At 41.8% G+C, this 57,671-nt stretch carries 48 protein-coding genes (1 of these 48 running past the window's edge); 22 read left to right on the forward strand and 26 right to left on the reverse strand.

Annotation, left to right across the window (positions count from 1 at the left end):
* Positions 1-250: 250 nt before the first annotated feature.
* From AC13CC_RS16925 to AC13CC_RS16940, 4 genes are all read left to right on the forward strand, one after another.
* Positions 251-580 (forward strand): hypothetical protein, encoded by a 330-nt coding sequence (locus AC13CC_RS16925; protein ID WP_293163217.1) that lies wholly within the window; start codon positions 251-253, stop codon positions 578-580.
* 97 nt (positions 581-677) lie between these two features.
* A complete protein-coding gene (locus tag AC13CC_RS16930; RefSeq protein WP_482878115.1) occupies positions 678-1,595 on the forward strand; it encodes an EamA family transporter in 918 nt (305 codons plus the stop codon).
* A gap of 68 nt (positions 1,596-1,663) precedes the next feature.
* The gene (locus tag AC13CC_RS16935) at positions 1,664-2,218 is read left to right on the forward strand and encodes a DUF4251 domain-containing protein (protein WP_482878116.1); all 555 of its coding nucleotides are present in this window, start codon (positions 1,664-1,666) and stop codon (positions 2,216-2,218) included.
* Between the two features lie 502 nt (positions 2,219-2,720).
* Positions 2,721-3,923 (forward strand): PQQ-dependent sugar dehydrogenase, encoded by a 1,203-nt coding sequence (locus AC13CC_RS16940; RefSeq protein ID WP_482878117.1) that lies wholly within the window; start codon positions 2,721-2,723, stop codon positions 3,921-3,923.
* A 203-nt stretch (positions 3,924-4,126) separates the two neighbouring features.
* Here the strand turns inward: AC13CC_RS16940 and AC13CC_RS16945 are convergent, their stop codons facing one another.
* Positions 4,127-4,891, reverse strand: coding sequence for a TIGR03915 family putative DNA repair protein (locus tag AC13CC_RS16945; RefSeq protein ID WP_482878118.1), 765 nt, complete (start codon positions 4,889-4,891; stop codon positions 4,127-4,129).
* Positions 4,892-5,165: 274 nt separating this feature from the next.
* On the opposite strand from AC13CC_RS16945, the gene AC13CC_RS16950 reads away from it, so the two are divergent.
* On the forward strand, positions 5,166-5,918 hold the full coding sequence (locus tag AC13CC_RS16950; protein ID WP_326277233.1) for an XRE family transcriptional regulator: 753 nt from the start codon (positions 5,166-5,168) through the stop codon (positions 5,916-5,918).
* A gap of 9 nt (positions 5,919-5,927) precedes the next feature.
* Here the strand turns inward: AC13CC_RS16950 and AC13CC_RS16955 are convergent, their stop codons facing one another.
* The 4 genes from AC13CC_RS16955 to AC13CC_RS16970 are packed head-to-tail and all read right to left on the reverse strand — an operon-like array spanning position 5,928 to position 10,167.
* Entirely contained in the window at positions 5,928-6,923 is a 996-nt protein-coding gene (locus AC13CC_RS16955; RefSeq protein ID WP_482878119.1) for an SMP-30/gluconolactonase/LRE family protein, read from the reverse strand.
* Positions 6,924-6,971: 48 nt separating this feature from the next.
* A complete protein-coding gene (locus AC13CC_RS16960; protein WP_482878120.1) occupies positions 6,972-7,892 on the reverse strand; it encodes an ATP-grasp domain-containing protein in 921 nt (306 codons plus the stop codon).
* Between the two features lie 11 nt (positions 7,893-7,903).
* Positions 7,904-9,586, reverse strand: coding sequence for a gamma-glutamyltransferase (gene ggt / locus AC13CC_RS16965; RefSeq protein ID WP_482878121.1), 1,683 nt, complete (start codon positions 9,584-9,586; stop codon positions 7,904-7,906).
* Complete coding sequence (locus AC13CC_RS16970) at positions 9,574-10,167, reverse strand: acyl carrier protein phosphodiesterase (protein WP_482878122.1); 594 nt, start codon at positions 10,165-10,167, stop codon at positions 9,574-9,576. The genes ggt and AC13CC_RS16970 overlap by 13 nt, the downstream gene beginning before the upstream one ends.
* A 91-nt stretch (positions 10,168-10,258) precedes the next feature.
* On the opposite strand from AC13CC_RS16970, the gene glmM reads away from it, so the two are divergent.
* Positions 10,259-11,647 (forward strand): phosphoglucosamine mutase, encoded by a 1,389-nt coding sequence (glmM, locus tag AC13CC_RS16975; RefSeq protein ID WP_482878123.1) that lies wholly within the window; start codon positions 10,259-10,261, stop codon positions 11,645-11,647.
* Here glmM and AC13CC_RS16980 read toward each other — a convergent pair.
* The gene (locus AC13CC_RS16980; protein ID WP_482878124.1) at positions 11,644-12,561 is read right to left on the reverse strand and encodes a lysophospholipid acyltransferase family protein; all 918 of its coding nucleotides are present in this window, start codon (positions 12,559-12,561) and stop codon (positions 11,644-11,646) included. The two genes, glmM and AC13CC_RS16980, sit on opposite strands and share 4 nt — an antisense overlap.
* 53 nt (positions 12,562-12,614) lie before the next feature.
* Between AC13CC_RS16980 and AC13CC_RS16985 the strand changes: the two genes are divergently transcribed.
* Positions 12,615-13,265 (forward strand): rhomboid family intramembrane serine protease, encoded by a 651-nt coding sequence (locus AC13CC_RS16985; RefSeq protein ID WP_326277226.1) that lies wholly within the window; start codon positions 12,615-12,617, stop codon positions 13,263-13,265.
* 631 nt (positions 13,266-13,896) lie between these two features.
* Here the strand turns inward: AC13CC_RS16985 and AC13CC_RS16990 are convergent.
* From AC13CC_RS16990 to AC13CC_RS17010, 5 genes are all read right to left on the reverse strand, one after another.
* Positions 13,897-14,418, reverse strand: coding sequence for a DUF7935 family protein (locus tag AC13CC_RS16990; protein ID WP_293163259.1), 522 nt, complete (start codon positions 14,416-14,418; stop codon positions 13,897-13,899).
* A gap of 79 nt (positions 14,419-14,497) precedes the next feature.
* Complete coding sequence (locus tag AC13CC_RS16995) at positions 14,498-15,268, reverse strand: OmpA family protein (RefSeq protein ID WP_482878125.1); 771 nt, start codon at positions 15,266-15,268, stop codon at positions 14,498-14,500.
* A 37-nt stretch (positions 15,269-15,305) separates the two neighbouring features.
* Entirely contained in the window at positions 15,306-16,880 is a 1,575-nt protein-coding gene (locus tag AC13CC_RS17000) for an FMN-binding glutamate synthase family protein (RefSeq protein WP_482878126.1), read from the reverse strand.
* A 325-nt stretch (positions 16,881-17,205) separates the two neighbouring features.
* Positions 17,206-18,492: an amidohydrolase gene (locus tag AC13CC_RS17005; protein ID WP_482878127.1), complete on the reverse strand. Its 1,287-nt coding sequence runs from the start codon at positions 18,490-18,492 to the stop codon at positions 17,206-17,208.
* Between the two features lie 17 nt (positions 18,493-18,509).
* Positions 18,510-19,049 (reverse strand): DsrE family protein, encoded by a 540-nt coding sequence (locus tag AC13CC_RS17010; protein WP_482878128.1) that lies wholly within the window; start codon positions 19,047-19,049, stop codon positions 18,510-18,512.
* Positions 19,050-19,150: 101 nt separating this feature from the next.
* Here AC13CC_RS17010 and AC13CC_RS17015 point away from each other — a divergent pair, with 101 nt between their 5' ends.
* Entirely contained in the window at positions 19,151-21,520 is a 2,370-nt protein-coding gene (locus tag AC13CC_RS17015) for an ATP-dependent helicase (RefSeq protein WP_482878129.1), read from the forward strand.
* Positions 21,521-21,664: 144 nt separating this feature from the next.
* Positions 21,665-23,878, forward strand: coding sequence for an alpha/beta hydrolase (locus AC13CC_RS17020; protein WP_482878130.1), 2,214 nt, complete (start codon positions 21,665-21,667; stop codon positions 23,876-23,878).
* A gap of 605 nt (positions 23,879-24,483) precedes the next feature.
* On the opposite strand, the gene AC13CC_RS17025 is transcribed toward AC13CC_RS17020, so the two are convergent.
* The gene (locus tag AC13CC_RS17025; protein WP_482878131.1) at positions 24,484-25,119 is read right to left on the reverse strand and encodes a hypothetical protein; all 636 of its coding nucleotides are present in this window, start codon (positions 25,117-25,119) and stop codon (positions 24,484-24,486) included.
* A gap of 217 nt (positions 25,120-25,336) precedes the next feature.
* Here AC13CC_RS17025 and AC13CC_RS17030 point away from each other — a divergent pair, with 217 nt between their 5' ends.
* Positions 25,337-25,957, forward strand: coding sequence for an L-threonylcarbamoyladenylate synthase (locus AC13CC_RS17030; RefSeq protein ID WP_482878132.1), 621 nt, complete (start codon positions 25,337-25,339; stop codon positions 25,955-25,957).
* A 56-nt stretch (positions 25,958-26,013) separates the two neighbouring features.
* Here AC13CC_RS17030 and AC13CC_RS17035 read toward each other — a convergent pair whose 3' ends face one another.
* The 3 genes from AC13CC_RS17035 to AC13CC_RS17045 all read right to left on the reverse strand — a co-directional run bounded on the left by AC13CC_RS17035 (position 26,014) and on the right by AC13CC_RS17045 (position 28,443).
* Complete coding sequence (locus tag AC13CC_RS17035; protein ID WP_163624633.1) at positions 26,014-26,886, reverse strand: OmpA/MotB family protein; 873 nt, start codon at positions 26,884-26,886, stop codon at positions 26,014-26,016.
* Positions 26,887-26,982: 96 nt separating this feature from the next.
* A complete protein-coding gene (locus AC13CC_RS17040; protein ID WP_482878133.1) occupies positions 26,983-27,984 on the reverse strand; it encodes a glycosyltransferase family 2 protein in 1,002 nt (333 codons plus the stop codon).
* 12 nt (positions 27,985-27,996) lie between these two features.
* Positions 27,997-28,443 (reverse strand): type I restriction enzyme HsdR N-terminal domain-containing protein, encoded by a 447-nt coding sequence (locus AC13CC_RS17045; protein WP_482878134.1) that lies wholly within the window; start codon positions 28,441-28,443, stop codon positions 27,997-27,999.
* Positions 28,444-28,469: 26 nt separating this feature from the next.
* On the opposite strand from AC13CC_RS17045, the gene holA reads away from it, so the two are divergent.
* Positions 28,470-29,471, forward strand: coding sequence for a DNA polymerase III subunit delta (gene holA, locus AC13CC_RS17050; protein ID WP_482878135.1), 1,002 nt, complete (start codon positions 28,470-28,472; stop codon positions 29,469-29,471).
* 2 nt (positions 29,472-29,473) lie between these two features.
* Here holA and AC13CC_RS17055 read toward each other — a convergent pair whose 3' ends face one another.
* From AC13CC_RS17055 to AC13CC_RS17095, 9 genes are all read right to left on the reverse strand, one after another.
* Positions 29,474-29,851, reverse strand: coding sequence for a DoxX family protein (locus AC13CC_RS17055; protein WP_482878136.1), 378 nt, complete (start codon positions 29,849-29,851; stop codon positions 29,474-29,476).
* Between the two features lie 101 nt (positions 29,852-29,952).
* Entirely contained in the window at positions 29,953-32,361 is a 2,409-nt protein-coding gene (locus tag AC13CC_RS17060; protein ID WP_482878137.1) for an alpha-ketoacid dehydrogenase subunit alpha/beta, read from the reverse strand.
* Positions 32,362-32,688: 327 nt separating this feature from the next.
* On the reverse strand, positions 32,689-35,574 hold the full coding sequence (locus tag AC13CC_RS17065) for a gluzincin family metallopeptidase (protein WP_482878160.1): 2,886 nt from the start codon (positions 35,572-35,574) through the stop codon (positions 32,689-32,691).
* Entirely contained in the window at positions 35,534-36,220 is a 687-nt protein-coding gene (locus AC13CC_RS17070) for an LOG family protein (RefSeq protein ID WP_482878138.1), read from the reverse strand. The genes AC13CC_RS17065 and AC13CC_RS17070 overlap by 41 nt, the downstream gene beginning before the upstream one ends.
* A 20-nt stretch (positions 36,221-36,240) precedes the next feature.
* Positions 36,241-39,102, reverse strand: a complete 2,862-nt coding sequence (uvrA, locus tag AC13CC_RS17075; RefSeq protein ID WP_482878139.1) for an excinuclease ABC subunit UvrA — start codon at positions 39,100-39,102, stop codon at positions 36,241-36,243.
* 307 nt (positions 39,103-39,409) lie between these two features.
* Positions 39,410-39,742 (reverse strand): hypothetical protein, encoded by a 333-nt coding sequence (locus AC13CC_RS17080; RefSeq protein ID WP_326277208.1) that lies wholly within the window; start codon positions 39,740-39,742, stop codon positions 39,410-39,412.
* A gap of 468 nt (positions 39,743-40,210) precedes the next feature.
* Positions 40,211-42,406 carry a transferrin receptor-like dimerization domain-containing protein gene (locus tag AC13CC_RS17085; RefSeq protein WP_482878140.1) on the reverse strand — a complete coding sequence of 732 codons (2,196 nt, stop codon included), beginning with the start codon at positions 42,404-42,406 and terminating at the stop codon, positions 40,211-40,213.
* Positions 42,407-42,886: 480 nt separating this feature from the next.
* Positions 42,887-44,344, reverse strand: coding sequence for a Gfo/Idh/MocA family protein (locus tag AC13CC_RS17090; protein WP_482878141.1), 1,458 nt, complete (start codon positions 44,342-44,344; stop codon positions 42,887-42,889).
* Between the two features lie 158 nt (positions 44,345-44,502).
* Positions 44,503-45,033 (reverse strand): hypothetical protein, encoded by a 531-nt coding sequence (locus AC13CC_RS17095; RefSeq protein WP_482878142.1) that lies wholly within the window; start codon positions 45,031-45,033, stop codon positions 44,503-44,505.
* A gap of 86 nt (positions 45,034-45,119) precedes the next feature.
* Between AC13CC_RS17095 and AC13CC_RS17100 the strand changes: the two genes are divergently transcribed.
* Positions 45,120-45,311, forward strand: coding sequence for a hypothetical protein (locus tag AC13CC_RS17100; protein ID WP_482878143.1), 192 nt, complete (start codon positions 45,120-45,122; stop codon positions 45,309-45,311).
* Positions 45,312-45,590: 279 nt separating this feature from the next.
* Here the strand turns inward: AC13CC_RS17100 and AC13CC_RS17105 are convergent, their stop codons facing one another.
* Positions 45,591-46,211 carry a GntR family transcriptional regulator gene (locus AC13CC_RS17105; protein WP_482878144.1) on the reverse strand — a complete coding sequence of 207 codons (621 nt, stop codon included), beginning with the start codon at positions 46,209-46,211 and terminating at the stop codon, positions 45,591-45,593.
* 67 nt (positions 46,212-46,278) lie between these two features.
* Entirely contained in the window at positions 46,279-46,689 is a 411-nt protein-coding gene (locus AC13CC_RS17110) for a hypothetical protein (protein WP_482878145.1), read from the reverse strand.
* A 107-nt stretch (positions 46,690-46,796) separates the two neighbouring features.
* Between AC13CC_RS17110 and AC13CC_RS17115 the strand changes: the two genes are divergently transcribed.
* The 10 genes from AC13CC_RS17115 to hypF all read left to right on the forward strand — a co-directional run.
* Positions 46,797-49,691: a Tn3 family transposase gene (locus AC13CC_RS17115; protein WP_094998668.1), complete on the forward strand. Its 2,895-nt coding sequence runs from the start codon at positions 46,797-46,799 to the stop codon at positions 49,689-49,691.
* A gap of 208 nt (positions 49,692-49,899) precedes the next feature.
* Positions 49,900-50,862, forward strand: coding sequence for an NADH-quinone oxidoreductase subunit B family protein (locus AC13CC_RS17120; protein ID WP_067037452.1), 963 nt, complete (start codon positions 49,900-49,902; stop codon positions 50,860-50,862).
* Between the two features lie 21 nt (positions 50,863-50,883).
* Positions 50,884-52,476 carry a nickel-dependent hydrogenase large subunit gene (locus AC13CC_RS17125; protein ID WP_036382135.1) on the forward strand — a complete coding sequence of 531 codons (1,593 nt, stop codon included), beginning with the start codon at positions 50,884-50,886 and terminating at the stop codon, positions 52,474-52,476.
* Between the two features lie 79 nt (positions 52,477-52,555).
* Positions 52,556-53,023 carry a hydrogenase maturation protease gene (locus AC13CC_RS17130; RefSeq protein WP_036382137.1) on the forward strand — a complete coding sequence of 156 codons (468 nt, stop codon included), beginning with the start codon at positions 52,556-52,558 and terminating at the stop codon, positions 53,021-53,023.
* Positions 53,024-53,031: 8 nt separating this feature from the next.
* Positions 53,032-53,352, forward strand: a complete 321-nt coding sequence (locus AC13CC_RS17135) for a hypothetical protein (RefSeq protein ID WP_051947244.1) — start codon at positions 53,032-53,034, stop codon at positions 53,350-53,352.
* Positions 53,349-53,606 carry a hypothetical protein gene (locus tag AC13CC_RS17140; RefSeq protein ID WP_036382140.1) on the forward strand — a complete coding sequence of 86 codons (258 nt, stop codon included), beginning with the start codon at positions 53,349-53,351 and terminating at the stop codon, positions 53,604-53,606. The genes AC13CC_RS17135 and AC13CC_RS17140 overlap by 4 nt, the downstream gene beginning before the upstream one ends.
* Positions 53,581-55,062 (forward strand): hypothetical protein, encoded by a 1,482-nt coding sequence (locus tag AC13CC_RS17145; protein ID WP_482878146.1) that lies wholly within the window; start codon positions 53,581-53,583, stop codon positions 55,060-55,062. The genes AC13CC_RS17140 and AC13CC_RS17145 overlap by 26 nt, the downstream gene beginning before the upstream one ends.
* Before the next feature lie 7 nt (positions 55,063-55,069).
* The gene (locus tag AC13CC_RS17150; RefSeq protein ID WP_036382147.1) at positions 55,070-55,417 is read left to right on the forward strand and encodes a hydrogenase maturation nickel metallochaperone HypA/HybF; all 348 of its coding nucleotides are present in this window, start codon (positions 55,070-55,072) and stop codon (positions 55,415-55,417) included.
* 31 nt (positions 55,418-55,448) lie between these two features.
* Positions 55,449-56,147 carry a hydrogenase nickel incorporation protein HypB gene (gene hypB / locus AC13CC_RS17155; protein WP_072878679.1) on the forward strand — a complete coding sequence of 233 codons (699 nt, stop codon included), beginning with the start codon at positions 55,449-55,451 and terminating at the stop codon, positions 56,145-56,147.
* A gap of 7 nt (positions 56,148-56,154) precedes the next feature.
* A protein-coding gene (hypF, locus tag AC13CC_RS17160; protein WP_036382150.1) for a carbamoyltransferase HypF crosses the window boundary here: on the forward strand, positions 56,155-57,671 show its 5' portion. It continues 745 nt past the right edge of the window; only the first 1,517 of its 2,262 coding nucleotides appear in the window; its start codon is at positions 56,155-56,157; its stop codon lies beyond the right edge, outside the window.

Genomic DNA, 57,671 nt, shown 5'->3' on the forward strand with positions numbered 1-57,671 from the left:
GCATTGGCCCACAATATGCGCAAAAAAGCGGCATAGGGCCACTTGGAAAATTTATCCCTTCACCAAAATAGGAAAATTAAGAGGTCAAAGACACCAAATTAAAAAACCGCCCCATTCTGTGAAATGAGACGGCTTCTTTTTATTTATGTTAAATAAATCATTAAAAGATAGTTAACTATATCAGTATTTGTAAGTATTTGTTTAACTTAAAGGGTGTCAAATAATTAATGCTAAAAATTCTTGCGAGCCAATGGAACATATCACCCAAAATAGTATCGAATATGAACAAGATGTACTGATGCGGGTGGAACGAAACCAGAGAATGGTACAACGCCTGTCCGAAAAACTGAATTCGTACATTTATGAACCTAAGTGTCCAAGGCGGTTCGAAAAATTTTACGAACTGAACAAACACATCCAGAGTTATAGAGCTCACGAAAAGCAGGTAATGTCTAAAATTAGAGAGAGAAAGATAAATTTTGATGCAAAAAACAACGAAATTGAAGAGCATTTAAATCGCTTTAAAAAATTGGAAAGCGAGTTTGCATCCTACATATTTGATTTAAACAAACCGCTATAATCCATTCAAGTAGAAAAATCAGCTAAAATTTGGCTTCACAGTTACATACTCCACTAAACATACGTAATATTGCAGGGCGATTAAACTGTGCTTATAAATGGCAAAATCCTCCAACTCTGCGCTCGTCATCCTGGCTTTTTTTGCCATCTATGTTATTTGGGGCTCTACCTATTTGTTGAACAAGATAGCTGTATTGGAACTGGAACCCTTTATGCTGGCCAGTTTCAGGTTCACCTTGGCGGGTCTCTGTATTTTTCTGTTGGCCAAAATCATGGGCACATCCCTTCGAATCACCAAAAAACAACTTTTGAACACCCTAATTGCCGGAGTACTTTTCTTGAGCATTGGCAATGGTTTGGTAGTTTGGGCCCTGCGTTATGTGGATACGGGCTTTGCAGCTTTGGAAATTTCTTCCCAGCCACTTATCATACTTTTGTTGATGCGCGTACTGCAAGGCAAAAAAATTCAGCCCATGTCAGTTGTTGGTGTTGTTTTAGGTATAATTGGAATCTATTTGTTGGTAAGCCAAAAACAGATTATTGCCCAAGAAGAGTCCATTGTGGGTATGATCATGATTTTTTTCTGCATGTTCTGCTGGGCTTACGCCAGTCTTTTTGTGGCCAAGGCGGATCTGCCCAATAATTATTTTGTGAACACAGGCTACCAAATGCTCTTTGCAGGTCTTGTTTTAAGTTTGATGAGCCTTGGTTTCGGGGAAGAATGGACTTCGCCGCTTGCTTGGAGCGGGGAGGTACAGTTAGCCATGGTATTGCTCATCTTTTTGGGAAGTATTGTGGCCTTTACCTCGTTCAATTACCTACTCAAAGCCGTTTCTCCGGAGAAAGTGGCAACCTCTACCTATGTAAATCCGATTGTTGCCCTTTTGTTGGGATGGTATTTTTTGGATGAACAGATTACGTTGCAATCCATAATAGCCGCGGCCATTCTTTTAACAGGAGTATATTTTATCAATACCAAAAAGACATTGGCCATTTTTGAACGTTTCAAACGTTAACACACCGTTATTTATCTCGGAATTGGTTTGACTATTTTGTACTTTGTAAGAAGTTAATAATCAAAACAATGAAGTCTATTGTAAAAGTTGGAGCTTTCCTCTTGCTATTGATCATGTTTGCATGTGCATCGAGTAAAAACCAAGCAACACCCGAGGAAATTGCGGCTTTGGACAGGATGATTTCCGACCAACAGTTCGAAATTGAAGCCAATTGGGCACAACCCATGGCCAGTCAAGGATTAAATAGCATTGCCAATGCTGGGTTGTTGCCGTATGGTAGTACAGCAAGCCGCATAGATATTTCGGGTACTGGAGGATATTTACGCATGGTGGGCGATAGCGTTAAAGCAGACCTTCCTTTTTTTGGTGAGCGCCAAATGGGAGGGTATTACGATCAAGACAAAGCAGGTATCAAATTTGATGGAATTCCAAAGGATCTTTCTTTCTCTGCCAACAAAAAGGATACTGGAAAAACCATGCGGTTTACTATTAGCCAAGAATCCGAGAATTTTCAGGTAATTGCACAGCTCTATCCCAATGGAAAGGCTAGGCTTGCTGTTTCCAGTTCCCATCGAACCAATATTTGGTATCAAGGCAATCTCTCCGAATATAAGGAGGAGTAGGGAAAGTTAGGTTGAAGTGTAGGTTCAAACTCAAATAACAAGTTCCAACAACTGAATAACACAGTATGCAGTGGACAGTTGACAGTCACCTGAAGCCTGAAACTTGAAACCGTAAACCAGAAACGAGCATCGGACAAGTTCGAGTTCAAACTCAAGCATCAAGTGCAAGGAATGAAAAATCTGTGATCATTCGTGAAATTTGTGTCAAAAAGAAAGGATAGAGCCAAAAGCCAAGTTCAGAGTTATGAGTTAGGAATTACTAAGTTATTGGGTTATTGAGTACTGAACACCGCAACTGACCTCCGACATCCAACATCAAGCCCAAACTCAATCATCAAGTGCAAGTTCAAACTCAAATTCCAACAACCCAACAACAAAATAACTTAATAACACAGTAAGCAGGGTAGTAACCAGAAACCAGATCAAACCCGAAACTTCTTCCTCTTTCCAGCATTTTGTTATAGCTTTATTGACTCAGAAACCAAAAAACTAAAAAACCAAGATGAAAATATATACTTTGCCCCTTAGGTCAATAGTTATGTTAATCCTTTCCGTAAGTTTTCTTGCCTGTAATGGAAAAAAAGAAAACAATGATGAAGAATCAACCGAAGAAAAAGTAGTAGATGCTACGGAAGAATCTTCACAGGATTCACTCCAATTGAACATGAACCACCTTAACCTTCCCGAAGGCTTTAGTATTGAACTTTATGCGAAAAACATTGAGGGAGCGCGCTCCATGGCCATGGGATCGGACGGCACCTTGTTCGTGGGTACTCGAAACGAAGGTAAAGTGTACGCCCTAAAAGATACGGACGGCGATTACAAGGTAGATAAAACCTACACCATTGCTTCCGATTTGGAGCAGCCCAACGGCGTAGCGTTTAAAGATGGAGCTTTGTATGTGGCCGCAGTAAGCCGAATGTTCAAGTACACCAATATTGAATCGCAGTTGGAAAACCCACAAGAACCGGAATTGATCTATGACGATTACCCGACTGAATTTCACCATGGTTGGAAATACATTGCCTTTGGCCCTGACGATAAATTGTATGTGCCCGTGGGAGCCCCGTGCAATATTTGCGATAGCGCTACGGTAGATAAACGTTATGCCTCCATCACTAGAATGGATCCCGATGGCAGCAATAGGGAAATTGTGGCACAAGGAGTGAGAAACACTGTGGGTTTCACGTGGCATCCAGAAACCGATGAGTTGTGGTTTACCGACAATGGCAGGGACATGATGGGAGACGATGTGCCACCGGGGGAACTGAACAAACTTACCGAAGCAGGTCAGCATTTTGGTTACCCCTATTGCCACGGTGGAACAGTTAAAGACCCTGAATATGGAGACCAACGCCCCTGTTCCGATTTTGTGCCGCCGGTACAGCCCTTGGGTGCACACGTAGCGGCCCTTGGTGTTAAATTTGGTAAAGGCCCCATGTTCCCGGAAGCCTATCAAAAGCATGCATTTTTGGCTGAGCACGGTTCTTGGAACCGTTCCTCAAAAGTGGGGTACAGGGTAACCTTGGTAAAACTCGAAAATGGGGAAGCCGTAAGTTACGAACCCTTTATTGATGGTTGGTTGGACGAGGAGTCACAAGAAGCCTTTGGTAGGCCTGTAGATTTGCTTTTCTTGGAGGATGGCTCTTTATTGATTTCCGATGATGAAGGGGACGCTATTTATAGGGTCACCTACAAGGGATAACCCAGTTTCAAGTCGCTTGGGAATGGGTATTTACTCTATTTGCCTAATGGACCAAAAAATAAATAGCAGTAAAAAATTGGACGACCAAGAAAAGGTGGATCTATAACAATACATTACCCACATTTACGGCAGTTTAACCAGTCTTATGCGCTGTTTTAAAAGCAAAAGCGACCATTTTGTGGGGGAGAGGGGTAGGGGGATAATCAAACCGCCTCTCTCTTCTCACCCAAATACTTCCAATTTCGTTTCGGTATATGCTGTGTGTGTAATTTTGGATTGATGTACGATGCGACGTTGGTACTTTTAAAATAATCGTTCCAAAGGGTTTGGTTGGGAGCAAATGCATCACTTTTTACTGTTTTATTGTGGTGAATATCTTTTAAATTGAGAGATACCATTTCCACATGATCTAAATTGTAAAAGATGCCGTATTTGCGTTTCACATCGTAGATCAACCATTGCTGATCAGCATAACAGCCGCGGAAATGTTTGGAGATTAAAGGCAGCACATCAAAATCAGGTTCAATGTTTGCAAAATAAATATCGTCCTTGCTCAACTGAAACTGGACAAAGGTTTCCATACGGTGTTTTTCCCTCCCCACTTTTTTGGCCAATTGGCCAATGTACACCACAGTACTATCCGAATAGTCCAAATATTTACCGTTTTGGGCGCGCATTAGTTTTTGAATATAGGTGTAAAGCATGAGTTCAACGCCTTCGGCTTCACTCAAAAAAGCGAAATAGATATTGGATATGGCATTATGACTTTTGTTTCGGATGCCGTTCCATACCCGTTTGGCCTTTTCTACATTGGTAAAAACGGTTTCTGTATCGGAAAACAATCCGCTTTGGCTTTGATTGTTTTTTTGAATGTCGGCCACATCAATTTTCTCATCAAAAGCTATAAAGATTGCGGTCAGAAATCCATTAAAACTGCCATCGTAAATAAGGGTTGTGGTGGGTTCCATAATTGTCATTTTAATAAATTAAAAACATCGACCATTGGAAATAATCCAATCAAATATATGGAAATAATCCAAATAATGGAAATAATCCATAAAAGTTTTTGGAAATAATCCAAATGTTATATATTTGGTACGAGATGTCAGGTTGAGCCTTTCGACTCTGCTCCAGATAAGCTTAAGTCGAGACCTGTTCTTTGCTAAATGGTTAGGAGGCTTCTCGATTATTCCTTCGACTGCGCTCAGGATGACGGCTCGAAGTGACACCAAAAATGAAGAAATGGAAAACGAATCAACCCTGAAACGATTTACCGATATCCGTAGGGAGCTCGGTTACACCCAAACCGAATTTGCAAAATTATTGGGGGTGAAGAACACCACAGCAGATATTGAAAGGGGAAGGACTAAATTATCGGGAAAGGTGGTTGCAGAACTCTTGCGCCAGTTTAAAATAAATCCACTTTGGTTGTTCGGGGAAAGTGATCAGAAACATTTGGACACTTCCAGAACCAGTGTTATCCCCAAAGTGGTTACAGTGGACAATTCCGATAACGATAACATGGTGATGGTAAACGCAAAAGCGGCCGCGGGATATCCCCAGAATATTTCAGATACAAGTTGGTACAGGCAATTGCCCGCTTTTGATATGCCCATTCCCGAGTTCAGGAACGCCACTTATCGAGGTTTTCAGGTCGAGGGAGATAGTATGTTGCCCAATTTAAGGCCCAACGATTGGGTCTTGGCAAAAGCCATTGAGCATATTGATCATGTGAGCCCCAATAAAATGTACGTGGTGGTGCTTCAGGATTCTGTAATGGTGAAGAAAATAGAACGAAAGCCAAATTCCAATAACATCACCCTTGTTTCATTAAACGAAACTTATCCGCCATACGAAATCAAACCTTTTCAAATCCAAGAAATTTGGGAGGTGAGCAGTAAACTTACCTTTAATGTGGATGCCACTACCGAAACTGGATTGCTGAAACAGCTTCAGGAGTCGATGGAAGAGTTGAAAAGGCAGATTGCCAAATAAAAAACATATTTAAAATCCAGTCCCCATAGTTTTGGTTTGAATTCGCATCAGGTAATTATGGGCGGTCATATAAAGTACCGAGCCATCATCACCCCAAGCACAATTGGCTGTGCGTTGCCCCGTTTCAATGCGTCCCAAAAGCTTTCCTTTGGGGGTAATGATCAAAACTCCGCTTGGCCCCGTTGTAAAAATAGTACCGTCCTGGGCTACTTTAACGCCGTCCAAAGAACCCACTAGTCCAGATTCCATTAAGGAAGTTGCATCAAAAAAGATACGTCCTTTATCCAAGGAACCATCAGGCTGGATGTTGTATGCCATGATGTAGGGTGCTTTTGAATCGGATTGGTTCACATAGAGGATTTTTTCATCGGGGGACAGTGCCACACCATTGGGCCGACTGAGATTGCCAATCACCATTTCCACATTTCCGTCCACATCTATTTTAAACACTCCAAAAGCATCAATTTCTCGAGTTTTGGAATTTTCTTGCTCTGGCAGGCCATAAGGCGGGTCGGTAAAATAATAGGTCCCATTGGAGGTTTGTACCACATCATTGGGACTGTTGAAGCGTTTACCCTTCCAAGTGTCGGCCACCGTAACTTTTCCGCCACCCGATAAAGGCATGCGTGATATTCTTCGGTCCCCGTGTTCGCAAGCTACCAACTCACCATCATTATTTATAATCAACCCATTGCTTCCAGGTTCTCGACTATACGGTAGAATACCTGTATAGCCCGAAGGTTTCAAGAATTCAGTGATTCCCTCACCATCCTGCCATTTAAAAATAGTGTTTTGCGGAGCATCGGAAAAGAGGAGAAATCCACCTTCTTTTACCCATACAGGTCCTTCCGACCATATAAAATCTTCGGCCAAAACCTCAATTTTTGCATCTTTATCCACGTAGTTATAAAAAGCATCATCCAAGGCGACTAGATTGCCCGTGTTTTTTTGCTGGGCAAAACATCCGAAGGTTATACTTAATAGGAGGAGAGGTAAGTTTTTCATTTTAAAATATTTATTAAATATAAAAATATAGAACAACCCAAATTGGGTTTAATAAGCAATGCAAGTTTCTTTGATGGCTTTTGCCAAAAAATCTGCCGCTTTAGGGTTTAAACGAAACCAAAGTTCCGGCTCAAAAATTTCCAGTTCGGCCAAGGCCCAATTGCCATTATTGTCCTTAAAAATATCTACTCTGGCATAAATGGGTAATTCCGGTGCAGCATTTACCACACTTTTGGCGAATGCTATTTGTTCTTTAGTGGGATTGTACTCATGAACAGTTCCTCCAAAATCATCTTGAACCCTAAAATCCCCAGGTTTTGCAATTTTCAGTACCGCATGGGTAAATTCACCGTTAAAAACCATCATAGATATTTCTCCCTCCGAAACAATATTTTGCTGAAATTCTTGAAGCATCATGGCTTCTTCCACCACTAATTCTTGGAAAATGGCCTCATGTTTTTCAATTTCATTTTTCTGGATTTTGTATGTGTGCCGTGCCGCGCCCGAAACACAAGGTTTTAAAATATAGGTGTCCGTCGTAAAGCCATGGTCTGATTTTGCATTTGCAATGGCATCGGCAAGGGTAGCTTTTGTGCCTTTTTCCACAAAAACCGTTTTGGGAATGGTCACGCCAGCGTTTGATAAATCTTGCAGGTAATGCTTGTCAATATTCCAATAGATGAGTGCTTTGGAATTGATGAACTGCGTTTGTTTTGAAGCTGTCTCCAACCATTTTGAAAATTCTGAATAACGGTCAAAATAGTCCCAAGTAGTTCTAAACAAGGCGTATTTGGTGGTTGACCAATCAAAATTGGGGTCGTCCCAAGATTTGCGAATGGCCCGTAAGCCTTGTTTTTGCAATGCTTCAAGAACTAGGCGGTCTTCTTGCAATACATTTTCAATATAGGGTGTCTTCTTTTTTGGAGCCACATAACGATGGTCCGTTAAAACAACAACATCAAACTTCATATTTGGGAAAATTAATATCCAACTGCGGTATCGTCGCCACGTTTGTCCGCTCCACCTTCGAGCTTTCCATCGGGCAAAACACGAATGGCATCTACTTTGCCGATAATGGGCGTGCGCTCTTCGTTAATAATGTATCCTTTGGATTTTAACTCGGTTTTGAGTTCTTCAGAAAAGCCTTCGGGTTCAAAAATCACCATATCGGGCAACCATTGGTGGTGGAATCGTGGCGCATTGACTGCTTCTTGCATGCTCAAATTAAACTCATATACGTTTAAAATAGTCTGTGCCACCGCTGTAATGATGGTGGAACCTCCGGGAGTGCCGACCACCATGTACAACTTGCCGTCCTTCTCCACAATAGTAGGCGTCATACTGCTCAACATACGTTTTTCCGGTTCAATGCTATTGGCTTCGGCGCCTATAAGTCCAAACATGTTGGGGACACCGGGTTTGGCACTGAAATCGTCCATTTCGTTGTTCAAAAAGAAACCGAGTTCATCGCAATATAGCTTGGAACCATACCCGCCGTTAAGTGTGGAGGTTACAGAAACGGCATTTCCCTCACTGTCCACTATGGAAAAATGGGTGGTTTGGGCACTTTCAATAATCTCTACTTCACCGTGGCTTACTTCTGATGATAGTGTGGCCTTATCAAAAGAGAAATTGGCCATTCTTTCTTGAAGATAGTCATCATTCAGCAGCATATCATAAGGAATGTCCACAAAATCGGGGTCGCCCAAATAGTAGTTCCTGTCCGCATACGCTCTTCGTGAAGCTTCGGTGAACAACTGAATGGTTTTGGTGGAGTTGTGTCCAAATTTTGAAACATCGTAGGGTTCCATCATTTTAAATATTTGGTTGATGGTAACCCCGCCGCTACTGGGCGGGCTCATGGAAATAATCTTGATGCCCTTGTAATCAAAAACTATGGGGTCTCTCCAAACAGCTTCATACTTTTCCAAATCTTCTTCGGTGATGTAACCGCCATTTTCCTGTACAAAAGCAGCCAGTTTTTGGGCAACCTCACCTCTGTAAAAACCATCCCTGCCTTCTTCCATAATTTTTTGAAGTGTTTTGGCGTAGGCGGGGTATTTTATAGTATCGCCCGTAACAAAAGGACCTGCAAATTTGGTGCTGTCCCCATTGGCTTCAATAAAATCCTCCCGATAGCCTTCCAATCGGTTAGCTTGTTTTTTGGTGACAACAACGCCTTTTTTTGCAAGTGCTATAATTGGCTCTATAATCTCTTTGAGTGGAAGTTTCCCGAATTTCTTGTGGACTTCCAGTACCCCGGCCACCGTTCCTGGCACACCTACTGCGGTCCCGCCCGAGGTGCTCATTCCTGGAATTACATTGCCCAAGGAATCCAAATACATATCCTTGTGGGCTGCCAAAGGGGCTTTTTCTCTATAATCGATTCCTCCGACCTCGCCATTGCTCTTGCGGTAAACCATAAATCCGCCTCCGCCAACGCTACCCGCAAAAGGGTATGCGACCACCAAAGAAAGTTCTGTTGCGACCATGGCATCAAAAGCATTTCCACCTTTTTTCATAATGCCCGCCGCCAATTGTGATGCTTCTTCACGTGCGGATACCACCATCGCCTTTTCGGCGACCAGTCCGGTTGGTTTTGAAGGTTGTTGTTTACAATGGATAAATAAGATTAGGGGCAGGAGGAGTATTAGTCTTCGCATAGAGAAATAAATTTTTGGTTGGAAAAGGTAATCAATTCTTCAAAAAATGAGGTGAATTCATTTTCGAAATCAGTATAATGTTCTTCAAGGTCCAAAATGGCAAAATTCATCTTGGATTTGTTTTTGGTGCGGCGGTTCATCCCGTTCAAAACACGGTCAATTCCAGCTAAATTGGCATAATTGAGCAACCAATTGTCCGTAATCATGTAGGGCATCATGCGTTTGGTGGCCATGGGGAGGATGTCGTAGTTGTCTTCCAATAAATCATAGAAGTCCTCCACAAATTCATCCAAAGGCGTTTTGGAATAATCACTCCAGTTTTTGGCCAAAAAATGGTCGTAATAAATATCTACAATAACTCGGCTGTAATGGCTGTAATTTTTATGGAGGCGTTTGCTACTTTGCCTCACTATGGGGTGGGAATCGGTAAAGGTGTCAATTTCCCGATGAAGGAGAATCCCTTTCTGGATTTTATCCGGTAGATGTTTGTACTTGTTTCCACGGATATGATCGGCAAAGAAATTACCCAAAGTTATTTCCTTATCATCAAAAGATAGATAAATATGAGCCAAGAAGTTCATCGGGGCAAATTCTTTTTCTGTCGAAATTTACAAATTCAAAACATGGAATCGGATATGCCCGATTATATTTGCAAAAACTTTTTTAACAATTATGACACTGATCAAATCAATTTCTGGAATACGGGGAACCATTGGGGGCAACACTAACGATAACTTAACACCTGTGGATGCGGTTAAATTTGCTGCTGCTTATGGGACTTGGTTAAAGTCTTATTCCAACAAACAAAAATTGAAGGTCGTAATTGGACGGGATGCCCGTTTGTCGGGCGAGATGATCCAGAACTTGGTGGTTTCCACCTTGGTCGGGTTGGGAATTGATGTGATTGATTTGGGATTGTCCACCACGCCAACGGTAGAAATTGCTGTTCCTTTGGAAAAGGCTGATGGCGGAATCATTTTAACGGCCAGCCATAACCCCAAGCAATGGAATGCCCTTAAATTGTTGAACGAACGTGGTGAGTTTTTGGATGCTGAGCAAGGAGCAAAGATTTTGGCTTTGGCAGAGCAAGAGGATTTTGAATTTGCAGAAGTGGATGATTTGGGGGAAATCGTAAAAAATGATTCTTATATCGATATCCATATTGATGAAGTTTTGGAACTTTCCTTGGTTGATGCCGATGTAATTAGGGGCAAGGGATTCAAAGTTGTGGTGGATGGTGTGAACTCCACGGGAGGTATTGCCATTCCCAAACTGTTGGATGAACTGGGCGTGGAAGTAGTGAAGCTTTATTGTGACCCTACGGGCCATTTTCCGCACAATCCAGAGCCTTTAAAGGAACATTTGGGTGACATTTGTAAAAAAGTGGTGGAGGAAAAGGCAGACTTTGGTATTGTGGTAGACCCCGATGTTGACCGTTTGGCATTCATCAGCAACGATGGTGAAATGTTCGGGGAGGAATACACTTTGGTGGCCTGTGCCGATTATGTATTGGGCAAGACCAAGGGGAATACCGTTTCCAATCTATCATCCTCCAGGGCATTGCGCGATGTTACCGAAAAACATGGCGGTACTTACGAAGCTGCTGCGGTCGGTGAGGTCAATGTGGTGACCAAAATAAAAGAAAACAACGCCATTATTGGTGGAGAGGGGAACGGAGGAATTATTTACCCAGAAAGTCATTATGGTCGTGATGCTTTGGTAGGAACGGCTTTGTTCTTGATGTTGATGGCAGAAAGAGGTGGAACCGTGGCTGAGCTACGTGCCAGTTACCCCAGCTATTTTATGAGCAAGAAAAAAATACAATTGACCCCCGACTTGGATGTTGATGCGCTTTTGGATGCCATGCACAACAAGTACAAGGATGAAGAGGTATCAACCATTGATGGGGTAAAGATTGATTTCCCTGAAAACTGGGTGCATCTTCGCAAATCGAATACGGAACCTATTATCCGAATTTATACCGAGGCTAAATCACAAAATGAAGCTGATAGTTTGGCCGACCGCATTATTGGTGAGATTAAGGAAGTTGCTGGAATCTAGGAGCTGACCGCTTTTGAGGTATCTTTTTGGAACTCTTTTGGTACTTTGTCCTTGTGTTTCCAGCGTTTATGGGTCCAGAAATAATATTCCGGAGCCTCACGAATGGATTTTTCCGTTTCTTTCATAAAAGCTTCAGAAATCTCATAATTTGCTATCACGCTAGGATTTTCGGTCAAAATTTTAAACGTGGCTTGATAGTATCCTCGTCCTACTTTTTTTACCTTAAGATAAACAGGAATCATCCCGTGGCTTTTACAGAGTTCTTCCGCGCCTACGTGTATGGGCACCAAAACATCCATGAATTTTGTCCAATGCCGAGCTCTTTGCAGCATAGGGGATTGATCACTAATGATACCAACCGTAATTAATTCGTTCGTTTCTTTTGCCGCTGCAATAATATTTCGACTCTCATAGGTTTTAATCAGTGTGGTTCCATACTTGCTTCGGATGTTGCGCACCAATCTGTCAAAATATTTATTCTGTATGGGTTGATAAATCGCGTATGCCTTTGATTTGACCATTGAGTTTAATGAAAACACCCATTCCCAACTAGCGTAATGGGGCATCATTATCATAATGTTTTTGCCTTCATTTTCCAGTTTTTGCATTACCTCAACATTTGTGAAAACATATCTTTTTTTCATTTGCTTATTGGTAATGCCCAAAGTCTTAATCATCTCCAGAAACATATCGCAGAAATGTTTGTAGAATTCTTTTTCGATCAACAATCGTTCTTCATCCAACTTTTCAGGGAAAGCAAGGGATAAGTTGTTGCGGACCACTTTTTTACGATACCCGATTACATGGTACAAGAGTACATAGACACCATCAGAAATAAAATAAATGATTTTAAAGGGAAGTCTGGAAATCAACCAGAGCAAAGGATAAACAAGGATATAAACTACCAGCTGCATAGACTATTCTTGTGTACAAATATAGCTATATTTGAACCCAAACCTTTATTTACATGCTTAATTTACATATTGCCACTATTGCTATTATGGCCGCCAATGTCTTGGTTTCCTTACGCGGATTCAACAACATGGTTTTTTTTGACAGGTACAAGTTCAATATCAGCGCCATACAGGCCGGGCAGCGTGAAAGAATGGTGACTTCGGGCTTCTTGCACGTGGATATTTCCCATTTGTTCCTGAACATGTTCACGCTCTATTTTTTTGCTCCCGTGGTAATCAGCTGGTTTGGTTCCATCAAGTTTCTGATTATTTACCTAGTTAGTTTGATTGCTGGCAGTCTTCTGGCTTTGTTTTTCCATAAAGATGAGCCTTATTATAGTGCCGTTGGCGCCAGTGGTGCAGTGATGGGGGTTCTGTATGCGGCTATATTGTTGAATCCTGATATGCAATTGGGCATTATGTTTATCCCGATTCCATTACCTGCGTATGTGTTGGGAATTGCTTATTTGTTGTATTCTATATGGGGTATGAAGAGTAGAATGGGCAACATTGGACATACCGCTCACTTTGGTGGGGCCATTGGGGGCTATGCAACCACTTTGTTGTTTAAGCCAGAACTTTTTGTGACGGATACACTAATTGTGGTGTTACTGGCCATTCCCATAATCATCCTGTTTGTTTTGGGGAAAATGGGGAAGATTTAGGTTCAAGAATCAAGTTCAAGTTCAAGACTCAAGTTCAGAGTTAGGAGTTATTGGGTTATTCAGTTACTGCCGACTGCGGTACTGCAAACTGTTTACTGCCTAGAGCATCAATCTCCAATAATCCCTACCCACGGCAGACACGAATTGCACAAATGACCATCAATTATTCCATTTTCATTACGAACCGACCAATGGGAGGGTGAGAAATCTACTTTATAATCTGTTCCCAGGTTTTTTAAAAGATGGATTCCTGCCTCCGCAGGAATGACAAACTCAGGCATCAAGTTTAAGAGCAAAGAAAAGAGAACCAAGACTTCGTGCATCGTGCATCCGACTAGGTTATTGGGTTATTAAGTTACTGCTTACCGCCAACTGACTTCCGACTTCGTGCATAAAACTCAAACGTCAAGTTTAAGAGCCAAGAATCAAGACTCAAGAACCAAGACTCAAGTTCAGAGTTAGGAGTTATTGGCTTACTGCCTAACTGTTGACTGCAAATTCAAATATCAAGTTCCAAAACTCCCGACTTCGGACATCGGTCTTCCGACCTCTGGATCAAGTTATTGGGTTATTGAGTTACTGCGGACTGCCAACTGCTACTGCTTACTGCAAACTGTATTACTGGACCGCATCAATCCCAAAGCTCGGTGACTTCTTTTTTAACAAAGGCCAAAGCGGCGTTGGAAGGAGATTCCTTTTCCATAGTCTGATTGAGAATATCTTCCCGAAGCTTATCCGGAGAATCGGTTTCGCTCATTCCAGCGGAACGGATGATTTGAATGGTTGCATTTTTAGCCGTTTTGATGATGTTCCAGCAAGAATCGGACATATATATCTGCTGTGATAGATTATGCTCAAATTCCGTTTCAATCTGTTTGATCAACAGGTTTTCGTAATCACTTTTCTTTTTACCTGTTGGCGCTACTCGAACCACAAGACTGTTCAGGGCAATACGCTCCAAAAAGAGTGCCATACGCTCGTATGCTTGTAAACGTATAGGCAAAGTTTCTTTTTGAGAATCTTTGTGCAGTAAAAAGCGTCTGCGACCATCTTCATTCCGGGTGTGCAATCTAAAAAAATAGAAAGCAACTGCTCCGGTAACAACAGCTGGTAATAAATAAGCAAATAACTGAAGGATTTGATCTCCACTCATAAGGTAGTCGGGTTTTTATTGATTTTACTCTACCAAGAACGCATCAAAACCTCAAAAAGTATTTTAAGCCAAAAGGTTATTAGTTACCTTTCGTACTTTCTTTGGCTTTGGCGTAAAATCCTTTATAGTCCGGCTGTAATTTGATGTTGATTCCCTCCTTAAAATTACCATCTTTAGCGGTAACATTGATGCTTTCGGCAGGAACTTCCAAAGTAGTCACCAATGCTGAGGCAACAGCCGCCACTTGATTGTAGGTTGGACCATATTCCCCAGTAATGTTAAGCCCTTCAACTTCTGCTTTAAAATTAGGATTGGTTTTGATTACACTGGCTACGCCGGCCAACCATGTTTTGCCTTCCTCTGTCAATTCTGATGAAGTATCCGAGCCAAAAAGTGCGGTTAAACTATTGCTGATAACAACGATGCCTTCTTCAACGCCCACCTTAGCATTTTCACCTAAAGTCTGTTTGATTCTGGTCAAGGAAACAATGGCCGTAGAGTCGTTGGCGGAAATCATATCGTTTATGCCACTTAGTTGTTTTTCCTTTCTGGCCAAAGCTTCCATGGCACGGTCTACGTTATCCGAATTTTGTTTGGAAAGTTCCGAGAAGTTGCTCATATTGCTTAAAAGCGTAGCATTGGCATCTCGAAGGGTAGCATTTTCAGATTTAAGTGCCTCTGCCTCGGCATTGGCTGATGATATTTCTCGTCTTGCCTTTGCTAATTCCTGCTCCACTTCGGAAATTCTGGTTTTCAAAGTATCTATTTCAGCAAAAAGTTCGCTTTTTCGTTGAGAGAAAGCACTTGAAGCTATCACTAAAAACAGGATTAGGGGTAAATTTCTTTTCATAAGTAGTAATATAGTTTATTTAATATCTGGGGCTAAATTATAATGTTTTTTGTAGTTCTGGTTTTCCGCCCAAGTGTTCACAATCCAAAAGATTTTGCATAGAATCAAATTTCACCTTTTCTTTTTGGTAACCATAAACGGATTTTAAATCGCTGCTAAGATAATCATCATCTACGTTTACTTGTACATCATCCATATTAAATTGACAAGGATGTTCGTAACCCGCAGCATGGGTGATTTCCAATAACTCTTTTCGGAATGTTTTAAAGTATTGTGCCAATCTATCGGATTTTAAAGGCACATTTATGCCGCTTTGACGCCACTTACTTTGGGTGGCGACACCAGCAGGACAACGGTTGGTGTGACAAACCTGTGCTTGAATGCAACCGATGCTCATCATGGCCTCCCGGGCTACATTGATACAGTCCACGCCCATGGCAAAGGCCATAGCAGCTTTTCCCGGGAAGCCCAGTTTACCACTGCCGATAAATACGATTCGCTCCGAAAGTCCACGCTCCATAAACAAGCTGTATACCTTGGAAAAACCGTAAGTCCAAGGCAGGGAAACATGGTCGGCAAAACTAGGGGGAGCTGCACCAGTACCGCCTTCACCACCATCAATGGTGATAAAATCGGGGCCTTTTCCAGTCTTTTTCATTAAATCGGCAAGTTCTTCCCATTGATCAATCTTTCCAATGGCTCCTTTAATGCCCACGGGCAATCCAGTTTCCTCAGCAATGGATTCGATAAACTCCAAAAGCTCTGGAATTGTAGAGAAGGCTTTGTGGGTGGGAGGGGAGATCACATCTTTTCCTACCTCAACACCTCGTATTTCAGCAAGTTCCGATGTTATTTTGGAACCGGGAAGTACTCCGCCCTTACCTGGTTTGGCTCCTTGGGATAGTTTTATCTCAATTGCTTTGATGCATGGATTTTCATCCACTAGGACTTTTAATTTGTCCATGGAAAACCCGCCATCACGAGACCTCACACCAAAATAACCTGTCCCAAAATGAAAAATAACATCACCCCCTTGTTTGTGATATGGGGAAAGTCCACCCTCACCAGTATTATGATAAGCACCACACTTTTCCACACCCCTGTTCAATGATTCAATGGCAGCAGCGGACAAAGACCCAAAGCTCATAGCCGAAACATTGATTATGGATGCAGGGCGATACGGTTTTTTACGTTTGTTGTAAGCGCCCATCACCTTAGCACAAGGCAAAAAATAGGGATGGTTTTTATTTGGATGGTTTTCGGGCACTTGAAACCCGATCATCGCATTTTTTATGAAGATGTGTTGATGTTTGTAAATATCTCTGTCCGTTCCAAAGCCTTCATAATTGTTCTCTTTTTTTGCAGATGCGTAAATCCAGCTTCGTTCTATACGGTTAAAGGGGAGTTCTTCCCGGTTATTGGCCACAAAATACTGCCGCATTTCCGGACCAATACTTTCCAACCAATACCGAAGATGCCCCACCACGGGATAATTATGGCTAATGGTATGGGCTTTTTGAAAAAAGATATCGCGAATGGCAACCAAAAGGAGGAAAATCAGAAGCCAAGCCCACCAAGGAATATCAGCTAGAAAATCAAGGAACGCTTCCATATTTTTTAATTTGAAGTAGTAGCTACAAATATCAAGCCCCAATATTCAAATTCCAAATGCTTGAGGATATTGGGGCTGAAAGTTTTATTTTTTAGTTAAAGGTTAAAACCCTGCCTTTGCCGGCAGGCCTGCAAACTTGCCTGACGGCAGTCAGGTTTTATTGCAGTTACTTTAGTTGCTATAATTTTTTTTGGATAATCCCCTCTCCGGTCTCCCCAAAGGGGAGAAGTTTCCCTCCTTGGAGGGATTAAGGGAGGACTTGATACAAGATGGCAAAGAATTTCATTCTTTTCTTTAAAACTATGGATTTCAAATCCACAGCGGTTTATTTGCTTCTGTCCAAATAATCCAAAGCAATCTCGGTCATCGCTTTTACACCTAGTTGCAACCCGCTGTCATCAATTTTGAAATCGGGTGTGTGGTGCGGGAAATGCTCGTCGGGACCGGCATTGGGGTCTTTTCCTCCTAAAATGTAAAAGAAACCTGGAATTTTTTCTTGATAGAACGAAAAGTCCTCAGCTCCCGTAATAGCTTTGATCAAATGTACATTTTCTTCACCAGCCACCTCTTGAAGACTTGGAAGCGATGCAGCGGTCAGGTCAGTGTCGTTATAGGTGATTGGTACTCCTTTGGCAATTTCCACAGTTGCTTCGGCGCGATACGCTTTGGCAATGGTTTCTGCCATTTCTATCATTCGGTCATTTACTTGCTTTTGCATATCGTAATCCAATGTTCGGATGGTTCCAATAAGTTCTGCGCTTTCTGGAATAATGTTGTTACGAACACCACCACTGATTTTTCCAACGGTGATTACAGCAGCTTCCTTGGTCAATTCCAATTCACGGCTGATGATGGATTGGTAGCCATCTACAATTTTGGAGGCTACAAAAATTGGGTCGATTCCTCCCCAAGGTTGGGAACCGTGGGATTGTTTTCCTTTGATTTTTACCACAAAGCGTTGCGCAGCGGCCAAGGCTCCTCCTGGTTTATAGGCAATGTGCCCCACAGGTAGATAGGAACCAATATGAAGCCCATAAATGGCGTCCACTTTGGGGTTTTCAAGTACACCTTCTTTTACCATAAGTGCGGCACCACCTTCTTCTCCTGGAGGTGCTCCTTCTTCAGCAGGTTGGAATATGAATTTGATGGTTCCGTGGATTTTGTCCTTATTTTTGGCCAAAACCTCTGCGGTTCCCATCATAATGGCAATGTGGGTATCGTGTCCGCAAGCATGCATCACACCGACTTCTTCACCTAAATACTCGGATGTAACTTCAGATTTAAAGGGAAGGTCATTTCTTTCGGTAACGGGCAGCGCATCAATATCTGCTCTAAGGGCAACCACTTTTCCAGGATGGTCCCCTTTTAAAAGTCCGACTACACCCGTATGGGCAACCCCTGTTTGTACTTCGATACCCAAAGATCTTAAATGAGCGGCAATTTTTTCAGCCGTTTTAAATTCTCTGTTACTAAGTTCTGGATGTTGGTGCATATCACGTCGCCATTCGATTACTTTGGATTCGACTGCGGCGATGTCTTTTTCCAGCCCATGGTCTTGGGCATACATGGACAAGCTTGCGGAACAAAGGGCAAGTGCTAAAATTTTCTTCATAATAGGGTTGAGTTAGTTTATAAATTGATTGGACGGTATCCTTGATTTTGAAGCTGGATGTTGGCCGTCATGGCAGAGAGGGCAACTTTGACTCCGGGAACTAGATTTTCTTTTGGAAGATTCCTTGTTTTGGATGATTGCCCACAAATAATAATCTCAACGCCAGCTTTCAATAAATCTTCTACAAGTTCTCGGTTTGGATTGTCTACTTTGTATCTGTCGCGAAAAGCTTCGTCCGTCAGTAAGTTTCTTGCAGCCGTCCCATGCACGATAAGTGCAGCTTTTAATTGAGAAGCAGGGATGCCGCTTTGGGCATGCATATTTAAAAAACGTGCTACTGTATTCAGGTTTTTATTGATTTCAGTATCGGATTCTGGTCCATCTTTCACATCAAAAACCACTTTAAACGCTTGTGATTTGTCCGTTTTAAAGTCTGGGTTGTCTATTTCCCAAACGGCACCATAGTTTTCTACAATGGGACCTGATTTAGTTTCTTGTGAAATTCCAGAAAATGCAACAATAATTAAAAGGAATAGGGGGAAGTGGTGAAAATTCATCAGCTATTTTAATTAAGATGTTAAATATATTTAAAAATAAGACCAAATCCGAAAACAGTGTTTATAAAAATTGAAAGCTTGATTTCAGCAAGAGATCAATAATGGCTAATTTCACGCCTACGTTTAAAAGCTTCTGGCCCTTGAGTAATTTTATAGATGAATTGAATGATGCGCAGCGCGCCCCTGTGCTGCATAAGGATGGACCTCTAATGGTAATTGCGGGTGCAGGCTCTGGTAAAACCCGGGTGCTCACCTACAGAATAGCCCACTTGATGGAGCAGGGGGTGGACTCTTTTAATATTTTGGCCCTTACCTTTACCAATAAGTCAGCGCGCGAAATGAAGAAACGTATCGCCACCATTGTTGGTAACTCCGAAGCAAAGAATCTTTGGATGGGTACGTTCCACTCCGTATTTGCCAAATTGCTTCGGTACGATGGCGATAAACTAGGGTATCCAAGTAACTTTACCATTTACGATACACAGGATTCCCAACGTTTGATTGCTTCCATCATTAAGGAGATGGGGCTCGACAAGGATATTTACAAGTACAAACAAGTACAAAACCGGATTTCATCCTATAAAAACAGTTTAATTACTGTTAAGGCCTATTTTCAGAATCCTGAATTGATGGAGGCAGATGCCATGGCAAAACGCCCAAGATTGGGAGAAATTTATCAGAATTATGTAGATCGATGCTTTAAGGCGGGCGCTATGGATTTTGATGACCTTTTGTTGCGGACCAACGAACTGTTGACCCGTTTTCCGGAGGTGTTGATGAAGTATCAAGACCGTTTCCGATACATTTTGGTGGATGAGTACCAAGATACCAACCACTCCCAGTATTTGATTGTGAAAGCACTGTCGGACCGATACCAGAACATTTGCGTGGTAGGGGACGATGCACAGAGTATTTATTCCTTCCGTGGGGCCAACATCAGTAACATCTTAAATTTCCAAAGGGATTATGACGATGTTGCCGTTTATCGTTTGGAACAGAATTACCGTTCTACCAAAAACATTGTCAGTGCAGCAAATTCCATCATAGCAAATAATAAAAACCAGTTGGAGAAGAATGTTTGGACCTCCAATGATGATGGTGGGCTTATAAAAATACACCGCAGTGTCACCGATGCCGAAGAAGGACGCTACGTAGCGGGCTCCATTTTTGAGAGCAAGATGCAAAATCAGATGCAAAATGGTGATTTTGCCGTGCTCTATCGGACCAATTCACAATCAAGAGCTATTGAGGATGCGCTTCGTAAACGTGATATTCCTTATCGGATTTATGGCGGATTATCCTTCTATCAGCGTAAAGAGATCAAGGACGTGCTCGCCTACCTGCGATTGATCATCAATCCAAAGGATGAGGAGGCGCTAAAGCGGGTCATTAATTTTCCGACGAGGGGAATAGGGCAGACTACTGTGGATAAGCTGGTGGTGGCTGCCAATCACTACAACCGTTCCATTTACGAGGTAATGGAGCACCTGGATAAGCTCAATTTGAACATCAATGCCGGAACCAAGCGCAAGTTGGCAGATTTCGTCACAATGATCAAGAGTTTCCAGGTTATGAACGAGGGTTCCGATGCGTTTACCCTGGCGGAACATGTGGCCAAAAAAACAGGATTGCTGTTGGAGTTCAAAAAAGATGGTACGCCCGAAGGTATTGCCAAGATGGAGAACATCGAGGAACTTTTGAACGGTATTAAAGATTTTGTTGAAGGTCAAAAAGAAATTGCCGATGCCACGGGAAGTCTCACCGAGTTTTTGGAAGATGTTGCCCTTGCCACCGATATGGATAAGGATATCGAAGATGACGATAGAGTGGCTTTAATGACCATCCACTTGGCAAAAGGTCTTGAATTTCCCTACGTGTACATTGTTGGAATGGAAGAGGATTTGTTTCCATCGGCCATGAGTATGAACACCAGAAGTGAACTGGAGGAGGAGCGAAGGTTATTCTACGTAGCGCTAACACGGGCTGAAAAGCAAGCGTTTCTTACCTATACCCAAAACAGATACAGATGGGGTAAACTCATTGATGCCGAACCCAGTCGGTTTTTGGAAGAAATTGAAGAGAAGTATGTGGAAAACTTAACCCCTGTGAATGACGGCTATCGTTATAAATCCACAATCGACAAGAATATTTTTGGGGAGGTGGACAAGAGCAAACTAAGGCAGGTGAAACCGAAAAACGGGACGCCACCGAGTGTGCAAAAGCCCAGCGAAAACCAGTTGCGTAAATTAAGGAAGCTCAAACCTGAAATTTCTGCCCCGACCCAACCCATGGATTTAGACCCAGGGCTGGTTACAGGGGCACGAGTAAACCATACCCGTTTTGGGCGAGGGAAAATACTAAATATAGAAGGTGTGGGGAATGATAGAAAGGCTGAAATCCATTTTGACCAAGGTGGCATCAAAAAACTGTTGCTACGTTTCGCCAAACTTGAGGTGTTGGACAGTGCCTAATAAATTTTCGCTATCTGATGATTAAACCATCTCTGGTTTAGAGATTTTCTAATTAATTATTTAGAGGCTGTTTTGGTGGGCAAAAATGCTTAAATTCAAAGCTATTATTTTCAATTAATAGACCAAACCAACCAACATCCCCCTATGAAAAATCTCTTTCTCAAACCCACATTTGTTGCTGTAGCCATTCTTGTTATTACACTTTTTGGAGTGGCGGGCTATCATTATGCCATTGGATACCCAGCTTGGGTGACAATGCTGGCAGGAATCCTAATTGGCATTGTATTGCTCATCATCTTAAAATTAGTGCTGACTTGGGTTTCCCCTTTCGCCAAAAAAATCCCAACCACTCTGGTAACTACCATTCTTGGTGGTTTTTTAGCACTTTATATTATGCGGATGTATGCCTTTGGATGGCCTTCTATATTATTTTACGGATTGACATTATTTGGCTTTGTCTGTTTCATCTTGCTCACTTTGGGTGTTTGGCAAATCATCAAAAAAAAGAATGCTAAAAAAGGAGCAGTTCTTGTTGTTATAGGTGTTGCTCTGGGAGTTTTAGGCTTTTATGGGTTCACTGCTTTGGATGGTGATCCTTATGTAGATGAATCATCATCAGAAGAAACGATTGATGTTGCCTTTTTGAGTGAAATGGGTATTGAAGACCCTTCCCAAAAAGGGGATTTTGAGGTAGAGGTTTTTACCTACGGAAGCGGAACGGATGAAAAACGACCTGAATATGCAGCAGGTATTAAGATAAAAACCCCAACGGTCGATGCTTCACGATTGCTTCCTGAGTGGAAAGGGAAAAAGAAAAAATGGCGTGAAAAATATTGGGGCTTTGGTGTGGACAGCTTTCCTTTGAATGCCCGTGTGTACATGCCCAAAGGAGAAGGTCCCTTCCCCATGGTAATGATGGTGCACGGTAACCATAGTATGCTCGATTATTCGGATGGAGGCTATGCCTATCTTGGAGAACTTTTGGCCAGTAGGGGTATTATTGGTGTTTCTGTTGATGAGAATTTCATCAACGGACATTGGTCTGGAGATTTTATGGGGAAAGAAATGCCAACCCGTGCTTGGTTATTGCTAAAACACTTGGAGCAATGGAAAAAATGGAATGATGGGACTGACACGGATATCGAGGGTAAGGTGGACATGGACAATATTGTGCTTGTGGGGCACTCCAGAGGTGGAGAAGCAGTATCCATCGCAGCAGCTTTCAATAAATTGGATAGATTTCCCGATAATGGCTACGAGAAGTTCAATTTTAATTTTGGCATACAAGGAATCATCACTATTGCACCAACGGATTACCGCTATGATCGTGAAATCAGTCTTGAGGATATCAATTATTTGTCAATTCAAGGAGCTTACGACTCGGATGAGACCAGTTTTTGGGGAATGCGACCTTTTCATCGTTTGCAATTTTCAGAAAGTTTTGATGGTTTTAAAGCAGGTCTGTATATGAACCATGCCAATCATGGTCAGTTTAATTCCACATGGGGGCGATCGGATTTTGGTGCGCCCATGAAGTGGTTGCTCAATCTTAAGCCTTTGGTTACGGGCGAAGAACAGCGTCAAACGGCCAAGGTTTATGTAAGTGCTTTTGCAGAGGCTGTATTGAAGGGAAACCGAGATTACCTGCCCATGTTCAAAAATGTGGATTTGGTAAGTGATTGGTTGCCCAAAGAATCGTATTTGAGTCAATATAGCGATACCTACAAAAAAATACTCGTGAACTTTGAAGGTGATTTGGATGTGACCATCGCATCAGAAAATATAAAATTACAAGCCGAAAATTTTAAGCTATGGCGTGAAACAGAATTGTCGGCCAGAGATGGCGGGAGCCAACAGAACAATGCATTGGTGCTCGGTTGGAGCCATTGCTCGGATGTTGATAGTGATTCCATCCCAATTTATAGTATAGCTCTTACTGATACTTTAAAGAACTTTGGCCCTATAGATACTTTGGCCTTTTCCATGGCCATTGGGGATGTTTCCGAATTAAAAATGGAGGATAAAGAAAAACCTGAAATGCCAGATACAGGTTTCAATTTTAGCATTATGCTCAAGGATAGTTTGGGCAATTCCGCTTCAGTGGAGTTGACTGAATATAACAGGCTTCCCAAAAAAATAAAAACCAAGTTTACCAAGTTTGATTTTTTAGACGAGAAAATGATAGGCAAGGATTCCGAGACCCAATTGAAAAGCTGTTATGTTCCTATTTCATCTTTTTTGGCAAAGAATGATAGCCTAAAGTTGACCAAACTGCAAAGCATTAACCTAGTATTTGACAAAGATACATTGGGTGTTGTTGTTTTGGATGATATTGGGTTTTATAGAAAAAACAACTAAAAATAAAGTTTATCAACGGGAAAATGTTATTGGGTTATTCAGTTATTGGGTTGCTGCCACTGCAAACTGACTTCCGACAAGTTCAAGTTCAAGAGCAAATAACAAGTGCCAAATTCCAAACTTTCGACAAGTTCAAGAACAAAGGGCAAAGAACAAAGAAGAAAGAAAAGAGAGCCAAGACACAAGTTCAGAGTTCGGAGTTACAAAGTTATTGGGTTGTTGAGTTACTGCGTACTGCAACTGCCAACTGGCATCGTGCTTCGTGCTTCGGACAAGTTCGAGTATCAAGTTCAAGTTCGAGTATCAAGTTCAAGTTCAAATGCAGAAAGAAGATAAACAAAAGCAAAGAACCTCCTTGCCTTGAACTCGCCTGTCTACCAGCAAAGGAGGTTTCGGGGTCTCCTCTTATGGGATTCCGAAACCAGTTCGGAATGACGATTGGCTAGGTTGATGAATTTTACGGATTTGCACGAACATATTTACACTTTTATGATGATAGGTTCAGGCATCGAGCAACCAGCATCGGGCATCAAACTTAAGTTCAAGCTCAAACACAAAGGCAAGGGTTGCTGTATACGCGGTACATTGCCGAATATGGAAGCGTATTATTGTTCAAATTCAGTTGCCGCATACCCTTCGTGGGGTTTTCCCGATAATGGGATTTTCGATTCAGCCAAGCTCCCATTGGTTATAGTGTAGGCTTTGGTAGTTGTATTAAAATGTCCTTTTTCCGAAGAAAATCTGCCATTGAGAAGGTATACGGTCTTACCGTTGCTCTGATTTGTGGATGTTACCCCATAATAGATCATGGGTTTTCCATAAAGGGAAGACGCTACAATCTTACTTTTGGATTTATAAAGGGCAATGTTTTTAATGTTGTGACCCATGCAATCCATTTTGGTCTCCCATGAAAAAACACCGAATTGTTGATCGTCCGAGATCACAAAGCCAATCTGGTGTTCATCTTCGTCATAAGCAGCTACCAAATCTTCAAATTTTCTGCTGGACCGTATGCTTTCAACTTTTTTCCGCATTTTTTCGTTTATGGTCACTATTTCATCCAAGTTTTTACAATCAGTAGTGTCCAACCCATTAAGCTGAATTAATAAATTATCCAATTGGGCAAGTGTGTTTTTTGCATCAAATTGTTCTTCTTCCATAAAATTGGAATTGTTACAGCTTGTGAAAGGTATCAAAAATCCAAAAGTGATGCATGCTATAATTAGTATATTCAATTTCATAAGAATGCGATTTTTATTTAAAGGTGGGGTATAAATTTTAATATTTAGGGTCAAAATCAACCAATGGCCTATATGAATTGATGAATGGCCCATTTCCCTTTATAAAGATTCGATTCTGGTGATAGGTTGTGTGTATTATCAAACATTTAACATGCCTAACAGAACACCTTATATTTGGTTGCATAAGTGTTATCTTTGTTGTTTATTCCTTAACAAAATGGCAGAGTTGATAAGACTTTACGAAGAAAACCCTAATCCCAAGCAAGTTGAAAAAGTTGTGAACGTGCTTAGGAAAGGAGGGCTTGTGATCTATCCCACGGATACTGTTTACGGTCTTGGTTGCGATATTACCAACTCAAAGGCCCTACAGCGCATAGCTAGGATAAAAGGGGTAAAGTTGGAAAAGGCCAATTGGTCCTTTATTTGTGCAGATTTAAGCAATCTGTCCGATTATGTTCGGCAGATAGATGGTCCAACATTTAAGATATTAAAGCGTACCCTTCCAGGGCCTTATACTTTTATACTTCCGGGGAACAACAATCTTCCGAAAGATTTTAAAAAGAAAAAGACGGTGGGTATCCGTGTGCCCGACAATGCAATTGCAAGGGCATTGGTGTCCGAATTGGGCCACCCAATTGTTTCTACATCCATCCGGGATGACGACGACATTCTGGAATACACCACAGATCCTGAACTTATTTATGAGAAATGGCAAAACCTAGTGGATATTGTAATTGACGGTGGTTATGGGGATAATGTTGCTTCCACGGTCATAGACCTCTCTGGTGATGAACCCGTAGTAATTCGGAAAGGCAAGGGCAGCCTTGAGATTTATTAAATAAAAAAAGCGGCCAATTGGCCGCTTTTTTATTATTGTAAGCTAAAACTTATTTCTTATTTGCCTGTACCGCCTATAGCTGGGTCTTTCATTCCTTCTTCGATCATGTTGTAGAACTGATCGATTTTTGGAAGTACAACAATTCTTGTTCTTCTGTTCTTAGCTCTATTGGCAGAAGTATCGTTATCAACAAGAGGTACATAGTAGCTACGTCCTGCAGCTGTCATTCTAGCAGGGTCTACACCAAAGTCGTTTTGAAGGATACGAACAACAGAGGTTGCTCTCTTCACACTCAAGTCCCAGTTATCTGCAAGTTCTGAAGTTCTAATTGGTACATTATCCGTGTGTCCTTCGACCATAAATTCAAAATCGGGCTTGTTGTTCACCACTTTGGCTACTTTGCCAAGTACTTCTTTTGCTGCATTTGTTACGTTGTAGCTTCCGCTTCTAAACAACAATTTATCGGAAATGGATACGAATACAACACCTTTTTCAACGCTGATTTCGATGTCTTCGTCATCCAAGTTGCCCAATACGCCTTTTAGGCTCTGTACCAAAGCAAGGTTAACGGAATCCCTACGTGTAACGGCATTTTGCAATTTTCTGATGGTAAGGTCTTTTTCCTGAAGACTTTCCAAAGACTTCTCAAGGTTTTCGGCACCTTTTGTAGTAAGCGTTGTCAAGTTGCCCATGTTGTTGATGAGCTCTTGGTTATTTGCTTTTAGGAATGCGTTTTGGTCTTCAAGTGTTTTCAACCTGGAATCTGCAGTTGCTTTTTCTTCCAAACAATCGTTGAGCTTAACGGTTGCAGAATTCAATAGGTCTTGGGTTTCTTTGTGTTTGGCTTCAAGATCGGCATATTTCTTTTGCGATACGCAAGAAGATAAAAGAACTGTCATCGCCAATGTTCCTAGAAAAATTTTTTTCATAGTTCAGAATATAATTTAAGGATTGTTAGATTTATCAAATGTCGAAAAACAATACCAAAATTAGATAAAAAGCAAGGTATCTATATTTAGGCATCGTTAATCTTTTACTAAAATGTTAAAATTATTTACTTGATGTACGAAATAGGACCATACTATGGATGTCGTAATATGGTACTTTAATAAAAAATTAGCTTTTTCGCGCTTTCTGTACATTTTTATAAAGTTAACATAAAAACTGAGATGAGCCTTTAAAATAGCAAAACAGTGGTCAAACTTTAATTGAAAAATGAATCGTACGGCAGCAATGCCATCCAGTAGTAAACGGACAAAAATTATGGGAAGCGCTTTTTTTCTTGGAAGGTTTTTTGTGATGGAGTAGAGGGAGTTCCTGAAATTCAGATACGTTTTTTTGGGATTCATGTTGGATAATGTACTGCCCCCTAAATGATACACATGGCTTTGGCCAACGTAATACACTTTGTGCCCGGCATTTTTGGCCCGCCAACACAGGTCAATTTCTTCTTGATGGGCAAAATAGTCTTCGTCAAAACCTTCTAACTCACTAAAAACCTCACTTTTTATGAACATACATGCACCTGTGGCCCAAAATACTTCTTTTATATCGTCGTATTGTCCCTCGTCCTTTTCTATGGTCTGGAATATACGTCCCCTACAAAAAGGATAACCGAACATATCTATAAACCCTCCAGCTGCACCGGCATATTCAAAATAATCCTTTTGGGTAAGATCCAATATTTTGGGTTGGATTATGGAGGCATCGGGAAGGTTGTTAAAGGCTTCTTTTATGGGTTTAAGCCAGTTTGGAGTTACCTCAACATCAGAATTCAACAAACAGAACACATCTGCCTCAATGTTTTTTAACCCATCGTTGTAACCTTTGGCAAAACCTCCGTTCGAAGCGTTTTGAACAATGCCGATAGTAGGGTAGTGTTGCTTTAAAAAATCGACAGAACCATCGGTGCTGGCATTGTCCACAACATAAATGTCAGCTCCTTCGGAATATTCCATAACCGAGGGCAGAAACCTTTCGAGTAAGGCTTCCCCATTCCAATTAAGTATGACGACGGCAATTTTCAAAACGGAGGCAAATTAACGGCTAAAATCAGGAATTTCCTCTAAAAACCTGTATTTTTCATTCCCGTGGTCCATTTCACAATAATAATGTTCCAAGCCGTTGGTCACCATTAGGTGGTCGGCTTTTAGTTGATAGTTGTACCTCGCAATCTGGTCGAAGGTGGATTGGGTTATTTTAATTTCTGGTGCTTTGCACTCCACAAGCAGAAAAATGGAACCATCCGAATTAAAAACAACAACATCGTAGCGTTTCTTGAGTTTGTTGACCGTTAGTTGCTTTTCGGCATTCACCAGGCTTTTGGGGTAGTTCTTCGTATACACCAAAAAATGAAGTACATGCTGTCGCACCCATTCTTCAGGTTGAAGTACCACAAATTTTTTACGTATATCATCAAAAATGTACTGTCTATTTTGGCTATTTTTGATTCGAAACGAATAGGGCGGAAAGTTCAAATCTTGCATGCTACAAAACTGGTGATATAAATTGAATGGACAAAGTAAAAGAGATCGTATCGGAAATCAATAAGGGAAACCCAAAACCTATTTACTTTTTAATGGGAGAGGAACCTTACTATATTGACCGTATTTCCCAGTATATAGCCGAAAACGTTCTTACCGAAGATGAAAAGGGGTTTAACCAAATGGTACTTTATGGTAAAGAGACCTTTGTTGATGAAATAGTATCCAATGCCAAACGTTTTCCGATGATGGCCCAGTACCAGGTTGTTATAGTTAAAGAGGCACAGCACCTTTCCAGAACCATCGAGAACCTTGTTCCGTATGCCGAGAACCCCCAACCAACCACTATTTTGGTGCTTTGTTACAAGTATAAAAAATTGGATAAGCGTAAAAAGCTCTACAAGACCATAAAAAAGAGTGGGGAACTTTTTGAAAGTAAAAAGCTTTACGATAACCAAGTTGCAGATTGGATAAGAAGAACCTTGGCCAGCAAAAAATATAAGATATCGCCAAAGTCTTGCGTGATGCTCGTGGAGTTTTTGGGAACGGACTTGAGCAAAATCAGCAATGAGCTTGATAAATTGACCTTGGTGGTGCCCCCAACTACCGAGATCACACCTGATTTGATAGAGGAGCATATTGGCATCAGCAAGGATTTCAACAATTTTGAGCTTAAAAAGGCAATTGGTGAACGCAACGTAAAAAAAGTTTCCCAAATTATGGACTACTTTGCCCAAAATCCAAAGGACAATCCATTTGTGGTTACTGTTACGCTATTGAACACATTTTTTACGCAGTTGTTGCAGTATCATGGGCTTAAAGACCATTCTCCAGGTAATGTGGCCAAAGTGTTGGGGGTAAACCCATACTTTGTGAACGAATACGTAGTGGCAGCAAAAAACTACCCCATGAAAAGGGTGAGCAGTATTATCTCCAGTCTAAGGACATTAGATTTAAAAGGCAAAGGGGTAGCGGCCAGCAATATGACACAAGCTGACTTATTAAAAGAACTCCTTTCCGAAATAATTTAGGATTACCTTTTGTCCACACTGTATTTACCTGGACCCAATAGCATGATGACCACAAATATGGTTAGGTAAAGTAAAGCCATCTCCTTTTTTCCAAATGGATCAGCTCCGTGGATCATAAAACCTGCAACAAACATAGTTATTGCGGTAGGTACAGCGGCCCATCTGGTTTTAAAACCTATAATGATTAAAAGTGGACAGATAAATTCACCAACAACGGCCAAAAAAAGAGACGGAGCTTGACCAATGCCAAAAGGGTTGGCAAATTCCGTGTTACCGTTGATTAGATTCATAAGTTTAGGGTAACCGTGGGTTAGCATAAATGCAGAGGGAACAATTCTTAGCAAAGCAAGCCCTAGGTGTATCAAAGTATTGTTTTTCATTCTTGGGGAAAATTTTAATCCATGTGAATGTATAAATTATGTTTTAAAAAACGTAACAATAATTGACGAAAAGTGTTTTTGGGTTGACGTATGCCAAAACATTACCTAAGCCCTGGATAGGAGTTAGGGTCGGATTCGTGCATAATTTGGTAAACCTTCTCAAAAATATCCTCGGCGTTGGGTTTGGAAAAGTAATCTCCATCTGATGCGTAAGCTGGACGGTGCGCTTTTGCCGACAAAGTTTGCGGAGCACTGTCCAAATAACGGTAGCCTCCTTGCTTTTCAACCACTTCTTGCAATAAATAGGCAGAACATCCACCGGGAACATCTTCATCGATTACCAAGAACCTGTTGGTTTTTTTCAGGCTTTTTACCACATCATGTTCCAAATCAAACGGAAGTAATGATTGGGCATCGATCACTTCAGCATCTATACCTACTTCCAAAAGGTCGTTGGCTACCTTTTCCACGATCCTAAGGGTAGATCCGTAGGACAGTAATGTAATGTCCGTTCCTTCTTTTAGCGTTTCCACTTTACCGATTGGCGTGCAGAACTCACCTAAATTGGAAGGTTTCTTTTCTTTTAAACGATACCCGTTCAGACTTTCAATGATCAAGGCAGGTTCGTCACTTTTCATAAGTGTATTGTAAAAACCTGCTGCTTGCGTCATGTTTCTGGGAGTAAGGATGTACATTCCCCTTAACAAATTGATCAATCCGCCCATGGGTGAACCGGAGTGCCAAATTCCCTCCAAACGGTGTCCTCTGGTGCGTACAATAAGTGGTGCCTTTTGTTTTCCTACGGTTCGGTACATTAGCGTTGCCAAATCGTCGCTCAATGTTTGGATAGCGTAAAGGATGTAATCCAAATATTGTATTTCGGCAATGGGGCGCAACCCACGTAGTGCCATTCCAATTCCTTGTCCTATTATGGAAGTTTCACGTATTCCCGTATCGGCAACCCTTAATTTCCCATATTTCTTTTGGAGTCCTTCAAGCCCTTGGTTTACATCCCCGATATTTCCGGTATCCTCGCCAAATACCAAAGCTTCTGGATACTTTGTGAAAAGGGCATCAAAATTATCCCTTAAAATGATTCTTCCATCAACCTCGTCCTCATTGGAATAGGAAGGGAGTACTTGTTCCACTTTGGTGGCTTTATTACCAAGTTCGTTATATAGATGTGAGCTAAATTGTGGCTCATTAGTTGCCAAGAAATCATCCACCCATTGTTGAAGCTGTTTTTTCTCTGGTGTGGATTCTCCCAAAAGGTAACGAAGCGCCTGTCTGGATTTGGACGCTAAATCCTTTTTCAAGGGTTCCTCGATTGCAATTAAGTCGTTTTTCAACTTGTTTATAAAAGCACGATTTGGACTCTCGTTTGCTGTCTTTTCCAGTAGGGGGACCAATTCTTTTTTTGAGGCCAATTGTGGTTTTAAAAACTCGGACCATGCTTCTTTTTTGGCGGCACGCACTTTGTGCTTTATTTCGCGTTCCATTTTTTTAAGCTCCTCTTCGGTGCTTATGCCGTTCTCAAGAATCCACTCTCTAAAACGTTTGTTGCAATCATTTTCCCGCTCCCATTCCAAACGTTCGGAGGACTTGTATCTTTCGTGCGATCCCGAGGTAGAGTGACCTTGGGGCTGGGTAAGCTCTGTTACGTGGATAAGTACGGGCACATGTCCTTCCCTAGCAATGTCCGAAGCATTTTCAAAAGCATGGATTAGGGCAGTGTAATCCCAGCCCTTCACTTTTAATATTTCAAAGCCTTTTTTATCATCATCACGTTGCAATCCGCTAAGGGCTTCGGAGATGTCACCTTTGGTGGTGTGGTATTCCGATGGCACGGAAATACCGTATTCATCATCCCAAATACAGATAACCATGGGCACCTGCATTACCCCGGCGGCATTCATTGTTTCAAAAAAATGTCCCTCACTGGTACTGGCGTTACCGATGGTCCCCCAGGCTACTTCATCCCCATTCTTGGAGAAGTTGGTCTGATCAATGCCTTCAACGTTACGATATATTTTAGAGGCTTGGGCCAAACCGAGCAAACGGGGCATTTGGCCTGCTGTACAAGAAATATCTGCGCTACTGTTTTTTTGTTCCGTTAGGTTTTTCCAAGAACCATCTTCATTTAAACTATGGGTTACAAAATGGCCGCCCATTTGCCTTCCGGCACTCATGGGCTCTTTCTCCAGATCGGTTGTGGCATAGAGTCCGTGAAAAAAGGCTTTTGGACTTAAATAGCCTAATGCCATCATAAAGGTCTGGTCACGGTAATATCCACTTCTAAAATCACCATCTTGAAATGCCCTTGCCATGGCCAACTGTGGAAGTTCCTTTCCATCTCCAAAAATACCAAACTTGGCTTTTCCGGAAAGTACTTCCCGTCTCCCCATTACACTACATTCCCTGCTGGTGACAGCTGTTTCATAATCTTGAAGAATCTGAGATTTGAAATCGTCAAAGGAAATATCGCTACTTGTACTTGGGTTAGGTTTCATGAATTGTTGAGGATTTCTGCGAAATTACTAAAAATCCTTCAAAATTGCAATGCAGAACTTCGTTAATAAAATATAAATAATTCAAAAATACACTTGGTATATTATTTATTTATCATTTTAGCGATGCAAAAAAAGCTTTTGATTATCATATTGACAAAATAAATAATTTATTAAAACCAACTATCTCCAAGGCAAGCCATAAGAATATTTCGCTGATTTCATTTTAACGCCATGGTCAAAAACCGAAATTCTATTTTTGGATTCCCGTTTTTACGGGAATGACAGTTGTAATGAAAACCCCGATGCTTGTGCGGGAATTCTTTTTTATTAAAACCACTTTCTTGTAAACAACCCTATCAAGGTTCTAGGGCTTATGGTAACCACAAAACGAATACGTTGCCCATAATCGTTCTGGGCAATTTCCCAACCTCTGTTGGAATATACGGGGAAGTAGAGCTCAAAATAGTCCGTTACCAAATTTAGGCGGATACCGGAATCGTAAACGAAATGGGGATTAAAACCTTTATTTTTAATAAAACCAAGATCACCGTAGGCTTCTACCCACCGCCAAATATTGGTACTTGCATTTGTCGTAGCGATCCAATCGTTTGCAAAAGGGTTTTCTAGCTTTGATTTGAACCCGCCCTCGGCAATAATAACTTGCTGACTGTATATTCCGGAATCCTCCGACCTACCCAAATAGGCAAGGTCAAACATGTAATCCGTTGGTCTGTCCAAGGCAAAACTAAAAAAGTCCGATTCCGTTTTGTTGCGTAAAAATTTACCCGCATAAAAGCGCAAGTTCAGTTGCCTGTTACTCTGAAACAATTTTCTATATTCCAGTTCAAAGGCAATCTTGGTAAACTCGCTGGAATGTTGGGCATCTACAGACCAAGATGAATAATCTAAAATATTGTTGTCCACATCGGTGAATCTAACATTCATTACACCGTAGTCGGGGTCGGTATCCAGTTCACCTACCAGACTTTCATCTATGGTTCTAAACACACTCCTGTACCTAAACAATAGGCTTTGCCTACGATTGGAAAGCAGATCGTTGGGGCGCCAACCAAAACTAACCGCAGGTGTAATTGTGGTAAACCTTGAGTTTTCCTGAAAGTGCGAGGTTGATGCCGAAAACGAATAGTTGGTAACATAGAGCCCGGTTTTTTTATGATACTTACGGTACCTAAAACCAACTTTCCCCACAAGGGTGCGCTCCAAAAAGGAATAAGTGGGCGATATATCATACTGGAATTGCCTTTCCAGAAAGGTTTTGTTGTAGAGCCTTAATCCAGGTGTTATGCCATCGTATAGATTAAAGTTTGCAATGGGCACATAAAACACCTGATTGTAATAGGGGTCCTCGGTGTCTTTAAAAAATTGGAACTTTAATTTTTTATTGCTCGATAGCCAACCGTTCAAAGTCTTCCAATTATCGCGCTGATTGAACTCGGGGATTTTTTGGTCGTAGTTCAAAACCAAACGATCTTCACTCTTTCGGGGAATGGTAAAGCTTTCGGTGGTATCTATGTCCGAAAACCAATACTGGGATACCACGGAATCATTTTCGAGTCCAAAAACCGATATGGGCACTTTGGTACCCCGTTTATTCTTAAGTACAAAGGTGATGGAATCTTCGGTTTTTTCAACCTTCTTGATTTTGAAATCAATCTTTTTGTCTGTGGACACATATTCTTCAAAAAACCAATCCACTTCCTTATCTGCATATTTTTCGATGGTTTTTCTAAAATCAGCGGCCGATACAAACTGTTTTTGTTTGTGATTTTTGAAGAAATCCAGCACCGTACTGTCTATTTTCTTTTCGCCCAAATAAGCGGACAGATAGGACATGCCGAGACCAGCTTTATACCCATTGGCGATTTTTTGGTTGAACTTGATCAGGGAATCATTGGAAGTCGTTAGTGCTTGGTCTATGTTTTTACGTGCAGAGAGCATGCTGAAGAGGGAATACTGCTCGTTAAAATCCATTTTTGCCAAATGGAAGTTTTTTAACCCCCAGATTTTGGAAAGTTTACCTATCAGTTTTTGATCGGGGTAATGCTCTTCCACATATTTGATCATTAAATAGTATCCAATCGCATCATTCACCCATCGTTCCTTTCGTGGGTCTAGGTATAAAGACTCCTTTAAATAATTGCGAATGGCCGTTTTCAAAAACTTCATTTCAAATTGAAACTGTTCTTCGTATGGCCTTATAAAAGAAGGAAGCTGGCTGATTCCGTAAAGCGGAGATCTATTATAGTCGAATTCACTCACCAAAAGATTATCATGGGGGTATCTCCCTAGGTTTTCATGAAGAAATTGAGCAATTTTTATAATGGATATTCCTTGGGATATTTCCTCGTACTTGTTCGATTCAATATCCGTAGTGATGGTGAGGTAATCCGTAACGTGCTTGGTGAACCGTTTATCAATGGTGAGAATAATTTCACAGTTTTTTCTCTTGTCGCCAATAAGCTGCACATGTTGCCCTCCCGGAAAACTAGTAATACTGGACATGCGGTAGTTTGATGCCAAAAACAACTGCTCTGGGAAGGTAAAATTAATTCGGGTTTCCGTGATATCCGTATAGAGGTCATCAAGGTTTATGTTGTTGTACAATTTCCAGTCGCCATCAAAAACTGCTGGGGTCAAGTACCAATCCTGTAAGTTGTAGCCAAGGTTATCGGTGCGTCCGTAACCCGTAAACTTGGCACTGGGTAATTTAATGGTGTAGGTAAAAAACAACTGAATGGATTCATGGGGTTTTAGGACTTCGTTCAGCGTAACGGAAATGATATCCGAATTCCCCTCCCGTTTCCAATCCAAACCAGCATAGTTGTCATCCACAATGGTTTTAATGGTGGTTTTGCCTCTTTCCCTGTCTTTTGCCAAATGTAGACTTCGGTTAAATTCTTCTGCAAACCGCTTGGCAAGTGCCGTGTTTTTGTTGGAATATGCATGGTTCCAATCGTTGAAATACAATGTGGAAAGCCCCTTGTCCGATTGGTTGACATAGGTGAAATGTTGCCGAATGCGTATTTGGTTGGTGGGTCCATCAAGTGTGGCCACTATTTCATTTTTGTGCTGTCCCCAAAGTTTGGGACACACCATTATAACAAGCAGCGAAATGCTAAGTAATACCCGATGGTTGATCAATACAACAAGATTAAAAATTTGGACTAAGGGTTCTGCCCTTGTAAAAGGCATCAATAATTTCGACGACTTCATCCTCGGTGTCCACTAATTTGATTAAATCCAGGTCTTTCTCGCCAATGTTTCCAGCCTCGACCAGGGTATTCTTGATCCAATCCATAAGTCCTTTCCAGAACTCCGTACCAACAAGTATAATTGGGAATGTATGTATTTTGTGTGTTTGAATAAGTGTGAGAGCCTCAAAGAATTCATCCAACGTACCAAAACCTCCCGGCATTACCACAAAGCCTTGGGAATATTTTACGAACATTACTTTTCTAACAAAGAAATAATCAAAATCAAGGCTTTTGTCATCGTCAATGTAAGGATTGTCGTGCTGTTCAAAAGGCAGGTCTATGTTCAAACCCACCGATGTCCCTCCTGCTAGGTTGGCCCCTTTGTTACCTGCTTCCATAATACCCGGTCCACCTCCAGTAATGACGCCATAACCGGCCTCGGAAATTTTTTTGGAGATTTTTACCGCCAAATCATAATAAGGATGACCTTCCCGAACCCTTGCGGACCCAAAAATGGATACGCAAGGGCCTATTACGCTCATTTTTTCAAATCCATTGACAAACTCGCCCATAATCTTGAAAATGGCCCATGAATCGTTTGTCTTGATCTCATTCCATCCTTTGGAATGTTGTTCTTTTCGCATCTGCATAGTTGTCTCGTATTTTAAACCGCGCGTTTAATTTTTTGTTTTGTGTTTTCTAATTCTTTCCTCAAGAATTTGGCTGTGTAGCTTTTCTTGTCTTTAGCCACCTCTTCCGGAGTTCCCGTTGCAACAACCGTTCCGCCACCTCTTCCTCCTTCGTAACCAATGTCTATAATATGGTCCATCATTTTAATAACGTCCATATTGTGCTCGATCACTAAAATGGTGTTGCCTTTGTCCACCAATCGTTCAAGCACTTCCATAAGCACTCGAATATCTTCAAAATGGAGGCCCGTGGTTGGCTCATCGAGGATGTAAAAGGTATTTCCAGTATCACGTTTGGAAAGCTCCGTGGCCAACTTTACCCTTTGGGCCTCACCGCCGGAAAGGGTAGTGGACTGCTGTCCCAATGATATATAACCCAGGCCTACATCTTTTATTGTCTTAAGTTTACGATGAATTTTTGGAATATTTTCAAAAAAATCCACCGCTTCGTTGATGGTCATCTCCAAAACATCTGCAATGGATTTTCCCTTGTAGCGTATTTCCAAAGTCTCCCGGTTGAATCTTTTACCATTGCAGGTCTCGCATTCCACATAAACATCGGGCAAAAAGTTCATTTCAATCACTTTTAGACCTCCTCCTTGGCAGGTTTCGCAACGCCCTCCTGTTACATTAAAACTAAAACGACCGGGTTTGTACCCTCGAATGGTAGCTTCGGTAGTTTTGGAGAATAAGGAACGTATTTCGCTAAAAACACCCGTATACGTTGCTGGATTGGAACGTGGGGTTCGACCAATCGGGGATTGGTTGATGTCGATAACCTTGTCAATATGCTGTAAGCCCGTAATTTTTTTATACGGCATCGGTTTTTTTACCCCATTAAAATAGTATGCGTTCATAATAGGGTAGAGGGTTTCGTTGACCAAAGTGGATTTGCCGCTTCCTGAAACTCCCGTGACCCCGATAAGTTTTCCCAAAGGGAAATCAACCGTTACATTTTTAAGGTTATTCCCTGTACAGCCCGAAAGCACAATTTTTTTTCCGGTTCCTTTGCGTCGTTTTTCGGGCACTGGAATTTCGAGCTCGCCCGTAATGTATTGTGCGGTTATCGTATGGTGGTCAATCAATTCTTTTGGACTGCCTTCGGAAATGATTTCCCCGCCGTGTTTTCCCGCTTTTGGACCAATATCAATCACATGGTCGGCACTTTCGATCATATCCCGGTCGTGTTCCACCACAATAACGGAATTTCCTATATCGCGTAGTGCCTCCAAGGAATGAATCAAACGTTCATTGTCGCGTTGGTGCAGACCAATGCTGGGTTCGTCCAAAATGTAGAGCACGCCCACCAATTGCGAACCTATTTGTGTGGCCAATCGAATACGCTGTGCCTCACCTCCGGACAAGGATTTGGAGCCTCGGCTCAACGAGAGGTAATCCAGCCCAACATCCAACAAAAAACCAACACGGGACTTGATTTCCTTTATGATTTCCTCGGCAATCTTTTTCTGGTTGCCTTTCAGTGTATCTTCTAAATGTGTAAAGAAACTGGCAAGTTCAGCAATGTCCATTTCTGCCAATTCGGCAATGTTCTTACCATCAATTTTAAAATAGAGAGACTCCTTTCGCAAACGAGAACCATCACAAGTGGGACATTCCACTTTGTCCATATAATCTTTGGCCCATCGTTTTATCGAAGTGGAATTGGCATCTTCGTATTGGGTTTTGATAAAATTGGAAATGCCTTCGTAATCAATTTTGTACTGCCTTTTTACTCCCAAACTTTTGGAATCTACCTCAAAACTTTCCTTGCCACCGTTCAAAATAACGTTCATGGCCTCTTCGGGTATTTTTTCTATGGCATCCGTAAGATCAAAATTATAGCGTTGCGCAATGGTTTCCAGTTGTTTAAAGGCCCACGATTTTTTGTATTCGCCCAAAGGGGCAAGGCCTCCTGATTTGATGGATATTTTTTTGTTAGGGATTATTTTATCCTTGTTCACTTGGAACACATGCCCCAATCCACTGCACTCAGGGCACATTCCTTTTGGCGAGTTAAAGGAAAAAGTATTGGGCTCCGGAGTGGGATAGGAGATACCGGATGACGGACACATTAAATCCCTACTAAAGTAACGCGGCACTGTTTCGCCCTCTTCCAAAACCATGAGCACATTGTCTCCGCTGTACATGGCCGTATTGATGGTTTCGCTCAACCGTTTATGAAAATCCTCGCTATCGCCAACCTTCAAGCGATCTATTACAATCTCAATGTCGTGGGTTTTGTAGCGATCCACCTTCATTCCCTTGGTAATGTCGGTAATTTCACTATCAACCCTGACTTTTACAAAGCCTTGCTTTGCAATCTGTTCAAAAAGTTCACGGTAATGTCCTTTTCTGGACTTGATTACCGGTGCCAGCACATTTATTTTTTTGTCGAGGTAGGTTTCAATGATTAAATCTTTGATCTGTTCATCGCTATAACTTACCATTTTTTCGCCCGTGTTGTAACTGTAGGCGTCTCCTGCACGGGCAAAGAGCAAGCGCAGGAAGTCGTACACCTCGGTAATGGTGCCCACTGTAGAGCGGGGAGATTTTGAAGTGGTTTTCTGTTCAATGGCGATTACGGGGGAGAGCCCATCAATTTTATCCACATCGGGCCGTTCCAATCCGCCCAAAAACTGTCTGGCGTAGGCCGAAAAGGTTTCAATGTACCTACGTTGCCCCTCGGCATAAATGGTATCGAAGGCTAGGGAGGATTTCCCGCTGCCCGAAAGTCCTGTGATTACAACAAGCTTTTCGCGGGGAATGGTGACATCGATATTTTTTAGGTTGTGGACCCTTGCGCCCTTAACCTCAATATGTTCTTCGTAATTGATCATAAATCATAGCAAACCTCAAATGTAGCGATTTGGGATGTAAAAAGGAAGTGGCCTTTTGTTTTCGTTTTTGTTGATCAATGGTTTATTCCTGAGTTTAGAAACTGTCATTTCTGTAATAACGATTTGGTTCCCGTCCCTGAGCTCTGGTCATTTAACCAAACCGAAAATAAGCGATGTAACAACGACACTGAATTCCGTGTAAAGCACGGAATTACACTTGAGAGATTTCTCGTTGCTTCGCCCGCTTGAAATGAAGCTATGGGCAAAAGTGCCTTTATTTTATGGTTCTTTTCAATTGACCTTAAGGTTAAACTAAGTGGCGAAAGTACTTGGGAATGGGCATTTGTTCCATTTTCCAAGTACTTTTTTTATGATGCTCGTCGGTGACCTCGATAAAAAAGTAACTTGCGCCTCCCTTCATTTTTGAAGTAATGTGTTCCACGGTAAAAACCCGTTCTTCAAATAAAAAAATGTATTCTGTGGTTTCCCCGTTCTGGGCTTGCTTCATTTTTCCGTCCCGAAGAATCAAGTTGGGTTTGGCCAAGATACTATTGCTTTTGTGCCAACACAAATAGCGTATTTCTCCGCTACGTAGCTTATCAATTTTAATGGTGTATTGCCCATCGCCAAAATAGGCCAAAATACGCTCAATATCGGGATGTCTCCAAAAAATGACTAAGTAGGTTTACGTTGGTTTGGAATGGATTCAACGCCAATATGTGCTTGGCTATTGTATTAAACCTTGTTTCTTTTTCCCCAATGGGCACCATGTAGCCATCCGGCTATGTAAATAATAAATCCCAAAGCTACCAAGCAGAATATCTGTAAGGTGTTTATAGTTTCAAGTGTAGTCATTGTCTTATTTTGATGACGAAACTACACGATGCGCAGTAATTCTGAACACTCAATTGACGAATGGCTAATTTGGATTGATGAATGGTGTTTTTGAAGCAACAAAGATTCAAAAATTGTATAAAAAAGGTTTGGGAAATTGACCAAGGTGATGGGATAGGGGTTGGGAAAGCAAGCCCTTTAAGTTTTTCAGCATAACAAACCGCCCCCCACGGTACTTTGCAAGAGACGGTTTGGTTTTGTCAGAGAAATCAAGTTACTGCACTAGACTGTTCAGTTGCTGTATCTGCGCATCAAAATGTTTAAGGGTAGTGGCCAACACCCTGATTTGTTCCTGTGCTTCTTTCCATTCCTGCTGTTCAATGGCCTCGCGCACGCCTGGAAGTGTTTTTACCCCATAGCCCGTGTAAAATCCGGGGGCGTAGATCTGGTGCTTGAACCAATCCCTGCCGGGCAGCCCCTTATCCTGCAACAATGCCTGCTCCATGCCCATCAACTTTTGGTTCAGTTGCGCCTTTTTGGCATCGGACAAGGCAAGTACATCGGCCTTGGAAAAGGTGGCTATACTTTTCTTTAAGTCGGCAACCACATTTTGTATGGGAGAGAAGTCCAAATAGGGTACTTCGTCCTTCAATTTTGCGGGTACTACGGGTTTTTTGGGATCCATGGTCAATTGGTAGGCATCCTGTTGCACCAATTTGTTGTGTTTTTCTATTTCGGCACGCATATCTTCCAAAGTTTTCATCACCTCGCCCAAATAGGTTTCAATGGTACTGTGCCATTGGGTGAGTTCAAAAGGCAATACCTCGGCATTTGCCAAACGTAGGGAGATACGTCCTGCGGTGTTGGCCAAGGCCACGCCATAGTCGAACCCGGGATCTTTAAAACGTGTGTAGTGGGTGTAGGTATCGTAAATGGTGTGGTATTCCCCACCGGAACCTTCGCCCCCATAGCCCAAGTTCAAGGAGGCAATGCCCGTATGCTGTATAAAAGGGGTGTAATCCGAACCAGAACCGAGGGCGGACAATGTAAAGGAATTGTCGCCACCGCGTATTACATTCGCCGCCTTGCGACGCTCCGCTACGGAAACCCCTTTTTGTGGGTCGGTCACCGTGTGGGCCACTTGGCTCACCATGGCCTGTAGCGAGTGGGAACCTCCGACACCCAAATACCCACGGCTGTTGCCATCGGTGTTGATGTAGGCCACGGCCTTTTCTTTTAGTTCCGGAATATGGTCCTCTACCCATTCCGTAGAACCGATAAGTCCGGGTTCTTCGGCATCCCAAGCACAGTAAACTAGGGTACGCTTAGGTTTTTTACCCGATTTGGCCAATTCTCCGATCACGCGGGCCTCTTCCATTAAGGCGACCATGCCGCTAATAGGGTCGCTGGCACCGTGTACCCAAGCATCGTGGTGGTTGCCACGGATTACCCACTCATCGGGGAACTCGTCACCCTCCAAGGTAGCGATCAGGTTATGGGCAGGCTTCAACTGCCAGTCAAACTCCAATTTTAAATGTACTTTGGCGGGTCCGGGCCCAATGTGATAGGTGAGGGGCAAAGCGCCTTTCCAAGAAGCTGGGGCCACAGGGCCTTTCAAGGCTTCCAACAAGGGTTGCGCATCCTCGTACGAAATGGGCAATACGGGAATCTTGGTGATGGTCGGTGCTTCTTCACGCTTTAAACGCTTCGCATCCTTGGTGGCTGCATAGCCGGGCGTTAATACATCACCTGGATAGAGCGGCATATCCATTACGGAACCGCGTTGCACGCCCGTTTTGTTTTTATAGGCCCCTTCGGGGTACACATCGCCTTGGTAATAGCCATCATCTTTTGGGTCGGAATAAATGATACAACCAATGGCACCCTTTTCGGCAGCCAGCTTAGGTTTAATGCCTCGCCAAGAACCGTAATATTTCGCAATAACGATCTTGCCCTTTACATCGATGCTCAATTTTTCGAGTTCTTCGTAGTCGCTGGGTACGCCGTAGTTCACGAACACCAGTTCGGCCTCCACATCACCATCGGTGGAGAAGGCGTTGTAGCTGGGCAATAGTTTGTCTCCCTGAGCGGTGTACGGGTCGCCCTCCACGGGAACGGCTTCCAGTTTGGCGGTGTATTGGGTAGGGGCGGTGAGCTCCAGCACCCGCACCTTGGGGTAGGGGAAAAGTACGTGGTAGGTATCAATCTTGGTTTTGTAGCCCCAAGATTTAAACTGTTTTTCCATCCACTTTACGTTCTTTTCTCCGTATTCGGTGCCTACCCAGTGGGGTTCGGCGGCCAATAGTTTCATCCATTGGTCCAAATTGTTGGCGGAAAGTTGTTTTTCGTAGTCAGCTTCGAGTTGTAATTGCTCGTCCGAAGCTTTTTCACTGAACCCAATGATTTTGTCTTGGGCCGTTACACTGATTGTCCCTAATAATAGGAGTAGGGGGAGTAATTTTTTTTTCATTGTTTTGAATTAGCACTTAAATTTAAGTATTTCCTTGGTTAATTGGCTATTGGTTACTGACTTATTGGAAGTTGGGTGGTGGATAGTAGTTTGCAGAAGGCAGTGGGCAATAATTCGGATTCTTTCTTTTCGACACTAATTTCACGAATGCCACAAACTCTTGCGCCCTTGCTCTTGATGCTTGAACCTGAGTCTGATGTCCGGTTCTCGAATCTCTTGTTAAATATCAAAAATGATGAAGTACACCGAAAGGGTCGTACTCTTCAAAGACAAAAGAAGTCTAAAAAGCAACAAATTTTGAATTTATCAGGTTGTGTCCTTCGACTACTCAGGATAAACTAAAGTCGAAATCCAATGATCATCAACATTTAGGTTCTCGATAGCCTGCCCGTCCGGCAGGCGGGCACTCTAACTGACAGACAACAAACTTTTTAGACTTCTTAAAATTTTAAATCCTTAACCTGTTGTGGTTTTTGATTATTACATTTCCCATCCCTCACGGTAGGTGCGGGTAACAAATTGGTTGGCATCATCAAAATTGGTGATGTTCATATTCTCCCCGTCCCACAATAGTTTTTTACGACCATAGAACTCCATGTTCCCCTCGGAGTTTTCTCTTCGTAACATATAACTGCGGATAGCGAGATTGCCCATCAACACAGTTTCGGTCATAGGCCCGGCGTAATCAAAAGAAGAGGTAAGGTCTAAATGTTCCTGACTGCCAAAACCTGCCTTGCAGGCATCCACCCATTTGCGTTGGTGGCCATACTCGGGTTCGGGCATTTCCTCAACCTCGGGGCCAAACTCGGTAACACCATTGTTCATGTATAATTTGGGTGTTAAAGGCGAACTATCGTTAATGTTTGTGGAAATAACGCCATGTTCTCCATGGATAAGCACCCCATTTTGACTTCCTGGCCCTCCAATATCACTGTCGGCAGGAATAATCTCTGGATGGGATGGTCTGATTCCACCATCGCTCCACGTCATGGTCAACGGAGCGGCAGTTTTGTCGGTAGCCTCGTAATTTAAGGTGATGAACGAAGAAGGCGGACAACCTTCTGGATGGTAGTCCGGATTCCACATTTGAGAAAATACCGTGCCTACGCTACATTCAGCTGCAGTGGGGTACCCTAATTTTAGAGTTCTGTAGGGTATGTCGATTAAGTGACAGCCTACATCGCCCAGAGCTCCAGTTCCATAATCCCACCAGCCTCTCCAGTTGAAAGGGTGAAGGTTTGGCGTGTATGGTCGCATTGGGGCGGGGCCTAACCATAGATCCCAAAATAGGTCATCGGGTTTGCCGGAAGGATCGGGTTTGGGCATTTCGTTGCCTTGTGGCCATACGGGGCGGTTGGTCCATATTTCCACTTTGGTGATTCTTCCCAAAGCTCCGGAATCTACCCACTTTTGTACCAAGCCCAATAGCGGGTTGGACCCACCTTGGTTCCCCATTTGGGTTACCACTTGTTTGTCCCTTGCCATTTGGGTAAGCATTCTTGCTTCACGTATATTGTGGGTCATGGGTTTTTGCACATAAACGTGTTTGCCCCTTTGCATGGCATAAGCAGCGGCAGGACCGTGAACATGATCAGGTGTGCTTATCGTGACCGCATCTATATCTTTTACGGTATCGAGCATTTCGCGATAATCGTTGAACAGTTTAGCTTTGGGAAAACGCTCCACCGACCGTTTTGCCGATCCAGAAAAATCGACATCACAGAGGGCCGCCACGTTTTCGCGACCGTTAACGGATGCATTGGCAATGTCGCTCGCGCCTTTACCGCCAGCGCCTATGGCGGCAATGTTCAAGCGGTCGCTGGGGGCCAAAAAGCCGGAGCCACCCAAAACATGGCGCGGTACAATAAACACGCTGGATGCCAGCGCGGTGTTTTTTACAAACTTTCTTCTACTTTGGGAATTGGATTTTTTTTCCATTTTTAGTTTACGATGTTTTAATTTCTAATTGCTAAACAAGATAGGAAAAAATGAGCTGATCCTTTATTATGATTTTGTGATATGTGTAAAATATGGTGGGGGTGGGAGAGGGGATGTGGACTTATCGGTTTAACTATTTTCTTTCTTGGTTTTTAAAATTACACTTTTTCCATTAAACCCGCTATTTTAGATGAAACGATATTAGCGAGTCGTTGCTCCCTTAAGTTATAGTTTTTGCAATTTATTTTAAAAAAAAACTTTGCTCTTTCTTCCAATCTATCTATGTAAATCTGATTATCAATTTCGAGATGATTGAAAATAACACATTCTAATATTTCATTAAGGTATAACAGTAAAAATGGTAATCGTCTATAAATATAATCCCACTGTGACTTATGATTTTCTTTAGTGCTGAATACAAAATTTATATTCTGAATTTCTGTCTTATTATTTTCGTTCCTTGTTGTTGATGGATGAAGTGCTTTGTTAGACATATTAATTAAGCTATCAGAATTCGAATATTCGAAAATGAAATCATAAACATCTGATGCTTTCAAGGATTTTGTAAACAACATATCCTCTGAAGTATTTATCAATTGAATTAACTCGTCCTTAGATAATTTAGCTGTATCAAATGAGTCCTGTGTGTTAAATTTTTCTAGAAAATCTTCTGTTGGGTATAATCTCAAAATAATTATTAAATCATAAACAAAAGGTTTTCTAATCAGTGAAAATTACCGAGGACAAAGCGCAAAGCGTACCCAAAATTTCCCGAATGCTTACCCAAGAACAAATTGAACTCTTGGAGTTCGCCGATTATTTGGATGGCCCAGATTTGGTAAAATCCCTAAAACTGGTACACGATGTTGTCCGTTACCATTCCCGCGAACCTATAGATGAGGCGGGAAAAGATGCACTCTTCAATTTAAAAGTCCTTTGGGAGTGTATTGAAGAAATTGTGGAGTAGAAATTGGGAGTCTTAGGCAGAGGCAGTCGCAGTTCTCCGTATGCTGTAGCACAATAAGAGTGCTTCAGTCATTTCGAACCGACCGGCGGGAGTGTGAGAAATCTAGCCTAAAAAGGGATTTCTCGTCGCTTCGCTTGCTCGAAATGACGAAGATTGTCAAAAAACTGATAGTTTGTCATTCCTGCGAAAGCAGGAATCCATCCACTGCTGGATTATTTCGAACCGACCAGTGGGAGCGTGAGAAATCTAAAAGATAAGTAACTCCAACAATAAAAAAAATTAACCGTTATTAATGTGGATTTGTCCTCCAATATGTTCCAAAATGGACATCCAATGCATTCGTAAAATCAAGGCGGCCGTAGGAACATTATCTTCTTGGATGGCCTCGACCACGGAGCGGGTTTGCGTACTTAGTTTTTTGAAGAACAAAAAGTCTTGGATAAAATCATGCTCATAAAAATGAAGCCTTAGCTTGAGGTCTTTCAAAATTTGCAACAAAATTTTATTGGTGCAATGCCGTACCAATTGATTGTGGAAATTGTACCGAATTGCAAGTCCTTCGGCAATACTCTCGGTATTCTCCATTTTGGTATGGAGCGTGTTCAAAAGATCCATTTCGTCAAAATTAAACTTGGAATTCTCCAAAGCCATAACTTCTAGCTGGGCTACTATTTCGATAAGGTTCTTAACTTCGGTTTTGGAAAGTTTTGCCACTACAAAACCGCGATTGGGTATGGCTTGTAATACCTGAGCCTGCTCTAACTGACTCAAGGCTTCGCGAATAGGGGTAACGCTTACCCCGGTATCTCTGGAAAGGGCGGCCAAGTTAATGGTTTTGCCCACTTTTAACGCTCCATTTTGAATTTGAAGCAACAAATGCTCTTTTATTTTATCCCTCAAAATAGATTGTTTGGCCATGGCTTCAAGTCAAGTATCGGGTATTTAATTATTCGCGCTGCAATAAAAATCAATACCGTTTTTCATAAACATAGCTCTCTACTCCCGGTAATTCATTATCTTCATTTTTTATAATTCTATTGCCATCCAATTGTAAGACATCCAAAGTAACGCTGCCTTGAAAAGCTATTTCGTTGCCATCACTGGCCCAGGCCCCGGTTGATGAATTGGTACCAAAACAATCCACATAGTATTGATTATTGGTAATGGCCGTTATGTTAAAGTTGGATTGTTCATATTGATAGGTGGTGTCGTCTTTAAGAACCAGGGTTCCCGAAATACAAGTTTCCTCGTCCAAGAGATTGGAGGAGAGTTGTCCATCACCATCCAAGTCCACAGCAGCACTTAAATTGACTTCTACCAAATCCCAAGTGCCTACAAGGACTGCGCTGGAAAATCCATTATGGGGTAGTGACCTCATAGCTGCATAAAGCGACAACTTAGCCCACAAGCCCTGTAAACACTGATATCGAATTTATCTCAAATATAGCGTATTAAGATAAATATGCTAATTTGTGGCAAAAACACATGGAACAAAACCAGTATCAGGATTGGTACCTGACCTACGATGAGTCAATATTGTTGAAGAATAAAAGCTTTCCCCATAAACTGGCTTTTGCAGTCCAATTGAAACAATATTTATCCACAGGTTCATTTCCTAAAAGTAAATCAAGTTTGGTAAGTGGTCTGGTTTCCCATTTAAGTGAACAGTTGGAGACCAATGAATCTATTTTAAATGAGTATGATTGGTCGCAAAGAACCGCAGAACGTCATCGTAAAGAAATATTAAAATTCTTGGGCGTTGAAAAAACAAATGAAGAACACCGCGAAGATCTTATCGATTTTTTGATTGACGACATCCTTCCCTTTGGAAGTACAAAAACAGAAATCGAAGATGTTTGCCTTAAATGGTTCTTTGAACATAAACTTTCAGCTCCTACGGAAAAAGTACTTTCCCGTATAATTTCCACTGCACTCTCGAAATTTGAAAACAGATTTTTCGATCAGGTTGCATCATTGTTGGGAAGGGGTACAACGGAATTATTCGACCGTTGCCTGAGAAGCGATCCAGGCGAAAAGGGTTCGTTTACTTGGCTTCGTTCAGATCCTGGACGTGTTGGCCTTCTAACCGTTCTTGATGAGCTGGACAAATTGGCATTTATAGAGGATTGCGCAATTCCTATTCAAGAAATCGGTGGGATACATCCCAAGATTAGGGAAAGATTGTACAAAAGAATAGCTTCGGAATCCGCTTGGGAGATAAGGCGACACCCACCATATATTAGGGATACCCTGATGGGTGTCTTTCTTTTTTCCAGAAGGCAAAAAATCATAGATGACCTTGTGGATCTTTTCATTCTCATTGTGGGAAAACTATCAAAGAAGGCAAAAAAGAAAGTAGAGACCGCACTGGTAAAGGAATTGAAACGCGTTTATGGTAAGACGACAATATTGGCCCGAATCGCCGAGGCATCATTGAAGGACCCTAAAGGAACCATCAATAGGGTAATATTTCCCATTGCAAATAAATCGAAGCTTTCCGATATCGTCAAGGAGTATAAATATTCCGGTAAGGGTTTCAAAAATGAAATCCATGGATTGGTGCGTTCCAGTTATTCCTCACATTATCGGAGAATGGTCCCGAAAATATTGGGCAGTCTTACCTTCAGGTCGAACAACGATCTGCACGTACCTATTTTGGACGCGATAGATTGGCTGTTGGAGAACCCTATGCCAAACTCAAAATTCTCAATGGACGATGACTCGATTCCCACTTCGGACATCATCAAGCCCAGCTTTGTAAAACTTGTCAAAGGGATGGGCAAAGGCGATATGGATCGGATAGACTATGAAATAGCAGTACTTGAAGCTTTGAGAAAGAGGCTCCGTTGCAAGGAAATATGGGTTGAAGGAGCCGATAGGTACCGTAATCCCGATGAGGATGTACCTAAAGACTTCAATATGAACAGGAAATTTTATTACGACCGGTTGGGCGTAGAGAACGACCCCGTGGAATTTACCAAGGGATTAAAGGAAGAAATGGAAATCGCACTGAGAACGTTAAATGAAAACTTGCCGTCCAACAAGTATGTAAGATTACGGCAAAGCGGCATCAAGAACATTGTTCTCTCCCCCATGGACCCGCTCGTGGACCCACCGAACATAAATGCGCTCAAGGGAGATGTACAATCCAGATGGCCAATGACATCACTTTTGGAAATCCTTCGCGAAGCGGACAGTTGGTCCGGGTTCACAAAATTGTTCAAGAGTATCCGGACATCTGAACGTTTGACACCGGAACAGCTCAGAAAAAGACTATTGTTGGTTCTTTATGGGCTTGGAACCAATATGGGACTTAAAAGAATAGCGTCAGGTAATAATGTAAGCTACAAGGAGCTCCGTCATGTAAAGAATGTATATGTACACAAAGATTCCCTGCGCAGTGCCATTAGGGAAGTGGCCAATGGGGTATTCTCCGTAAAGGACACCAAACTCTGGGGCGAGGCAACGACCTCATGTGCCTCCGATTCCAAAAAGTTCGGGTCCTGGGACCAGAACCTGATGGCGGAATGGCACATCCGGTATGGAGGAAGGGGCGTTATGATCTATTGGCACGTGGACACGCGATCCACCTGCATCTATTCCCAACTAAAGAAATGTTCCTCATCAGAAGTGGCCAATATGATAGAAGGTGTACTCAAGCATTGTACCGATATGAAGGTGGAAAAACAGTTTGTGGACACCCACGGTCAGAGTGAGGTCGCGTTTGCTTTTTGCAAGCTCTTGGGGTTTGAACTAATGCCAAGGTTGAAGAATATTGCCTCCCAGAAACTTTACCTACCCGATATTTCCCTAAAGAAAGAACTTAAAAACCTTTTACCGATACTCAATAGAGGTATCAAATGGGAAATCATCGAGAGGCAATATGATGAAATGGTAAAATATACCGCTGCTTTGGAACAGGGTACCGCCGACCCTGAATCAATTTTAAAGAGGTTCACCAGGGGTAACGAGAGCCATCCGACATACAGGGCCCTGCAGGAACTAGGAAAGGCGGTGAAAACGATATTCCTTTGCAGGTACCTTGCCGATGGGGACATCAGACGTGAAATACACGGGGGGCTGAACGTGATAGAGAATTGGAACTCTGCCAACGGTTTCATTTTTTTTGGAAAAAGTGGTGAAGTTTCCTCGAACCGATTGGAAGAACAGGAACTATCCGTACTTGCACTTCATCTGCTCCAGAACTGTTTAGTCTATGTGAACACACTTATGATCCAACGTGTGGTTTCCGAGAACGGATGGATGGACAGGTTTTCAAAAGAAGATTACCGAGCATTGAGCCCGTTGATACATGCACATGTGAACCCTTACGGGAAGTTTGAGCTTGATATGGACAAAAACCTCGGTCTGGCCGTGTAGGGTAATCATCCTCTGTACCAAAAATGGTTCCTTTCATGAAACTCAATTAGTTCATCTGAAATTAAATTAGCTTACAGACTTTTTATTTTAAGAGGTTGTCATGAATAATTAAGATATATTCCAAATAACGCAAAATACTCTAAAAATTTTGTTAAATAAGAATCATATTCTTATTTTCATTACTTTTAAAATAAATATCAAATGACTTATGGCAAATGTACTATGGTTACAAGGAGGTGCATGTAGTGGCAACACAATGTCCTTTTTGAACGCCGAAGAACCAACGGTGGTAGAACTTATTACCGATTTCGGGCTAAACATTTTATGGCACCCAACAACCGGTTTACAGATTGGGGACCAAGTTCAAGACCTATTAAAGGATATCCTCGCAGGAAAAGTGCAGATGGATATTCTTGTTTTTGAAGGCTCGATAATTCAAGGCCCGGATAACACAGGAACCATGAACTTATTCGCTGACCGTCCGATGAAGGACTGGATTAAGGAACTCTCAGAAGTTGCGGGCTATGTCGTCGCTATTGGCGATTGCGCAACATGGGGAGGCATACCTGCAGTTCCGCCAAACCCTAGTGAATCTACTGGAATGCAATTCCATAAAAAGAACAAGGGTGGGTTCTTGGGCCCTGACTATGTTTCAAAAGGTGGTTTGCCAGTAATAAATATACCAGGTTGCCCTGCGCACCCAGATTGGATTACTCAAATTCTTGTCGCGATTTCTGTGGGAAGGATAGGCGATGTGCTTATTGATGATTACCACAGGCCAAAAACGTTTTTTACCGACTTTGTTCAGACAGGTTGTACCAACGTAGTCAACTTTGCACAAAAAGTCGATGGTGGATTTGGCCAAAGGGGTAACGGATGCCTCTTTTACGAGGTTGGATGTAGAGGCCCAATGACAAGAGCGAGTTGTAACAATATATTGTGGAACAGACAATCTAGTAAAACCCGAGCTAATCATCCTTGTTTGGGCTGTACCGAACCTGGCTTTCCACATCACGACCTTATGAAAGGTAGTGTTTTTAAGACCATGAAGTACATGGGTACATTTCCTAAAGAAGTCCCAGAGGGTAGGAACAAATTGGCTTACTATTTAGAGGCCGGTTTCCAGAAAGTATTACCTACAAACCATAGGGTTAAGGAAGGTTCAAAATAATAGCAACGAAAAAGAATAAAAATGTCAGTAACAGAATTAAATATATCTCCCGTTGGTCGTGTTGAGGGCGATTTGGATGTGAAGGTCTATATTGACAACGGCAAAGTCACACGCGCCCATACGCAAGCAGCGATGTTCAGGGGTTTTGAGAAAATCATGGCAGGCAAGGATCCACAATCGGGACTCATTGTTACTCCTAGAATTTGTGGTATTTGTGGAGGGTCGCACCTATATTGTGCATCCTCGGCATTAGATACTGCTTGGGGAACAAAGCTAACCCCAAATGCTCTTTTGTTGAGAGCGATTGGTCAGGCTTCGGAAACCCTTCAAAGTATCCCAAGATGGTATTATGCGATTTTCGCCACGGATTTAGCTAATAAAAAGTATGCCGATAAACCTTTATATAAGGAAGTGGTAAAACGCTGGTCCGCCTATGTCGGAGAAACCTTTCAAAAGGGATTGACGGCAAGTGGACTGCCAGTTCAGATTTATGCCTTGTTCGGTGGTCAATGGCCCCACTCAAGTTACATGGTGCCGGGTGGGGTGATGTGCGCTCCTACCTTAAAGGATATTACCAGAGCTCATGCTATACTCGCACAATTTAAAAACGATTGGTTAGAACCGATTTGGTTAGGTTGCTCTATCGAGCGTTATATGGAAATCAAATCTTGGGACGACATGTTGGCGTGGGTCGAAGAAAATGAATCTCAAAAGAATAGTGATCTGGGATTGTTGATTCGTGCGGGTATCGAATTTGGTTTGGATAAATTCGGTCAAGGTGTTGGTAAATTCTTAGCAACAGGAACATACTTGCATAAAGACAGATATAATAATCCAACTATTGAAGGTAGAAATGACGCCTTAATTAGCTCAAGTGGATTCTTTGATGGTGAAAATTATCATGAGTTTGACCACATGAAAGTGAGCGAGCACGTTAAGCATTCGTGGTATAAAGACCAAGAAGATGGGCTTCACCCTTGGGATGAACCGCTTCCGACACCTATGAAATCGCAGACATTGCATGATAGTGACTTTGATAATCAATATAGCTGGGCAAAAGCTCCGCGTTATGACGGACATGCTGCTGAAGCTGGTCCGTTGGCTAGGGTGATTATGAACGCTAACCCAAATAATAAGGAACATCAAATTAGAGATCCTTTATTTGGTGATATCATGAAAAAGCTAGGGCCTAGCGTATTCACTAGAGTTCTTGCTAGAGTTCATGAAGCTCCTAGAATCTATAAATTCATTGAACAATGGTTATCTGAAATTGATTTAGATGGTGAGTTCTACACCAAACCTGTTGAGAAAGACGGCAAAGGTTTTGGTGCTACGGAAGCAGCAAGAGGAGCCTTAGCACATTGGATTGAAATTAAAGATGGTGTTATCAAAAACTATCAAGTTATGGCCCCAACAACTTGGAATGTTGGTCCGCAAGATGGTAATGATAATCCAGGACCTATTGAGACCGCTCTTTTGGGCACAACGATCGAAGACCCATTAGATCCAGTAGAAGTAGGTATTGTAGCGCGCTCTTTCGATTCATGTTTGGTATGTACGGTACATGCCCATGATGCGCAAAGTGGCGTTGAGCTATCAAGATTCAAATTATAACTTCTGACATGTAGTTTTTTTGAGACTTTCCTGAGGGTGACCTCGGGAAAGTTTTTTACTTTAATAGAAAGAAAAATAGATGAAAACGGCAATAATGGGATTTGGAAATCCGGTGCGCAGCGATGATGCAGTAGGCATTTATGTAATAGAACAGTTGCGGGAAAAACTTCCCGATTCTGACGACATAAGCATTATCGATATGGGTACAGCTGCCTTTGAAGTACTTTTTGGTTTAAAAGGCCATGATAAGATTATTTTGGCAGATGCAGTTCTGAATAGCAATGAACCTGTGGGTACTTTGTTTAAAGTCCCAGCGGAAGAAGTAATGAAAGCACCTCAAGATGACCCGATGGTTTTTCTCCATGGAATGAAATGGGACCAGGCTTTATCGTACACGAAAAAAATATTACAAGATGAGTATCCAGAAGATATTCAAGTGTATTTAGTGGCGATTGAAAATACCAAGCTAGAAGTTGATTTGAGTGACGTGGTGAAGGAAGCAGGTGATAAAGTCGTACAACATATTTTGGAAGAATTAAATTTATAGATATCTACGTGAGTGCTAAAATCACCCTGAAGACTTCACATATTTATTTGGACAATGAATTGATTCAACCCATCTTCGGAGACATTCATTACGCGTATGTCACCTATGTGGAAGAGCAGAGTAAGGTTTTAATCACTCCTGTTTCGAGTCAATGGTTCGTTAAAATGTACAAACCGACTCAGTTTCTATTGAAATCACGTAATTTAAAAGGTGATAAAACCCTAGCTATTCGAGAGATATTGATAGACAATGATTTAGATATGACTGACAGGGATTTGGATTATGAAATCATTGAAAAAACGAATTTGATAAAGGTGAGTATCTCATGACAAAACCAAAAAACGACTGGCTAATAGATGCCGAGGTGCAGTACAAGGTTACCCCTGTAAAAGGACGTTGGGAGGTTTCGCTCATATTTATAAATACCCAAGACCCTAACGAGGTTTTGGTTCAAGTTATCGGTGATTACCGTTCGGAACGACTCGCTGAAATCTATGGTAGAAATATACAGCAAACAGCTGCAAAAGACCCACGAGGTACACAAAAAGTAGACAAAGATGCTTACGATATTAACAACAACTGATGCCATCCTAAAGGTTCAGAAGGCGATTGCATCGGTAGATAGATTGGATGAGTTGGTTGGCATAACCGAGGACGCTGAAACTATAGATGACCTGAAAACCTTGGTGGTAGCATCGGATGAAATTACAGTTCCTTTAGATTGGTATGATTTGGATCCGCCTTATATATTTCCTGCGACTCCATTTAACAGGCAAAATCTACTGGCCTTGGTTTTCTATAAGCTTGGAAATCATCAAAAGGCCTTTGAGTTTGTTTCTGAAGAACATCCGCTATACCACCACCTTTTGATTGCAACACATTTGCAATTCGGTTATGAGATTTCGCCTGACATGGTAGATTTTTGTTACAATACATCGCCGCACAACAGTGCAGTTCTAAGTTATTATGGTGTCGTAGAAAACCCCAAAAACAATGAGGGACTTAAAAAAGAGTTTTCTGAAGCACTTTCCAAAGCTGAAAATGATGAAGTCAAGGTATTTACGGCTAAACACTACCTAAATTTACTTCTCGATTCTGGTGAATTGCAGGAGGCAAAACAACTGGCGCAAGAACAATTCGAAATTGCCATTTCAGAAGATGCCAAAAATGCAATGAATACCCATTTAGCGGGAATTTTAATGGCACAATTACAAGTGCCTTATGATAGTCAAATGTTAGAAGAAGTTCATGAACTGCAGTTAAAGGCCATTGCTCAATTCGAAGCAAAAGACCTGAAAATACAGGCAGGAATGTTGTTGGTCGATGCAACAGAAATTGCCAATTTTAAGGGAGACTTTGTTGCATCCAAAGAACTTATTAATAGAGCGATTCAATATTTTAAAGAAGAAGATATTCCGGAGTTCTTGGGAGAGGCCGGATTCAAAAAAGCGATTCTATTATATACTTGGTCAAAGAATGGAAGTCCTCAATATTATAAAGCAGCCATTAATGCTTTTCAGGATGTATTGAAAGTGTTCAAGCGAGATACACATCCTCAGAAATTTGCAGATGTACATCACAATCTGGCGTTAATTTATTCTGAAATTCCGGTAGGTGCTGACGAGAAACCAATGTGGACGGCCTTTTGTGCATCATCCTTCAAAGAAGTTCTGGCTTTTTATACAAAAGATAAGTATCCGTATGAAAATGCAATGGCAAGTCATAATTATGCGACAGCGTTAATGCATTTTCCTCCAGCAAAAATTCATGACAATCTTGAAAAAGCAGCTGGTCTGTTTGAGGAAGCGCTTGAGGTGAGAACGGCAGAAGCATATCCCTTTGAACGTGCTTTGACCTTGATGAATCAATTGGAATTGGGATGGCTTACACATAACGAAACTAGTGAGGAGGAGTTGAAAAAATATGAAGAAATGAAGGAAAAAGCCGAGGAAGTGAAAACTTTGGTGACAGATGCTGGTATACTAGAACAAGCTGAGAAGCATCTCCAAGAATTGGAAAAAGTAAAAAGTTTAATTTAGGAGGGTTATGCACGAAACATCTATCGTAAATAGCATTATTGCGACTTTGGAACAAGAGTTTGAAGCTGAGAAACTCCAGAAGATGAAAGCAATTCACCTGAAAGTGGGAATCCTTTCGAACATAGAACCGCGTTTGCTACACAACGCATATGATGTTTATCATTTAAGGGATGGCAGATTTCAGAACGTTGCTTTGAAAATAGAATCGACACAATTGAAAATTCAATGTGAAGTTTGCGATCATGTTACCAATGTGGAGAATTACAGGTTTCTATGCGAAAATTGCGAACGACCAAGTAAAAATGTAATCGAAGGGGAGGAAATGTTGATTCACAAAATAGAATTTGATGACTAGACCATTAGGTCTTTATAAACACAAAAAAACGATGAGCGTAGATAAATCAACAAAGGCGGCACGAGGAACTGTGCAATGCGAGAACACTAATATCAATTTGCTCAAAGCAAATGATTTTGTAGCGGATATTATTAAAAAGGAAATGGCTAAAACCAATACTCTTTTAATCAACATAACCTCATCAGCAGGTAGTGGTAAGACCACCTTAATGCAGAAAACCGCAGAAAAACTAAAGGATAAAATAACAATGGCCGTGATGGTCGGAGATTTAGAAACGGAACGTGATGCAGAGCGTATTCGGGAGACCGGCATACATGCCCTGCAGATAGTAACGGGAGGTATTTGCCATCTGGAAGCTCAAATGGTGCATCAGGTTTTAGACCAATTCGACTTGGAGAATATTGATTTATTGTTCATAGAAAATGTGGGCAATTTGGTTTGTCCGGCTTCTTTCGATTTGGGTGAAGACTATCGCGTTACCTTAATGGCAACAACAGAAGGTGATGACAAGCCCAAAAAGTATCCTAAAATGTTTTTGACCAGCGATATGATGGTCGTTTCAAAAGCCGATTTATTGCCTTACGTGCCTTTCTCAGTAGAAGCCGTAATCAAGGATGCGCGAGAGGTAAACCATGAAATAGAAGTGTTACAAGTTTCGTCTACGAACGGAGAGGGAATAGATGCTTGGTGTGATTGGTTACTGGAGAAAATTGAACGGAAGAAAGGATAATGGCTAAATGCAAAAAACCTTTGAAATTACTATTTCTGGTCAAGTACAAGGGGTGGGTTTCCGTCCTTTTGTGTATAGTTTATCTAAACAATTTCAATTGAGGGGTTCGGTTTGCAATAATCAAGACGGAGTACTAATTCACATCAATGCCTCCGAAGAAAAAGCAACTAATTTTCTGGTTCAACTACTAGAAAATGCTCCATCAATTTCTATCATTCAATCACATAAGATTTCCGAAATTCCGTTTCAAGAATTCGATGGCTTCAAGATAATTCCTTCAGAAGCAAAGCATCAAACCAACATTCCGTTAACCCCAGATTTTTCTATTTGCGAATCATGCAAAGCTGAAATTAGGGATAAAAGCAATCGGCGATATGGGTATGCTTTTACCACATGCACCAACTGCGGCCCAAGATTTGCGGCGACCACAAAATTTCCTTTTGAGAGGTCAAATACAACGGTTTCTGCCTTTAAAATGTGTGCTACTTGTCAATCGGAATATATCAATCCTGATGACAGGCGATTTCATTCGCAAACGAATGGCTGCGCCGATTGTGGGATTCAATTAAAACTGCAAGATTATGACGGGAGGCAATTTGATGGAGACCATAAGGAGCTAGTTAAGAAAACATCCGACTTCATCCGAAAAGGAAGCATCCTGGCACTTAAAAACACAAATGGTTATCTGCTATGTTGCGATGCCAATAATAAGTCGGCGATAGAACGTTTACGTGAAAAAAAGCAACGCCCTGCGAAACCTTTTGCCTTGCTCTATCCATCCTTGGAAAGAATCAAAAAAGACTTTAACCTAAGTGCTACAGAAGAAAATGCACTTACTTCATCTGTAGCTCCCATAGTTATTTTGAACCCGAAGAAGTCTATTCCTGACTTGGAACAAGATGGTATCGCTCCAGGATTGAATCAATTCGGTGTTATGTTACCATCATCAGCTTTGCTCACGGTTTTGATGGATGAACTTGGTACTCCGATCATCGCCACGAGTGGAAATGTTCATGGCTCCCCGATTATCTCGAAAGAATCAGAAGCAATTCAAAAACTATCTGGAGTGGCTGATTATTTCCTGCATCACGATTTAGAAGTTACTTTTCCTCAGGATGATTCTGTATTTCGGTTTACTGATGAACATCAAATTACACTTCGACGTTCTCGTGGATTAGCTCCCAACTTTCTGAATATGACACCTTCGGGAAACGAAAAGATACTGGCCATGGGTGCCCATTTAAAGAGCACGTTTACGTTTGTGCCTAATTCGCATACCTATATGAGTCCTTATCTTGGAAATCTGGATAGCTATGATGTTTCCGAAAGATTTCAGAATAGTATTGGACAATTTGAAAAGTTGTTTCAAACACAACCGGAAGTAATTTTGATAGATGCCCATCCACAATATCAAAGTAGCATTTTGGGAAGGGAGTTGGCTGAAAAATGGAATGCGGAATATATCTCCATACAACATCACAAAGCCCATTTTGCAAGTGTTTTAGGCGAACACGATTTATTTGA

The organism is Flagellimonas sp. L-11 (assembly GCF_056857735.1).

Bases quoted from the DNA above. Each gene is read 5' to 3' on its own strand.
- AC13CC_RS17015 (WP_482878129.1), top strand. From the start codon at position 19,151: ATGGCTAATTTCACGCCTACGTTTAAAAGCTTCTGGCCCTTGAGTAAT.
- holA (WP_482878135.1), top strand. From the start codon at position 28,470: ATGGACAAAGTAAAAGAGATCGTATCGGAAATCAATAAGGGAAACCCA.
- glmM (WP_482878123.1), top strand. From the start codon at position 10,259: ATGACACTGATCAAATCAATTTCTGGAATACGGGGAACCATTGGGGGC.
- AC13CC_RS17010 (WP_482878128.1), bottom strand. From the start codon at position 19,049: ATGAATTTTCACCACTTCCCCCTATTCCTTTTAATTATTGTTGCATTT.
- AC13CC_RS16960 (WP_482878120.1), bottom strand. From the start codon at position 7,892: ATGAAGTTTGATGTTGTTGTTTTAACGGACCATCGTTATGTGGCTCCA.
- hypB (WP_072878679.1), top strand. From the start codon at position 55,449: ATGAGCGTAGATAAATCAACAAAGGCGGCACGAGGAACTGTGCAATGC.
- uvrA (WP_482878139.1), bottom strand. From the start codon at position 39,102: ATGATCAATTACGAAGAACATATTGAGGTTAAGGGCGCAAGGGTCCAC.
- AC13CC_RS16940 (WP_482878117.1), top strand. From the start codon at position 2,721: ATGAAAATATATACTTTGCCCCTTAGGTCAATAGTTATGTTAATCCTT.
- AC13CC_RS17120 (WP_067037452.1), top strand. From the start codon at position 49,900: ATGGCAAATGTACTATGGTTACAAGGAGGTGCATGTAGTGGCAACACA.
- AC13CC_RS17130 (WP_036382137.1), top strand. From the start codon at position 52,556: ATGAAAACGGCAATAATGGGATTTGGAAATCCGGTGCGCAGCGATGAT.
- AC13CC_RS16980 (WP_482878124.1), bottom strand. From the start codon at position 12,561: ATGCAGCTGGTAGTTTATATCCTTGTTTATCCTTTGCTCTGGTTGATT.
- AC13CC_RS16925 (WP_293163217.1), top strand. From the start codon at position 251: ATGGAACATATCACCCAAAATAGTATCGAATATGAACAAGATGTACTG.
- AC13CC_RS17030 (WP_482878132.1), top strand. From the start codon at position 25,337: ATGGCAGAGTTGATAAGACTTTACGAAGAAAACCCTAATCCCAAGCAA.
- AC13CC_RS16990 (WP_293163259.1), bottom strand. From the start codon at position 14,418: ATGAGTGGAGATCAAATCCTTCAGTTATTTGCTTATTTATTACCAGCT.
- AC13CC_RS17150 (WP_036382147.1), top strand. From the start codon at position 55,070: ATGCACGAAACATCTATCGTAAATAGCATTATTGCGACTTTGGAACAA.
- ggt (WP_482878121.1), bottom strand. From the start codon at position 9,586: ATGCGAAGACTAATACTCCTCCTGCCCCTAATCTTATTTATCCATTGT.
- AC13CC_RS17060 (WP_482878137.1), bottom strand. From the start codon at position 32,361: ATGAAACCTAACCCAAGTACAAGTAGCGATATTTCCTTTGACGATTTC.
- AC13CC_RS17110 (WP_482878145.1), bottom strand. From the start codon at position 46,689: ATGAGGTCACTACCCCATAATGGATTTTCCAGCGCAGTCCTTGTAGGC.
- AC13CC_RS17000 (WP_482878126.1), bottom strand. From the start codon at position 16,880: ATGGAAGCGTTCCTTGATTTTCTAGCTGATATTCCTTGGTGGGCTTGG.
- AC13CC_RS16985 (WP_326277226.1), top strand. From the start codon at position 12,615: ATGCTTAATTTACATATTGCCACTATTGCTATTATGGCCGCCAATGTC.
- AC13CC_RS16995 (WP_482878125.1), bottom strand. From the start codon at position 15,268: ATGAAAAGAAATTTACCCCTAATCCTGTTTTTAGTGATAGCTTCAAGT.
- AC13CC_RS17145 (WP_482878146.1), top strand. From the start codon at position 53,581: ATGCTTACGATATTAACAACAACTGATGCCATCCTAAAGGTTCAGAAG.
- AC13CC_RS16950 (WP_326277233.1), top strand. From the start codon at position 5,166: ATGGAAAACGAATCAACCCTGAAACGATTTACCGATATCCGTAGGGAG.
- AC13CC_RS17100 (WP_482878143.1), top strand. From the start codon at position 45,120: ATGCTTACCCAAGAACAAATTGAACTCTTGGAGTTCGCCGATTATTTG.
- AC13CC_RS17045 (WP_482878134.1), bottom strand. From the start codon at position 28,443: ATGCAAGATTTGAACTTTCCGCCCTATTCGTTTCGAATCAAAAATAGC.
- AC13CC_RS16935 (WP_482878116.1), top strand. From the start codon at position 1,664: ATGAAGTCTATTGTAAAAGTTGGAGCTTTCCTCTTGCTATTGATCATG.
- AC13CC_RS17140 (WP_036382140.1), top strand. From the start codon at position 53,349: ATGACAAAACCAAAAAACGACTGGCTAATAGATGCCGAGGTGCAGTAC.
- AC13CC_RS16930 (WP_482878115.1), top strand. From the start codon at position 678: ATGGCAAAATCCTCCAACTCTGCGCTCGTCATCCTGGCTTTTTTTGCC.
- AC13CC_RS16945 (WP_482878118.1), bottom strand. From the start codon at position 4,891: ATGGAACCCACCACAACCCTTATTTACGATGGCAGTTTTAATGGATTT.
- AC13CC_RS17085 (WP_482878140.1), bottom strand. From the start codon at position 42,406: ATGAAAAAAAAATTACTCCCCCTACTCCTATTATTAGGGACAATCAGT.
- AC13CC_RS17125 (WP_036382135.1), top strand. From the start codon at position 50,884: ATGTCAGTAACAGAATTAAATATATCTCCCGTTGGTCGTGTTGAGGGC.
- AC13CC_RS17005 (WP_482878127.1), bottom strand. From the start codon at position 18,492: ATGAAGAAAATTTTAGCACTTGCCCTTTGTTCCGCAAGCTTGTCCATG.
- AC13CC_RS17090 (WP_482878141.1), bottom strand. From the start codon at position 44,344: ATGGAAAAAAAATCCAATTCCCAAAGTAGAAGAAAGTTTGTAAAAAAC.
- AC13CC_RS17115 (WP_094998668.1), top strand. From the start codon at position 46,797: ATGGAACAAAACCAGTATCAGGATTGGTACCTGACCTACGATGAGTCA.
- AC13CC_RS17035 (WP_163624633.1), bottom strand. From the start codon at position 26,886: ATGAAAAAAATTTTTCTAGGAACATTGGCGATGACAGTTCTTTTATCT.
- AC13CC_RS17065 (WP_482878160.1), bottom strand. From the start codon at position 35,574: ATGCCTTTTACAAGGGCAGAACCCTTAGTCCAAATTTTTAATCTTGTT.
- AC13CC_RS17055 (WP_482878136.1), bottom strand. From the start codon at position 29,851: ATGAAAAACAATACTTTGATACACCTAGGGCTTGCTTTGCTAAGAATT.
- AC13CC_RS16970 (WP_482878122.1), bottom strand. From the start codon at position 10,167: ATGAACTTCTTGGCTCATATTTATCTATCTTTTGATGATAAGGAAATA.
- AC13CC_RS17070 (WP_482878138.1), bottom strand. From the start codon at position 36,220: ATGCGAAAAGAACAACATTCCAAAGGATGGAATGAGATCAAGACAAAC.
- AC13CC_RS16955 (WP_482878119.1), bottom strand. From the start codon at position 6,923: ATGAAAAACTTACCTCTCCTCCTATTAAGTATAACCTTCGGATGTTTT.
- AC13CC_RS17025 (WP_482878131.1), bottom strand. From the start codon at position 25,119: ATGAAATTGAATATACTAATTATAGCATGCATCACTTTTGGATTTTTG.
- AC13CC_RS17020 (WP_482878130.1), top strand. From the start codon at position 21,665: ATGAAAAATCTCTTTCTCAAACCCACATTTGTTGCTGTAGCCATTCTT.